Here is a 57,671-nt window from a genome sequence, read left to right as displayed (position 1 = left end):
TCAAACTCGGGCCGAACGTTGATGTGAATTACATGATCCACACCCAGTCGGAAGAGAGCGCCAGCCTCTGACCTGCCGGAAATGACGCCGACGTCAAGCCCGGAAAATGTGTTCCGGGCGAGATTAAGTGCAATTCTGCCCGCGCTTAGCGTGATGGGTTTTACTTAAACCTTAGTTTTTAGGGCGTTGGTGACGTCGGCGACGCAACATGATTTTTTAGAATAGTTATCCAGATCAATATAGCGTTTTTTTCTAACGTTTAATAAACCGGCAGTCGATCACTTTTCGTAAAAATATAAGAAAATCGTATCGAAGATATTGACAGGTTTGTCGCGCCAGCAATGACGGACTCCTCAGACGCAGACCAGAAATTTCTCCCCAAGTTATCCACAAATCTGACGATTTTGTTCACTTGCCAAAGGACGGTTCAGTCACTATCTTGTCATCAGAAAATAACAAACCCACAATATATTGTGTTTATATCCTGACCAGCACACTAGAATCGAGTCGTGCTGCCGCGCCGTTTCTGGCGGCCAGGTCGGACCCTTTATAAACCTTTGAGGTATCGTCCCGAATGAACCAAAGTCTGCTTGTAACTAAACGTGATGGCCGCACTGAACGCATCAATCTTGATAAAATCCACCGTGTCATTGACTGGGCTGCGGAAGGTCTTCAAAACGTATCAGTTTCTCAAGTAGAACTTCGTTCACACATCCAGTTCTATGACGGGATCAAAACCGCTGATATTCATGAAACCATTATCAAAGCGGCTGCGGATCTGATCTCCAAAGATGCCCCGGATTATCAATATCTGGCTGCGCGTCTGGCGATTTTCCATCTGCGTAAAAAAGCCTACGGCCAGTTTGAACCACCAAAACTGATCGACCAGGTAACCCGCATGGTTGAAATGGGTAAATACGACAAACATCTGCTGGAAGACTACACGGCTGAAGAGTTCGAGCAGATGGACAGTTTTATTGACCACTGGCGCGACATGAATTTCTCTTACGCTGCGGTTAAACAGCTGGAAGGGAAATATCTGGCGCAGAACCGCGTATCGGGCGATATCTACGAGAGCGCGCAGTTCCTCTACATTCTGGTCGCGGCCTGCCTGTTCTCCGGCTACCCGCGCGAAACCCGTCTGGATTACATCAAACGTTTCTACGACGCGATTTCGACCTTCAAAATTTCTCTGCCTACGCCGATCATGTCTGGCGTGCGCACCCCAACCCGTCAGTTCAGCTCATGCGTTCTGATCGAATGTGGCGACAGCCTGGATTCCATTAACGCGACCTCCAGCGCCATCGTGAAATACGTTTCTCAGCGTGCCGGTATCGGCATCAACGCCGGTCGCATCCGTGCGCTGGGCAGCCCAATCCGTGGCGGCGAAGCGTTCCACACCGGTTGTATCCCGTTCTATAAGCATTTCCAGACCGCGGTGAAATCCTGTTCTCAGGGCGGCGTTCGTGGCGGCGCAGCGACGCTGTTCTACCCGATGTGGCATCTGGAAGTGGAAAGCCTGCTGGTGCTGAAAAACAACCGTGGTGTTGAAGGCAACCGCGTCCGTCATATGGACTACGGCGTGCAGATCAACAAACTGATGTATCAGCGTCTGGTAAAAGGCGGCGACATCACCCTGTTCAGCCCGTCTGACGTGCCTGGCCTCTACGATGCCTTCTTTGCCGATCAGGACGAGTTCGAGCGTCTGTATGAGAAATACGAGCAGGACGCCAGCATCCGTAAGCAGAAAGTGAAAGCGGTTGAGCTGTTCTCCCTGATGATGCAGGAACGTGCGTCTACCGGCCGTATCTACATCCAGCACGTTGACCACTGCAACACCCACAGCCCGTTTGATCCGGCAATTGCTCCTGTTCGCCAGTCCAACCTGTGTCTGGAAATCGCGCTGCCAACCAAACCGCTGGATGATGTGAACGACGAAAACGGCGAAATTGCGCTGTGTACGTTGTCTGCTTTCAACCTCGGCGCTATCGAAAGCCTCGACGATCTGGAAGAGCTGGCGGTGCTGGCGGTTCGTGCGCTCGACGCCCTGCTCGATTATCAGGATTACCCGATCAAAGCCGCAAAACGTGGCGCGATGGGCCGTCGTACCCTGGGTATTGGCGTGATTAACTACGCATACTATCTGGCGAAAAACGGCGTGCGTTACTCCGACGGCAGTGCAAACAACCTGACGCACAGAACTTTCGAAGCCATTCAGTATTACCTGCTGAAAGCCTCTAACGAACTGGCGAAAGAGCAAGGTGCATGCCAGTGGTTCAACGAAACCACCTATTCTCAGGGCGTTATGCCCGTGGATACTTACAAGAAAGATCTGGACGCGATTTGCAGCGAACCTCTGCATCTGAACTGGGATAAACTGCGCGAAGACATCAAAACGCACGGCCTGCGTAACTCTACGCTGTCCGCGCTGATGCCTTCAGAAACGTCGTCGCAGATCTCCAACGCCACTAACGGCATCGAGCCACCGCGCGGCCACATCAGCATCAAAGCGTCGAAAGACGGGATCCTGCGTCAGGTTGTGCCGGAGTATGAGCGTCTGAAAGATCAGTACGAACTTCTGTGGGATATGCCAAACAACGACGGTTACCTGCAACTGGTTGGCGTGATGCAGAAATTCATCGACCAGGCGATTTCGTCTAACACCAACTATGACCCGTCGCGCTTCCCGAACAGCAAAGTGCCGATGAAACAATTGTTGAAAGACTTGCTGACAGCCTACAAATTTGGCGTGAAAACTCTGTACTATCAGAACACCCGTGACGGTGCGGATGATGTGCAGGAAGACATGAAAGCCGAGGTAGCTGACGACTGCGAAAGCGGTGCCTGCAAAATCTAATCCTCTGTTTTAAATTACTATATTATTTGAAACCCCCGTCAGGGGGTTTTTGCCGAGAATGTCGAGGAAGTTATGGCCTACAGTACTTTTTCCCAGAATAAAAACGATCAGCTTCTTGAGCCAATGTTTTTTGGCCAGTCGGTTAACGTTGCCCGTTTCGACCAGCAGAAGCATGAAATCTTTGAAAAACTGATCGAAAAGCAGCTGTCCTTCTTCTGGCGTCCGGAAGAGATTGACGTGTCCCGCGACCGTATCGATTTTCAGGCACTCCCGGACCACGAAAAACACATCTTCCTCAGTAACCTGAAATACCAGACGCTGCTTGATTCCATCCAGGGCCGCAGCCCGAACGTGGCGTTGTTACCGTTGATCTCTATTCCGGAACTGGAAACCTGGGTCGAAACCTGGGCGTTTTCAGAAACCATTCACTCGCGCTCTTACACGCACATCATCCGTAACATCGTCAACGATCCGGCGATTGTGTTTGACGACATCGTGACCAACGAAGAGATCCTCAAGCGTGCGAAAGACATTTCCGGTTATTACGACACGCTGATCGAAATGACCAGTTACTACCATCTGCTGGGTGAAGGTACGCATACCGTCAACGGCAAAACGGTGGTGGTGAATCTGCGCGAGCTGAAGAAAAAACTCTACATCTGCCTGATGAGCGTCAATGCGCTGGAAGCGGTGCGTTTCTACGTCAGCTTCGCCTGTTCCTTTGCGTTCGCTGAACGTGAACTGATGGAAGGCAATGCGAAAATCATCAAGATGATCGCCCGTGACGAAGCGCTGCATCTGACCGGTACTCAGCACGCGCTGAACCTGCTGCGCTCAGGTCAGGACGATCCTGAAATGGTTGAAATCGCCAAAGAATGTGAGCAGGAATGCCACGATCTGTTTGTACTGGCGGCACAGCAGGAAAAAGACTGGGCGGAATATCTGTTCAAAGACGGTTCAATGATCGGCCTGAACAAAGACATTCTGTGTCAGTACGTGGAATACATCACGAATATCCGCATGCAGGCCGTTGGCCTGACCGCACCGTTCAAAACCCGCTCAAACCCAATCCCGTGGATCAACGCCTGGCTGGTGTCTGATAACGTGCAGGTTGCGCCGCAGGAAGTGGAAGTCAGCTCCTATCTGGTCGGTCAGATCGACTCTGAAGTGCACGCCGACGACCTGAGTGATTTCGAGCTGTAAATGACAGACAGAACCATCACACTTTCAGCCGGTGGCCCCCCGCTGGTATGCGAAAGCCGCCATCGCAATCTGCTGGAAGTGTTTGAACACAACAACGTCGACGTCGAATACCAGTGCCGGGAAGGTTATTGCGGATCATGCCGGGTCAAACTGGTGAGCGGTGCGGTGGAATACAGTGAAAAACCCTTAGCGTTCATCTCTGACGGCGAGATTTTGCCGTGTTGCTGTATGCCGGTCGGGGATATTGAGATTGAGTTTTAGTGGGTTTTGGCCCACAGCCCGATGTTGCGAACTGCTTTAACAACCACTTCAAAACCAACTTCAACGTCAAGGTCGTGGGCGTCGGCCCACACCGACCAGAGGGAGAATAAACCTTCTCCCTCTGGACTCCCGCGTTTTTTTAAAACACGCGCTATCGCTGGGTCGGTGGACATGTTCTGCGGCTAAGGAGTGTGGCGCAAAACCCTGCCGCTGCGCGGTGCCCTCTCTCGGTCCTGAAGCCTAGGGTCTTCAGGCCGCTTCGTTTGGCAGGATTTTTTGATCGCGCCACCTCACCATTTTTTAAAGACAAAACAATTGGAGACTCAGCAAAGTGTTTTGTTTTTGGTTTTCTGAAATGATCCGAGTTGGAGAAGTTGTGACCTAAAAGGCTGTGGCCGCTTTCAAAAATCACGCCGGAGGGAGAGGTGGAAAACCGCGCGTTTTTTTGCGCGGGTTGTAACCCGACCGGAGGGCACCGCGAAGCGGCGGGATTTTGCGGCAATAGCAGGAATACCTGAAACATAGCCCGTCTGCATGGCACGTGTTTTAAAGAGCCGGAGATTCTTAAGAGGCGCGGCGACAGGCGCCTCTTAAGGCCGGTTTGGGCGGCAGCCCAAGGTGTTGACCTTGAATGATAACTAGACTTTCTCGACTCGGTCGAGCCACGGATAATCCGCCACCGGCTCCCACCCGTTCAGGTAACGCCTGAGAAGATCCATCGCCACCATCGCCATCGTCTCCTGCCGTAATGCCAGACCGTGACGCGTTGCGGTATAACGGATAGTCAGGCCACTGGTGCCCGACGGCGTATGCAATGCCAGACTGAGTTGATCGCCCGACAGCGCGCCGACAGCCAATGCCAGTTGCGCGCCCGTGGTTTCGGCCAGGGTTTGCGCGCGCGCCAGCAGGCATTCAAGGGATTTATCCGGCGAAGCCTCGTTGCCCTGCGGCAATAACTCCCCGTTTGCCAGCGGCACGCCCGCGCTTTGCAGACGCCAGTTCAGCAGGCCCCCGGTAAAACTTTCACTGACCGCAAGCCGCAGATTTTGCGTCAGCAGACGTTCTGCCAGACGATCCGGCAAGCTGCCGAAACCCTCGAAAATCGTACTCTCCCCGGCAACTTCGCGTACCCGCTCGAAAATCTGATGCATCAACGCTTCCTGCGAACGCGGTCCGGTGACTTTCAGTTCAATGATCGGCGACGACGAACGGTACCCCATCACCACGCCTTCCGGCATATCAATTTTATCCAGTTCGGTCGCCAGATCGCTTTCACCGCGGCCAAATGTCGTCAGGCGCAAACACAGCGGCGCTTCCAGCGCGGGGAATTGCTGATGTAAACGCGGAACGATTTGCTGTTCCACCATGACTTTGAATTCAGAAGGCACGCCCGGCGTGAAGAAAATCTGGCAGCGGTTGAGCTTAACGCTGAAACCGCAGGCGGTACCGACCGGATTATCCAGCAGCTCGGCATTGGCAGGGATTTGCGCCTGTTTGCGGTTAGATTCCGCCATCGGGCGGCCACGTTCGTTGAAGAAAGCCTGCATGGTGGCGATCCACCCGGCATCTTCCACCAGCTCCACGCCACAGGCTTTAGCGGCGGCCAGCGCGCTCAGATCGTCCGTGGTCGGGCCTAACCCGCCGTTTACGATCAATACATCGGCGATATGGCTGCGTTCTTTCATCACGCTGACCAGTTCGTCCAGGCTGTCGCCTACCGTCTCACGGCTGGTCATTGGCAGACCCTGATCAAACAGATAGCTGGCGAGCCACGCTGCGTTTGAATCCACGATCTGACCGTGAAGCACTTCCTCGCCGGTACTGAGCATTTCAACCCTAAGCATCACTTTCTCCTCTCGTTTTGTCCTTCCACTGTAGAAAGGCTGACGCAGAAACACAATCGCTCAGGCACAAAGTGATCGCGCAGACGAAAAAAAAGCCTGCTAAGCAGGCTTTCTGATTCAGAACGGGATTTAGAAATTGACTGCGCCACCCACGTACGCGCCGTCGGCAACGATGTTATCGCGGTTGCCATCTTTACCATCCAGCGCCATGTAGCGGTAACCCACGCTCACGGTCACTAATGGAATCGCCGTCAGACGCACGCCCGCATTGGCTTCTTTGTAGTTACCGATGCCGCTGGACAGGGAGTCCGGAGAATAATAGTAGTCACCGTAAAGGGTGAACAGTTTCGCGATTGGCAATTGTAAACCGCCGCCCACAGCCGCTGCGTACCCTTCGTCGCCGTCTTTCGGATTGGTGTACAGACCTTTACCGCCAACGGTTGCCATGAACGGGCCCAGCGGAATGTTGTAACCCAGGCCAAGACCTGCCACATCACCATCATCATCGTTGTGGGTGTAATCGCCGCTCAGCGCCAGACCCGGCGACGTGGTGCCAAAACCGACGCCCAGATGGGTATAGTGCTCACCCACTTCGCCGTTCACGCTGATCGCACTGGCAGACGTTGCCGTCAGCAGCATGCCAAGGGCTGCGCCCGCTACAATAATTTTTTTCATCATCATTCCTGACATTCGTATAACAGTGGGGAAATATTTAGTGCGCAGTCTAAATTAATTTGCCGAAAGGTGACATCTTTCAGAACGTTAAAAATCCCTTAGCGTGCAAATAAAATGTAAAGAAACGCATATATATTCGTTATTTATATTGCCCTAATCAGAATAATAAGCCTCACCTATTTGCCCATGATCAACGAATGGGTACACACTAGCCGTTAAGGTAAATTGTCCCATGGACAGGGACCCACTTGCCTGGATGCACAGGATTTGCCGTTAAATGTGATCATTGATCATGCACGTCACACCCGATCTACGCGATACAAGGAAATTATGGTTATGGAAAAGAAAGGACTGACCACCGCTGCCGGAGCGCCCGTTGTCGATAACAACAATGTCATTACCGCAGGCCGTCGCGGCCCGTTACTGCTGCAGGATGTCTGGTTTTTGGAAAAGCTGGCGCATTTTGACCGCGAAGTGATCCCCGAGCGTCGCATGCACGCAAAAGGATCCGGCGCTTATGGCGTCTTCACCGTTACGCACGATATTACGAAGTACACCCGCGCCAGTCTGTTTTCAGAAATCGGTAAGCAAACCGAGATGTTTATCCGCTTCTCCACCGTTGCCGGTGAACGCGGCGCGGCGGATGCAGAACGTGATATCCGCGGCTTCTCGATGAAGTTTTACACCGAGCAAGGGAACTGGGATTTAGTCGGCAACAATACACCGATTTTTTATCTGCGCGACCCGCTGAAATTCCCCGATCTCAATCACGTGGTAAAACGCGATCCGCGCACTAACCTGCGCAATCCTGCTTACAAGTGGGACTTTTTCTCTCATCTTCCTGAATCGCTGCATCAGTTGACTATCGACGTCAGTGACCGTGGTCTGCCAACGTCATACCGTCATATCCACGGTTTTGGTAGCCATGCCTTCAGCTTTATCAATGCTGAAAATGAGCGCTTCTGGGTGAAATTCCACTTCCGCAGCCAGCAGGGCATTCAAAACCTGATGGATGACGAGGCTGAAAAACTGGTCGGAACCGATCGCGAAAGCGCACAGCGTGATCTGTACGAAGCAATTGAACGCGGTGATTTCCCGCGCTGGAAGCTCTTCGTGCAAATCATGCCGGAAGCGGAAGCCTCACAACTGCCTTACAACCCGTTTGACCTGACCAAAGTCTGGTTGCACGGTGATTATCCGCTGATTGAAGTGGGTGAGTTCGAGCTGAACCGTAATCCTGAAAACTACTTTGCAGAAGTCGAACAGGTTGCCATGAGCCCGGCTAACGTCGTTCCCGGCATCGGTTTTTCTCCTGACCGCATGTTGCAGGGCCGTCTGTTCTCTTATGGCGACGCACACCGCTACCGCCTGGGCGTGAACCATCATCAGATCCCGGTGAACGCCCCGAAATGCCCGTTCCATAATTATCACCGTGACGGTGCCATGCGCGTGGACGGCAACAGCGGCAACGGCGTGACCTATGAGCCAAACAGCGCCGGTCTGTTCCAGGAGCAACCTGATTTCAGCGAACCGCCACTGAGCATTGAAGGTGCAGCCGATCACTGGAATCATCGTGAAGATGATGATTACTTCACTCAGCCGCGTTTGCTGTTCAACCTGCTGTCTGAAGCAGAGCACCAGCGTATGTTTGCGCGTATCGCGGGCGAACTGAAACATGCCTCGCAGGAAACGCAGGCACGCCAGGTTGCACTGTTCTATAAAGTCGATCCGGCTTATGGAGCAGGGGTTGAGAAGGCACTGAAAGACTGATTTTTTGCCATCATCAATGACAAGGGCCGCAATGTGCGGCCCTTTTTGCTTATGCGCTCAGCGTTTCCAGCCATTGCCTGACGCTGGCTCGGGAGATTTTTATCCCGCCCTGCGCGAGGGCTGCGGGGAGTGCGTGATACGCCACCGGCAGCTGAAAACGGGGCACCTGACGGCTCAGCCACAGATTGAGTTCGTCATACGGCAAACTGTCCTGTGCATCGAGGATCGCCACCGGACGATGACCAAATTGTGCATCTTCAACCGGCACCACAAACGCCTGGGACACCTGCGGGTGACTGACCAGCACTTTCTCGATATCTTCCGGCTGGATCCCTTCCCCGCCGCTGAAAAACAAATTATCCAGCCGTCCGGCGATATGCAGCTCATCCCCGCTCCACATGCCGCGGTCACGGGTATGAAACCAGCCGTCACTGCCGGTCAGCGGGGTTAACTGACCGTTTCTCCAGTAACCGCTGGCCAGACTGTCAGCGCGGATCAGCACTTCCTCGCCGGCAATGCTGACCTCTTTTCCGGCCAGCACCTGTCCGACGCCCGCTGAGCCTTCTGCGCGTTTGGCCGTCACGGTGGATGCGGTTTCCGTCATGCCATATCCGCACCAGCAACGAATGCCCAGACGTTCGGCCTGTTCGGTTAATTCCGGCGGAATTTGCGCGCCGCCGAGCAGGACATGTTGCAGTTTTGCGGGCACTGAAGGCTGTCTGAGTAAGCGCCAGAGCTGAGTGGGTACCAGCGAGGCGTGGCTGCATTCTGCCAGCGCAGCTTCCAGCGGTTGCCCTTCGGCCAGCACCAGCGTGGCCCCCGCCGTCAGCCAGCGCCAGATAATGCCTTGCCCGGAAACGTGAAACAGCGGCAGTGAAAGCAGCCAGCTGTCATTACGGGTGAAAGGGATCAGGTTCAGTACGCCCGCCGCACTGGCAAGATGCGCGGCTGCGGTGTGCGCGGCGGCCTTCGGCAAGCCGCTGGAACCGGATGTCAGCGTCAGTGTGGCGAGACGTTGTGGCTGCCACTGCACAGCCTGGCCGCAATACGCGTTTTGCAGGGTCAGCGCCGCCATAGCCAGCGGCAACGGCGATTCCGCCAGATCCAGCACAAATCCGATATCGAGCTGCGGCAGTAATGCTTCGCATAACGCCTGCGGCAGTTGCGGATTAAGCGGCAACAGACGCGCGCCGGTTTGCAGCAACGCCAGATAACTGAGTACCGCATCCAGCGTATTTTTACTGCGCAGCACCACGCCGGTGCCCTCGCCGACGCCCTGCTGAATAAATCCGGCAGCCAGCGTATCCACGCGGTGCTGCAAATCACGCCAGCACCAGGTGATATCACCGGCTTTCAGCGCCACGGCAAAAGGCGACAGGTTTGCCCTTTCACGCCACGGCCAGTCTTTGATCATTTGCTCTGCCACACACACTCCAGATCAGACACATCGGTCACCGGTAATTCAGAGCCCGGCCAGCGGCGAACCAGTTGCGCCTGCATGAGATCCAGCGTATCCAGCCCCGGAATGGCGTCCGGCGTCAGCCACTGGGCGATACGCGCCAGTTGCGTCAGACCAAGACTTGATTCGATCGAGGAACTGATCACCGCCTCTAGCCCGACGGCATGCGCCTGAGCGATCAGCTGACGGCAGCGCATCAGGCTGCCGGTGAGCGTGGGTTTGATGATGATCGCCGCCAGCCCCGGCTCTGCCTGCACGGTAAAACCGGCTTCGCGTACGCTTTCATCCCAGGCAATGGCAATGCCGGTTGCCTGAGCAAATGCGCGGGATTGCTCCCTGGTCTGGCAGGGTTCTTCAATAAAAGTAATGCGTGACCGCAGTTCAGGTGCGACGTGACGGGCGAACCCTTCGGATTTGGCCTGCGTCCAGCTGCGGTTAGCATCGAGACGCAAATGCAGATCCGGCAGGGCTTCCAGCAGCATACTGACGTTCAGCCCGTCGCCGACCGACTCGTATAAACCGACTTTTACCTTCGCCACTTTCCGGCCATGAGCGTCACCGGGCAGCGCGCCGAGACGCGCATACAATTCATTCGGATCACCGTGGCACAGTGGCGCACAGCGCGTACTCAGCACGGGCGGTAATTCGCCGCGAAGTTCGGCATCGGCGCAGCTCAGGCCGAAGGCAACAGAAGGCAAGGCGCTGAACGCCGAGGCAACCGCTGCCAGTGATGCACCCTGCATCCACTGACTCAGACCGTGCTGCACCGCCTCCTGCGCCTGCGACAAATCTTCCGCACTGAATCCCGGCAGCGGTGCGATTTCACCCCAGCCGGTTTTTTCGTCCTGCCACAATGACACCAGCAGCCCGTCGCGGGTTTTCAGTCGCTGATTGCGTAACACCACGCCCGCGTCCATAGGCAGGCTGTACCGGTACACCGTGGCGCGGCGCATTATGGATTCCGCTTAAATTTGCTGAAGTCCGGCTGGCGTTTTTCTACAAACGCGTTGCGACCTTCCTGACCTTCATCGGTCATGTAGAACAGCATGGTGGCGTTCCCCGCCAGTTCCTGCAAACCGGCCTGACCGTCGCAGTCGGCGTTAAGTGCGGCTTTCAGACAACGCAGCGCCATCGGGCTGTTTTCCAGCATTTCACGACACCAGCGCACGGTTTCTTTTTCCAGATCCGCCAGCGGCACAACGGTGTTGACCAGCCCCATATCCAGCGCCGCAGCCGCATCGTACTGACGGCACAGGAACCAGATTTCACGGGCTTTTTTCTGACCGACAATACGCGCCATGTAGGACGCGCCCCAGCCACCGTCAAACGAACCGACTTTCGGTCCGGTCTGGCCAAAGATGGCGTTATCCGCCGCAATGGTCAGGTCACACATCATATGCAGTACGTGACCGCCGCCGATGGAATAGCCGGCCACCATCGCCACCACGGGTTTCGGGCAGGTGCGGATCTGGCGCTGGAAATCCAGCACGTTCAGATGATGTACGCCGCTGGCATCCTGATAGCCGCCGTAGTCACCACGCACTTTCTGATCGCCGCCTGCGCAGAACGCTTTATCCCCTTCGCCGGTCAGCACGATCACGCCAATGCCTTCGTCATAACGGGCATCATCCAGCGCGCGGATCATTTCTTTCACGGTCAGCGGGCGGAAAGCATTACGCACCTGAGGACGGTTTATGGTGATTTTGGCGATACCGTCGGTGGATTTGTGATAGCGGATATCTTCAAAATCACCGGTGCAATCACGCCATTCAACCGGCGCGTACAATTCTTTTTCATCAGGATAAATCATGCTCAACGTCCTTTAAGACAGGTGAAGTAATGAATGCCAGCGCCTGACGGGCAAATTCCGCCGGATTGTCACGATGGGCGTTATGCCCGGCATTGGCAACTGTGCGCAGTTCGAAACCCGACTGCTGCGCGAGAGTAATAAATTTGGTGTCCGCGCTGCCGCACAACCACGCCAGCGGCAGGGAAAGCTGATGCAGCTTCAAACGCAAATCGGGCTGCACCGCCAATGAGGTGGCGGCCAGCATGGCAGCGACGCTGTGAGGAGAGTTTGCTTCGCGCAGCAGGATCAGTGTCTGACGCTGCGCATCGGTCAGGCTGTCAAACACCGGCTGGCGATACCAGTTGGTGAGCGCCTGTTTCCAGGGCAACTGCACAAAACGCGTTGCCCATTGCTGATCGTGGTGACGGCGCTGCGCGCGCGCGGCCTGGCAGGTTAGCCCCGTGTGAGCGCCCTCGACCAGCACGCCTTGCAGCCCGCGGGCGTCGCCCTGACAGGCGTGATACAGGCTGATGCGCCCGCCGAGGGAATAGCCAATCAGCCAGTAGCGGGTAATGCCCTGCCCGTGCAAGGTATCGGTTAACAGCTGGCTGACATCTGCAAATCCTGCGGCCGTTAACGACGCGGAACGCCCGTGCCCCGGCAAATCCACCAGCAGACAAGGCCAGCCGGAAAGCTCAGCGAACAAGGGTTGCCAGTCATCGGCACTGCCCAGCAGGCCGTGCAGGAAAACCAGCCATGGCCGCCCTTTCACGTCGGCATTCAGGCGCGTACAGGCCAGCGTCATGACTGACTGACCTCGCTGACCAGCGCGCGCAGAGCGTGTGCGCCATCGGTGTCATTGACCTTCAGCTCCACCAGTTTTACACCGCCATGTTGCCAGCATTGAGTGACCGCGTCGTACAGTTCGGGCATGGAGGTCGGGCTGGCGTAATCGAGTCCAAACATCGCGGCGGCGTGGCGGAAATCGACGTTTTGCGGCATGCAGTAGAAACGCTGGCGCTCCGCCTCAGGCGTAGGCAGCAGCGAGAAAATCTGCCCGCCGTTGTTGTTCACCACGATGATGACCGTCGGCGCAGAGCACTGACGCATCAGCGCAAGCGCATTCAAATCGTAAAGTGCGGAGATGTCGCCGAGCAGCACCAGCGTCGGTTTGCATGTGGCCCGCTGCACCCCTGCGGCAGTAGAGAGCAGGCCATCGATGCCGCTGGCACCGCGATTCGCGAAAACAGGGTATCCGCAAGGGAGTTGTGCAAAAGCATCGACCAGCCGGACGATCAGGCTGTTACCGAGAAACAGCTGTCCGTGCTCCGGCAACAAGGACGGTAATTGCCAGGCGGCGACCGCTTCGCCGAAGGTGCCTGCGAGGCGCAGCTCGACTGCATGACGCGCGCGCGCGGCACATTCGTCAAGCTCAGGCGCCCAGTCAGGCTGATGTTGCGCCGGATGCAGGGCGAGCCACGTCTCAATACTGGCCTGAATACGCCGGCCCCGGTGTTGCGCGGGATCTTGCCGGCCAGGCAAAGGATCGACCAGCCAGTACTCTTCCGGCTGACACGTCGCCTGCCATTGCAACAAGCGTTTGCCGGTCAGCCCGCCACCGAACTGCACCACCAGTTGCGCGCGTCCCAGCAGTTTTTCCGCCTGCGCAGATGCCAGCCACAAATCGGCGCATGGCAAAGGATTGCCGGTCGCGGCCTGTACATCGCTGAGCAACGGCCAGCCGAGCTGGTCGGCCCATTGCGCCAGCAGTTCACTTTCACAGGCAGAAAGGCGACCGGCGATGATCACGCCGCGTTTTTGTCGCCACGAGAACCAGTCAGGCTGCGCCGGAGCATACTGAACCGGCGCAAAACTCAGCCACGGCTGATGGCCCTGCCACCAGTCGCCGAGCTGTTGCATCCACTCCTGATGTTCGCCGTTGTCCTCGCCGTACAGCGGTTCGGCAAACGGGCAGTTAATGTGAACCGCGCCATGAGTTTGCTGCGCCAGAGCGTTATCCAGCGCCGAAACCAGCCAGCGCGCGCTGATTTCCGGCGTCGGGCGCGGTAAATCCAGCGTCTGCACCGGGTGGCTGGCAAACATGCCGGTCTGGCGTATGGCCTGATTGGCTCCACAGTCGATAAGCTCCGGCGGGCGATCGGCCGTCAGCAAAATGAGTTTTTCGCCGGTCAGCCCGGCCTCGATCAGCGCCGGATAGAGATTCGCCACCGCCGTACCCGAGGTGACGATCACCGCGACCGGTTTTCCGCTGGCCTTCGCCAGCCCGAGTGCCAGATGGCCGAGGCCGCGTTCGTCAAAATGGGTGTGGCAGATCAGGTGCGGATGCGCGGCCGCCGCAAGTGTCAGCGGCGTGGAACGGGAGCCCGGCGCGATGCAGACGTGCTGTACCTGATGTCGGGTGACTGACTCAAGAATCAGCGTCGCCCAGCGGCGGTTAAAAACGGCAACAGACATGATCAGCTTACTCCGGCAAAGGATTATCCGGCCTGAACGGCAGGCGTGTAGTGTTCTTCCAGCAAAGTCCGCAATCCTGCGGCTTTGTTTTCGATCTCCTGCCACTCCTGTGCAGCATCTGAACCGGCGACGATACCTGCGCCAGCGTAGAGTTCCAGATGATGTCCTTTGACGGCTGCCGAGCGCAGCGCCACGGTAAATTCACTTTGTTCTGTGCTCAGATAACCGGCCGAACCGGCGTACCACTCCCGGTCAAAAGGTTCATGCCCGGCGATAAACTCCCGCGCAGCCTGGCGCGGTAATCCGGCGACGGCCGCGGTCGGTTGCAGACGCTGCAGACACCCCGCGTCATCAGCGCCGGTCAGTTCACCATGAATGCTGCGACGTAAATGCTGCACTTTGCGCAGCCGCAGGATCTCCGCAGGCATCACATCCAGAGAGTGCGCCCCGCCCTGCAAACGCTGGCAAATATCATCGACCACCAGCAGATTTTCGCGCTGATTTTTGCCATCGTTGAGCAGCCATTCGCCAAGTTCGCGGGCTTTCTGAAGATCAGGATGATTGGCGACCGTTCCGGCCAGCGCCTCGGTGAACAGCTCAGTGTGATCACGCAGGAACAGGCGTTCGGGGCTTGAGCCGAGAAATGCCTGCTGCGGCGTGAATGCCAGCATAAAGTGGTAACAGTGGTGATTCACCGCACGGCTGGCGGCGAGAAAGGCACAGGCATTAAGCGGCTGGCTGAGGGTTAAGGTGGTTTTGCGTGCCAGCACGACTTTGTCAAACTGCTGCTGCTCAATGCCTTTCAGCGCACGGTTAATGAGCTGGTTCCACTGTGGTTCGGCGGGCAGATGCTGATGCTGGACGACGCGGGACATGATGGGCGGTAAAGCATGGCTGGCGACCAGCGAACGCAGGAATAACCGCGTGCGACGCGCCTCTTCCCGCAGCGATACCGCGCTGAACAGCGTGCAGCGCAGCCAGTACGTCGTGCCGCTGCGGCAAAGTTCGATGCGAGGTAAAAACAGCGCATTGGCTGCGCGCCCGCCTGCATCCGCGCCGTTGAAGGCATTCAGCCCCCAGATGTGCAGATCGGGAATATCACGGTGCTGGCGGATAAAGGCCTGCGCCTGTTGCATATCGCCAAAGGCATACGCATCGCCGCACACGGCCGCTTCGTCATGACCGTCGCGCTGTTGCCAGTAGAATTTCGGGTAGCAGGGTTGCGCCGACAGCCATTCGAGCAGGCCGGTGTCAGGCTGTTTTTGCAGGGAATAACTGAACTGCCGGATACCCGCAGCGTCAGGCCATTCGCCTGCAAGCGTTGCATCAAGCTGGTCAATGATTGCTGATATCTGTTTCACCGCTACCTCGGGCCATACCGGATGTTTTGTGACGGGCAGAAATACCCTTCTGGATCAAAAAACGGGTTGGATCAATTACGGATGAATTATGAGGCGTTACGAAAAATGAAAATATGCGACAGATCAAGCTGTAGTGAGAGCTATAAGCTACGAAGGAGTATAGGAGGAGAAAAAAGGATTATCAAAGCGGCAGAACGCGCAAAAGCGGATGAAATGAGGGCAGCCTGATGGCTGCCCTGCGGATTACCGGAGACTTAGCGGCGCAGCAACAGGCCGACAACTAAACCTACTACAGCACCGACACCCACACCGTGCCACGGATTTTCGCGCACATAGCTGTCGGTTTGCTCGGCAACATCACGCGCTTTGCGACAGTAGGAACGGGCTTTCGGATCAAGGCGGTTTTTGATGTCCTTCAGCGCGTATTCTGCGCGGGACTTGATTTCAACGTACTTTTCGTCAGCTTTATCACCGGAAGACTTCAGCACTTCTTCCAGCGTTTCAGTCAGCATGCGTAAATCGTCATCTAACGAATTCTGCTGTGATTCAAATTGGTCAGCCATGGGTATCTCCTTATGATGTGATCGTTCACTTGTCATTAACCGTAGCGCAGATCGGGATGAAATGCCTGTGAGATTTCACATAAACTTCCGTAAAAACGGGGTTTTAAGAACCTTCCGACCCTTTGGTCTGAGTAAACGCAGGCGTTTTTTTCGTGGCCAGTTGCTGTTTCTCACGCTGTTTTGCCAGCCATAATCCACTGTTTTTCATCGCGTAACCGAAAACCAGTCCAACGAGCAAAGAGACGACCACCAGACGCCAGTTCCCCTGAGCGGCAAAGGTCGCGCAGGCGCCGATAAAGGTGCCGGGCACAAACGCCAGCCACTGCTGACGCGCCTGAATACACATCAGGAAGGCCACAACGCCGGTCAGCATATAACCCAGAATGCTCCACTCAGGTCGCATGGCGCTGCCCGCCATGATAACCACCGCCCAGAAGACGCCACTCATACAGGTCAGCGTGCTGATAACCAGCCCGCGCAGGCCGCCTTGCGGGCAAGCGAAGTACGCCGTACAGCCGAGGAAACCCGCCCAGCCGATGAGTCCCAGACTGATGGCTACCCAGCCCCAGACACCGGAGAGGATGCCGGTGGTGATCGCGATCATCACTAAAACATTCATGGTTTAAAACCTGCGCAATGTTGAACAAGCGCGCAGTTTACTCATTGATGGCAAGAATGGAATGGGCAAGATCACATTTCCAATGTAATTTTATGCTGAACGTACATATAAATGCGATTTGCATCACAAAATGAGCCGCTTTTGCTCTTTACTCCCCCACTCCTGAACGCGTGAAGGCGCATTCGGGAGGGATGTGATGGGAATATTTCGCCTGATAAAAGTCATGAAGATAATTAATCATAATTTTTACTTTTCTCTTTTTATTGATGATGGTTTTGTTAGGCATTGTTATTTCACCCGCACGACGTCCTGTTTATATAATTCATCCGGCTTCATAAGAAGATACCCGTCGATTTTAATAAGCGGCATGTATAAAAGAATGCTGCTTATTACCTCTGAATTAATATACCGGAGTTGTAAAGATGACTATTATTACGCGAGAGAAAACACTTTATACCTTGCAGGATCCTACCTGGCTGAAAAAAGCCGGCATCGATAAAGGTATTAACCACGACCGTCAGCATATTGACCTGATCCTCGCCGCTGGCGACACGCTGACGGTTCAGCAAACGAACCCCAAGTTCACCGCCCCTCTGACGCTCTGGTTACTAAACACCGACTCGGACACAGAAAAATCCTTCTCCGTCACCAGCAAAGCTACTGATATCTCGTTCACGACCACTTCCGTCCCCTTCATCACCACGCCCTATACGTCTTCGGCAGAATTACCGGTGGTAAAATTCAGTTTCTCTTCAACCGCCAAACCTCTGCCTGTCTATAATTTAAATGATAACGAACGCGCCTTCTTCCAATTATGGGACGGACACGATGCGGAGTTTGCTTTAATTCATTCTCAATATATTCAGATCCTGGTTCCCAAGAGTGATAAAGCAAAAATGAAAAACACCGGGACGGCGGATAATTTGAATGGGATAATTAATAATTATACCCAAATCTTTGAATTCTATAATTCCCTTATGGGGATCAGCGTTGATGCAACCGTCGCCACGGATAAAAATATCCCTAACCGCTATTTTGCTAAAGCGGATCTGAACGGTCCTGGCGGGGCTTACTACGGCACAAACTGGACGGCGGAATCAAGTTCCAACATCGCAGGATATTGGCTCGCCGCCATGATCGATAACTGGGGAGCATTACATGAAATCGGGCATGGGTATGAAGGCAAATTTGTCTCGGATCCCCAATTTTCTACCCACGAAGTCTGGAACAACATTTTTGCCGCCAGTTTCCAAAACCTGGTGTTAGGTGATCTGGTTTACAAGAAAGGCTGGTTATACAACTACGGTAAAGAGGCCGCCGTTCTCGCGGCCATTCAAAAAAACCTCAAAGAGAACAAATCTGTCGCAAGCTGGGATCTGCGCTCCAAACTGTTCTTCATGATGCAGTTGAAAGACCGTGGGGGTGACAACGCCTTCACTCATTTCTACAAAAATTACCGGGTCATCAGCAATCAAAGCGGCTTTGTGGCCTCTGACTACCTGGTGCTGGATTTACTGTCTGACAGTTACCTTCGAATTGGCGGAGTGGATGTCACCCCTTATATCTATCGCGCGGGTGCAACACTCTCGGATAAACAACGCGAAATCAATCTGTTTAATGACGGTGAACCGGCTTATCCCCTTTCAGAACTGGTCAGCAGCACTGACGCGGCTACCCTCAGAACCAGCCTGAACCTGCCTTCGGTATTGTCTCTGGTCACCGCGACAGAGCTTGCGTCCACGTCATTAAAAGGCGATCTGACCATTGTGTTGAACATTGCTGATTCAACCCAAATCAGCGGAGAAAGCGCATTTCTGCTGAGCGAAGATGCCAGCCAGCCGTTGCTGTCCATCCCGATTTCCGATGACAAGCTGACGCTGTCACAACTGCCGATAGGTGCCTACAAATTGCAGCTTCCTACTGGCAAAAGTACGAAGTATTACGTCAATGATCATTACGCCATCGTTAAAAATGGCAGCAATACCCAGACAGCAACTTATGAAGCTAAGCTCGGTGCATTACTGGCAAACCAGTCTTTCAACTTCCTGGGGCTTTCGGATTCTTTGTTCTGCACCCTAAAAATCGATCATACCAGGCAAACCATCAGGGTGGATGTGAACAATACTTCCCCACATTCTTACTTCGTTAATCAGGCCTATGCCAAAATTGAAATTTACGATCTGGCAGGCAACATTGTTTACAACCGCACCATCAATGGTGATAAGACGACCACATCGCACGATGTCATTGCGTTTGAACCGAACTATCGCATCAACATTTTCCACGCCGAAGTCACTAATCGTCTCAAGCTGAGCCCTTATATCGCGGGCGTGGTGAATACCAAATCGTCCAATAACAGTTTTATTGTCACACCGGCCGGTCTGGTCAACGTCGCGGTAGAGAACGATCCCTTTGTGTCTCTGGCTGCCAGTATCAGTAAGCAGGCTGAGATCATCAGAGCGACTCCTGCCATGCTGGCGGCGAAATTTGCCTCCGCGAAAGACGACATTTACATGGCGATTGCGCTGTTCCCAAGCCCGCAAAAAGAGCAATTGCTGGAAGACTATAAAGACGTTATTCCTTCAAATGACAGCGTTGTTCCCGAACCCGTGATTCAGCCGAATGGATTCACGCTCAATCTTCAGGGAAATGCGGAGGGTTCTGAGTTTACTTATGAAGCGACGGTGACGGCTAACGGCTGTGAAGCGGGGGCCAGCAAAACGCTGATTGCCACCGAGGGGAAAAACCCTTCATTGCAGGTGACTGTCTCTGATGAAAACGGCAAAGCACTGTTTAAATATGTTCATCAAAATCCGTAATCCCTTAGTCGTGCTATAAAAAAAGCCGCTCAGATGAGCGGCTTCGTTTTTCATAACAGTGTCGGTCAGAGCATAGGTTGCGCCATCTGTACCAGCGTAATCAGCGGTTGCGGATAGATACCCAGCAACAACACCAGAATCGCGGAAATCAGCACAACCACACCACCTGCCGTCAGCGCCCAGTTGTTCGGGGTATCACGCACCAGTGTTTCCGGTGCACTCAGATACAGGCTGACAGTGACGCGCAGATAGTAGTAAAGGCCAATCGCAGACCCCACCACCACGGCTCCGGTCAGCCACCACAGATGCGCGGTCACACCGGTCGCAATCACGTAGAACTTACCGATAAAGCCCAGCGTCATCGGGATACCGGCCAGTGACAGCATCATCACCGTCATTACCGCAGACAGAATCGGCTTATGCCAGAACAGACCACGGTAGGAGAACAGTGATTCTGCATCCGGGCCTTTGTACGGGCTGGACATCAGGCTGACCACACCGAACGCGCCGAGGCTGCTGAACAGGTAACCAGCCAGATAAACACCGACAGTTTCCATCGACAGCTGATGCGTTTGTACTGCAATCAGCGCCACCAGCAGATAACCGAGGTGGGCGATGGAGGAGTAACCGAGCAGACGTTTAATGTTGCTCTGGCTGATGGCCATCACGTTACCGACCAGAATCGAGCAGAAGGCAATAATGCCCAGCACGATGCGGATCGCTTCGCTGTCAGCCACCGGCGCGTAGAGGAACAAACGCATCACGACCGCAAAGATAGCGATCTTGCTGGCGGTTGCCAGGAAGGTCGATACCGGTGCTGGCGCGCCCTGATACACATCCGGCGTCCACAGGTGGAAAGGCACCAGCGACAGCTTGAAGCCCAGGCCGACAATCATCATACCCAGACCAGCCAGCAACAGCGGCTGGTGCAGCATCACGCCATCGCCCAGATTTTTGCCCAGTGACGCGAAGGACAAATCGCCAGACTGTGCGTACAGCAGCGCCATACCAAACAGCAGGAAAGAGGACGCAGCTGCCGACAGCAGCATGTATTTGATGGCCGCTTCGAGAGAGCGTTTCTGACGATAGGCGTAACCAATCAGGCCAAACAATGGCAGCGAAATCAGTTCGATTCCGAGGAACATTGACGCCAGATGGTTTGAGCATGCCAGCAGAATGCCGCCCATTGCCGCGATGAGGACTAAGAGATAGAACTCTTCGCGGTTGTCCGGATAGCCGGCCAGCCATGGGTAAGCAAAGGTGCTGGTTGCCAGACTCGCCAGCAACACCAGCCCGATGTAGAACATCGAGTAGCCGTCAACGCGCAGCAGCGGCGTAACGTCCTGTGGCCCGACCTGCGCGACATAGTAGAGGGAAAGTAAGGCAACGTTCAGCCCGATGACTGTCAGTGTGGCATTGAGAAAATGGTCGCGTCGCCACGCAATGGACAGCATCACCACCACCACCGTCAATCCGACGATCATCAGCGGTAATAGTGCGATCAGATTTTGAAGTGTAAATGTCATGGCGAGTTACGGCCTTGTCGTTGAAATAGTGGAAACTGATGACCCGTACCAGTGCTGAATGTTGGTCATCGCTGCACTTGAGGTATCCAGAATGGGCTGCGGGAAGAAGCCCAGCGCCACCAGCAATACCACCAGTAACAGAATGATCGACAGTTCGCGTGCGGTCATGCCCGGCAACGGCTGGTCAGACTTTCCTTTACCGTAGTAAGCGCGCTGCATCATCGCCAGTGAATACACTGAGGCAAATACCAGACCGAAGGTCGAGATGACAGTAATCACCGGCACAACCGGGAAGCTGCCAAACAGGATCATGATTTCGCCCACGAAGTTACCGGTACCCGGCATCCCTAAGGTCGCCACTGCAAAGAACAGCGACAACGCTGGCAGGTATTTAATTCGGCCCCACAATCCGCCCATCTGGCGCATATCGCGGGTATGCAGACGTTCGTAAAGCTGACCACAGATGATGAACATACCGGCTGCGGACAGACCGTGTGCAATCATCTGAATCACTGCGCCCTGGTACGCCAGCTGGCTGCCGGTGTAGATAGCGATCAGTACGAAGCCCATGTGCGAAACAGAGGTATACGCAATCAGACGCTTGATATCGGTCTGCGCGAATGCCATCCATGCGCCGTAGAAGATACCAATCACGCCCAGCCACATGGCGATCGGGGCAAACTCGTGTGATGCATTCGGGAACAATGGCAGACAGAAACGCAACATCCCGTAGGCAGCGGTTTTCAGCAAGATACCGGCTAAGTCAACGGAACCTGCGGTTGGCGCCTGACTGTGCGCATCTGGCAACCAGCCATGCAACGGCACCACAGGCATTTTCACCGCAAACGCGATAAAGAAGCCGAGCATCAGCAGATATTCAACACCGTTCGACATAGGTGTTTTCAGCAAGTCGGCGTAGTTGAATGTCCACACGCCGGTGGCGTTGTAATGCACAAACACCAGACCGAGGATGGCAATCAACATCACCAGACCGCTGGACTGCGTGTAGATGAAGAACTTGGTTGCTGCGCTGATACGCGTTTTACCGTCTGACGCTTTGTGACCCCACAGAGCAATCAGGAAGTACATCGGCACCAACATCATTTCCCAGAAGAAGAAGAACAGGAACAAGTCGATGGCGAGGAACACGCCAATTACGCCGCCGAGGATCCACAACAGGTTCAGGTGGAAGAAACCCTGATACTTCTGGATTTCACGCCACGAACAGAGGATCGCCAGTACGCCGAGCAAACCGGTCAGCACGACCATCAGCAAGGACAAACCGTCCAGCGCCAGATGGAAGCTGATACCAAAACGAGGGATCCACGGCACCGAGAATTCGGATTGCCACTGTGGAATACCCGCAGGTGATGTTAATGAGTATCCTCCCTGCAACCACAATTGCACGGAAAGAGCCAGCGTCAGCCCCATCGCAATCAACGCGATCCAGCGCGGTACTTTGCTCCCAAAGCGCTCAGTCTGCCAGCACAGCAGCCCGCCGATAAAGGGGATAAATATTAGCCAAGGTAATAGCATGGCGTGTCGTTCCCTTCTTTTATGCCCGTAGGCTATTTCACTTGCCGGCCGTCAGACAGACAAACCGGCATTGATAATCACACCCGTAAGACAGGCTTAAATCACCAGCAGCAGCGCAAGAACAACCACTGCACCCAGCCCCATTGACGCGACGTACCAGCGGACCATACCGTTCTCGCTCAGCGTCAGACCGCGATTTCCCAGACGGGTAAAGATCGCAGGCAGATTCATCATCGAGTTCAGCGGGTCACGTTGCAGGAGTTTCGCGATAGCCAAATACGGTTTCACGAAAATCATGTTGTACAGCCAGTCGAAGCCCCAGGCGTGGAACCACCAGGTCGTGAAGAAACGACCCGGTGCGCTTTTCGCGATGCTGTTTACCAGCGAGCGTTTACCCAGATAAAGGGCCGCCGCCAGCAGAATACCGGCAATCGCAATCACGCCTGACGTGATTTCCAGGGTCAGCACGCTGCCATGCGCCAGCTCAGTGGTTTCCGGCAGAACGCCTTTCAGAGGCGGAACAATCATCGCGCCAATGAAGGTGGACAGAACCAGTAACACCAGCAGCGGCAGGTGATGAGTGATGCCTTTACCCGCATGGGCCTTAATTTTTTCTTCGCCATGGAAGACGATGAAGATCATGCGGAAGGTGTACAGCGAGGTCATAAACGCACCCACCAGACCCGCGACCATCAGATTGAGATGACCGTTAGCCAGCGCACCGGCAAGGATTTCATCTTTACTGAAGAAGCCCGCGGTGATGATTGGCAAGGCTGACAACGCCGCGCCGCCGACCAGGAAGCAGACATACACCAGCGGAATGGATTTACGCAATCCACCCATTTTGAAGATGTTCTGCTCGTGGTGGCAGGCCAAAATGACCGAACCGGAAGAAAGGAACAGGAGTGCTTTGAAGAACGCATGCGTCATCAGGTGGAAGATTGCTGCATCCCACGCCTGTACGCCCAGCGCCAGGAACATGTAACCAATCTGGCTCATGGTCGAGTAAGCAAGAACGCGCTTGATGTCGGTTTGCACCAGGGCGGCAAAACCCGCCAGCACCAGCGTTACCGCACCAATAATGCCCACCAGATGCAGAACCTCAGGCGCCATCAGGAACAGGCCGTGGGTACGTGCAATCAGGTAAACACCGGCAGTAACCATGGTTGCGGCGTGGATAAGCGCGGAAACCGGCGTTGGACCGGCCATGGCGTCTGCCAGCCAGGTCTGAAGCGGAAGCTGTGCGGATTTACCCACTGCGCCACCCAGTAACATCAGGGTTGCCCAGGTGATTGCCGTGTCGCCTACCGCCAGTTTCTGCGGTGCCAGCACCATCAGTTCACGGATATTCAGCGTACCCAGCTCGCGGTACAAAATGAACAGCGCAAATGCCAGGAACACGTCGCCGACACGGGTCACAATGAACGCTTTCATCGCTGCCGCGCCGTTGGCCGGGTTGGTGTAGTAGAAACCGATCAACAGGTAGCTGCAAAGACCCACGCCTTCCCAGCCGAGGTACATCAGCAACAGGTTATCTGCCAGGACCAAAACGACCATGCTGGCGATAAACAGGTTGGTGTACGCGAAGAAGCGGGAGTAACCCTCTTCACCACGCATGTACCAGGACGCGAACATGTGGATGAAGAAGCCGACGCCGGTGACCACAGACAGCATGGTCATTGACAGCCCGTCGAGGATCAGCGTTGCGGAGATATTGAAATCGCCGACCTGCATCCAGTTCCACAGTGTCTGACTAAAGACGTCAACGCCTGCCGCTTTCTGGCTAAGGAAGTTGATGCCAACGTAGACAGTGGTCAGCGCTGCCAGACCAATCGACCCCACGCCAATGGTAGCCGACGTATTTTCAGACCAGCGACCGCGTGAGAAGGCCAGTAACAGGAAGCCAATCAGCGGGAACAGAATTGTTAAATATAATAAGTTCATCCGCGCATCTCACTGACAGTATCAATATTCAGAGTGTGGCGACGGCGATAGAGTTGCAGCAGCAACGCCAGACCAATACTGGCCTCCGCCGCAGCCAGGCTGATCGCCAGGATGTACATCACCTGTCCGTCTGCCTGACCCCAATAGCTTCCAGCCACAATGAACGCCAGCGCCGCTGCGTTGATCATCACTTCCAGACTGATCAGCATAAACAGCAGGTTACGACGGACAATCAGCCCGGTCAGCCCCAACACAAAGAGAATCGCGGCCAGGATCAGGCCATGTTGTAGAGGGATCATGCTCTCTCCTCCGTTTTTCGTTTCGCCATTTCCGTCGTGGCCGGTGCGTCACCAAAGACTTCACCCGCTTTATGTTCACGACCGATGTGGAACGCCACGACCAGACCGGCCAGCAGCAGCATTGACGCCAGTTCCACGGCCAGAACGTAAGGACCAAACAGCGCGATACCGACGGCTTTCGCGTCAACCATCTCGCCTTTGATGCCGTGGTCGTGCAGACCAAGAATTGATGCGATCATCACGCCCAGCAGAACAACTGCCAGAATTGAAGGACCGATCCAGGTCGAAGGTTGCAACCATGCGCGTTCCTGCTCCTGGACGTTGCCAAGGTTCAGCATCATCACCACGAACACGAACAGCACCATGATGGCCCCGGCGTAAACAATGATCTCCAGCGCACCGGCGAAGTACGCGCCGAGCGAGAAGAACACCGCAGCAATCGCCAGCAAAGAGACGATCAGATACAGCAGTGCATGTACCGGGTTGGTGTGCGTGATAACACGCAATGTCGCCAACACGGCCACCAGGGCTGCAATATAAAATGCAAATTCCATGCTTGCGGCTCCTTAGGGCAACAGACCTTTGACGTTGATCGGTTTGGCTTCGTTTTCCGCATCGCCTTTCGGCTTGCCGTCAACGGCCATACCGGACATCCGGTAGAAGTTATATTCCGGATATTTACCCGGTCCAGAGATCAACAAATCTTCTTTTTCGTACACCAGATCCTGGCGTTTGAATTCACCCATTTCGAAGTCCGGCGTCAGCTGGATAGCTGTTGTCGGGCACGCTTCTTCACACAGGCCGCAGAAAATGCAGCGTGAGAAGTTGATGCGGAAAAACTCCGGGTACCAGCGACCGTCTTTATGCTCTGCTTTTTGCAGAGAAATACAGCCTACCGGACAGGCTACCGCACACAGGTTACAGGCAACGCAGCGCTCTTCACCGTCGGGATCGCGCGTCAGCACGATACGACCACGGTAACGCGGAGGTGGATTGACCGGCACTTCCGGGTACATCTGGGTTTCGCGCTTGGCGAAGGCATGCATGCCTATCATCCACAAGCTGCGAACCTGGGTCCCGAACCCGACCACTATGTCTTTCAATGTCATGGTTTCATCACCCCTTATTGCGCGTTGTACAAGATGACCGCAGCGGTCGCCAGCAGATTAAGCAAGGTCAATGGCAGGCAAACTTTCCAGCCAAATGACATCACCTGGTCGTAGCGGGGACGCGGTAAAGCAGCACGGATCAAAATGAACATCACCATGAAGAACGCCGTTTTCAGTGCAAACCAGATCACCGGATACAGGAACGGACCCTGCCAGCCACCGAAGAACAAGGTCACGATCAGCGCAGAAACCGTCACGATACCGATATATTCCCCCACGAAGAACAGACCGAATTTCATACCGGAATATTCAATGTGGTAACCATCGGCCAGTTCTTGCTCGGCTTCCGGCTGGTCAAACGGGTGACGGTGACAGACAGCGACACCTGCGATGGCAAAGGTCACAAAACCGAAGAACTGAGGAATGATATTCCACATGTGCGACTGAGAAATGACGATGTCCTGCAGATTGAAGGAACCGGCCTGCGCCACAACGCCCATCAGTGATAAACCGAGGAACACTTCGTAGCTCAGCGTCTGGGCAGACGCACGCATCGCACCCAGCAGCGAGTATTTGTTGTTACTGGACCAGCCAGCGAACAACACGGCATAGACGGTCAGACCGGCCATCATCAGGAAGAACAAAATACCGATGTTCAGATCTGCGGCGAACCAGGTCGGACTGACCGGAACAATCGCAAAGGAGATCAGCAGGGACGTAAACGCAATCATCGGGGCCAGCGTAAAGATGGCTTTGTCGGTGAATTTAGGTACCCAGTCTTCCTTGAAGAACATCTTGATCATGTCAGCAACCAGCTGCAGGGAACCGCCCCAGCCGACACGGTTTGGTCCGTAGCGGTTCTGGAACAGACCGAGCAGACGACGCTCGCCGAAGCTCATGAAAGCCCCGCAGGTCACGACGATCAGCAGGATCACGATAGCTTTCAGGACGGCGATCAGCGTGTCGATTACGACAGGTGTAAACCAGCTCATTGTGCAGCCTCCCGCAGATTTTCAACCGTAGCGCCAACCAGAATCGGCGGAATGCCCGGCAAGCCCAGCGGTAAACCAAGCTGACCCTGATTCAGGGTTTCACTCAGGCGAACCGGCAATTTCAGTGTCTGACCGGCACAGGTGAATTCCACCTGAGAACCTGCATTCACGCCTAGCTGCGCGGCATCGGCCGGGTTAACCATCACATAAGGTGCTGGCATACGTTGCTGAATGACGGAAGAACGCTGGGTCATCTCTTCACTGCCGAACAGGTGGTAGTAAGGCGCGACACGCCAGTTACCCACTGTGGTGGTGAATGCAGCAGGGATGGCGGTGAAGTAGTCGAGACTCCCCTCCCCCGCTTCGATGAGACGCACACCCGGATCACCGTGGCGCAGACTGCCGCCAACTTCGCTCTGGAATTTGTTCCAGGCTTGCGGTGAGTTCCAGCCAGGTGCCCAGGCAAAAGGTACCTGATTGCGGTTGGCTGTCGGGCTGTTGTTCCCTTCCATTGAGAAGGCAAACATGGTGTCTTTATCTTGCGGCTGACGCGGTTCGTGCACACTGATGTTCGCGCGCATCGCAGTACGGCCACTGGAGCGGTTCGGAGAACGCGCCAGTTTCTGACCACGAATGCGGAAGCTGGCATTTGGCGCAGCTTCGACCATGCCTTTCAGCTGCGGCAATGCCTCGACGCAGGCTTCGATCACGTGATCGAGCTGAGTCCAGTCAACGTGGCGGCTGTTGACGGTTGAATGCAGTGAGTGCATCCAGCGCCAGCTTTCCAGCATGGAAACGGTGGTGTCGTAGTAAGCCGGATCGTAGACCTGGAAGAAGCGCTGAGCGCGGCCTTCCTGATTCACCAGCGTACCGTCGCTTTCGGCAAAACTCGCCGCAGGCAGGATCAGACTGGCTTTATCCATGATGCGCGTGCGCTGATGGTCAACAACCACCAGGTTTTGCACACTGGCAAGCGCCGCATCCACCTTCGCTTCAGGAGCCTGACGATAAAGGTCATTTTCCATCACAATGGCGCTGTCTGCGCCGCCGCTGGCCAGCAACTCAAGCGCATCATCCAGCGTACCGCCGCCAATCATGGACAGGCCGATGCTGTTTGCCGCAGAAGCCACGAAAGTGATTCCGACATCACTGCCCGCCACTTTCAATGCTTTGGCGATGTTCGCTGCCGCTTCAATGATCGCATCAGAACCGGCGTTAGAACCGGTAATGATCAGAGGCTTACGGGCACCAGTCAGCGCCTGCACGATCACGTCGATTTTTTTGTTCAGACCATCAGCCAGATCGCTGACCGCTGGCGCTGAATTATCCAGCGCATGGGCGATTGCAAAGCCGAAACGGGCCTGCTCATCGACCGGCGCACGGTAATTGTACGCTGCGATATCGTCGAGTTTGGTGTTGTCTACGTTGGTAATAAACAGCGGATGTTTGGCGTGCTGACCGATGTTTTGCACCGCCGCAATCTGCCAGTCAGCAACACGCTGAGCGGCGGCCATTGCACGGGCTTTACCTTTAACGGCCTGACGGACAGACAGAGCGATACGGGCACCGGTCTGAGTCAGATCTTCGCCCAGCACCAGTACGGCATCGTACTCTTCGATTTCACGCAATGCTGGCGTATGTACACCGCTGTTGCGCAGAACGTTGAGCATCAGTTGCAGACGACCCTGCTCTGCGGCGTTGATCCCGGTGTAGAAGTTTTCGGCTCCCACCAGTTCACGCAGGGCAAAGTTGCTTTCCAGGCTAGCGCGTGGAGAACCGATACCGATGGTTTTCTTCGCCTGACGGATGATGTCTGCCGCGCCCTGCATCGCCTGTTCAGCGTTCAGTTCGATCCAGTCGTTGCCACGCAGTTGTAATGGCTTCTTAGGACGATCTTTCAGGTTCACGTAGCCATAGCCGAAACGGCCACGGTCGCAGAGGAAGTAGTGGTTTACGGTACCGTTATAACGGTTTTCGATACGACGCAGTTCGCCATAACGCTCACCCGGGCTGGTGTTACAGCCAACAGAACATTGCTGACAGATGCTTGGCGCAAACTGCATGTCCCATTTACGGTTATAGCGTTCGGAGTGCGTTTTATCGGTGAATACGCCGGTCGGACACACTTCTACCAGGTTACCGGAGAACTCGCTTTCCAGCGGGCCATCTTCCGGACGACCGAAATAGACGTTGTCGTGCGCGCCATATACACCTAGGTCTGTGCCGTCAGCGTAATCCTTGTAGTAACGGACACAGCGATAACAGGCGATACAGCGGTTCATTTCGTGAGAGATGAACGGGCCGAGATCCTGATTGTTATGGGTACGCTTGGTGAAACGGTAACGGCGCATACTGTGGCCGGTCATGACTGTCATATCCTGCAGGTGACAGTTACCGCCCTCCTCACACACCGGACAGTCGTGCGGATGGTTGGTCATCAACCATTCCACAACGCTCTCGCGAAACTCTTTCGCTTCGCCGTCGTCGATGGAAATGAAGGTGCCATCAGACGCTGGTGTCATACATGACATCACCAGACGACCGCGCGTGTCTTCCGCGTTTTGGTATTGCTTAACCGCACATTGGCGGCAAGCGCCGACGCTTCCCAGCGCCGGATGCCAGCAAAAATAAGGAATATCGAGGCCGAGAGAGAGGCAAGCCTGTAACAGGTTGTCCGCTCCGTCTACATCGTATTCTTTGCCGTCTACATGAATCGTAGCCATAGTCAGCATGCTTCCACGTGGCCCACCTGACGGCGGGCGTTAATCAAAAATTCTTGCCGGGTTGGCGTCTATCACTCGACAGCGCGTCCCTTGTATTGGGATTTCGCGCACAGCGGGCTCACGTCCGCTGCCTGTTGCCTTCACTACCAGCGCTGTTTCAGCAGATTGTTTGGCTGAATACCGCCAATCGCCCGCGCGTTGCTGTAATGCTGTTTGGCGATGCCCGCCTCAAACTCTTCCCGGAAATATTTAATCGCACTCTGTAATGGCTCCACGGCACCCGGCGCGTGTGCGCAGAAGGTTTTGCCCGGACCAAGCTGGCGGCAGAGCTGTTCGAGAGTTTCAATGTCTCCCGGCTGCCCTTCACCACGTTCCAGCGCGCGCAGGATCTTCACACTCCATGGCAAACCGTCGCGGCACGGCGTACACCAGCCACAAGATTCACGGGCGAAGAACTCTTCCAGATTTCGAACCAGCGGAACCATGCCAATTTCATGATCGACTGCCATCGCCAACGCAGTACCCAGACGGCTACCGGCTTTACCGATGCTGGCGAAATCCATAGGCAGATCCAGGTGATCGGCCGTCAGGAAGTCAGTCCCTGCGCCGCCCGGTTGCCAGGCTTTGAATTTCAGGCCATCACGCATACCACCGGCATAATCTTCAAGAATTTCACGTGCAGTCGTACCAAACGGCAGTTCCCAGACGCCCGGATTTTTCACCCGACCGGAGAAGCCCATCAGTTTGGTGCCTGCATCTTCGCTCTTGCCCGCAGACATCCCTTTGTACCAATCCACGCCGTGCTCAAGAATGGCAGGCACGTTACACAGGGTTTCGACGTTGTTCACACAGGTCGGTTTACCCCATGCACCGGCAGAGGCCGGGAAAGGTGGTTTGGAACGCGGGTTAGCGCGGCGGCCTTCCAGCGAGTTAATCAGTGCAGTCTCTTCACCGCAGATGTAGCGGCCCGCACCGGTATGCACGATCAGTTCGAAATCAAAACCGGTACCGAGGATATTTTTACCCAGCAGACCCGCTTCAGTGGCTTCAGCAATCGCGCGACGCAGGTTCACGGCGGCTTCAATATATTCGCCACGCAGGAAGATGTAGCCACGGTAAGATTTCAGCGCAAACGCGGAAATCAACATGCCTTCCACCAGCAGGTGTGGCATTTGTTCCATCAGCATGCGGTCTTTGTAAGTACCGGGTTCCATCTCATCGGCGTTACACAGCAGATAGCGGATGTTCATGCTTTCGTCTTTTGGCATCAGGCTCCACTTCAAACCGGTGGAGAAACCTGCCCCGCCGCGCCCTTTCAGGCCAGCGTCTTTTACCAGGTTGACGATCTCTTCCTGCGCCATGCTTTTGAGCGCCTTTTCTGCGCCGACGTAACCGTTTTTGCTGCGGTATTCGTCGAACCAGACCGGCTGCTCATCGTCACGCATACGCCATGTCAGCGGATGCATTTCCGGCGTGCGTTCAATATGTCTTGGCGTATAACCGTTGATTGTCATACATAGCGCTCCAGTAGCTGGCCGATGGCTTCTGGTGTCAGGCGGCTGTGCGTGTCCTCGTCGATCATCATCGACGGGCCTTTGTCACAGTTACCGAGACAACAGGTCGGCAGCAGAGTAAAGCGACCGTCTTGCGTCGTTTCGCCCGGCTTAATGTGCAACTGTTGTTCCAGCGCAGCCTGGATCCCCTGATAACCGGTGATGTGGCACACCACGCTGTCACAGTAACGGATCACATGGCGGCCAACCGGCTGGCGGAAGATCTGGCTGTAAAACGTCGCCACACCTTCAACGTCACTGGCCGGAATGCCCAGAACATCGGAGATCGCGTAGATAGCGCCGTCTGGCACCCAGCCACGCGCTTTTTGCACGATCTTCAACGCTTCGATAGAAGCCGCGCGGGCATCTTCGTAGTGATGTTTCTCGTGTTCAATCGCTTCGCGTTCAGCATCGCTCAGCTCAAACACCGGCGTGATCACCGGCTCGCTGACGTTGATGAACTGAACCTCTGAGTTTTTATTGATATCTGTCATCGTTAGCGGTCCACATCTGACATTACAAAATCGATACTGCCCAGATACACGATCAGGTCGGATACCAGGCTGCCACGGATTACGGACGGGATCTGCTGCAAATGCGGGAAGCTTGGCGTACGGACACGTGTGCGGTAGCTCATGGTGCTGCCGTCACTGGTCAGGTAGTAGCTGTTGATCCCTTTGGTCGCTTCGACCATCTGGAAAGATTCTTGCGCAGGCATGATCGGCCCCCACGACACTTGCAGGAAGTGCGTGATCAGGGTTTCGATGTGTTGCAGGGTGCGCTCTTTCGGTGGCGGCGTGGTCAGCGGATGATCCGCCTTGAACGGGCCTTCAGGCATGTTTTTGTAGCACTGTTCCAGAATGCGCAGGCTTTGGCGAAGCTCTTCCACTTTCAGCATTACACGGGAATAGCAGTCGCTGACGCCGTCGCCGACCGGCACTTCAAAGTCAAAGTTTTCGTAACCGGAATACGGACGCCATTTACGCACGTCGAAGTCGATGCCGGTGGCACGCAGGCCAGCGCCGGTGGTGCCCCACGCCAACGCGTCAGCCGCGTTGTACGCAGCTACGCCTTTGGAACGGCCAATCAGAATCGTGTTTTTCAGCGCCGCTTTGACGTAGGAATCCAGTCGTGCTGGCATCCAGTCAAGGAATTCACGCAGCAGACGATCCCAGCCTTTCGGCAGATCATGCGCAACGCCACCGATCCGGAACCAGGCCGGGTGCATACGGAAACCAGTGATCGCTTCCACCAGATCGTAGATTTTCTGACGATCGGTAAAAGCGAAGAACACTGGCGTCATCGCGCCCACGTCCTGAATAAACGTAGAGATGTACAGCAGGTGGCTGTTGATGCGGAACAGTTCAGACAGCATCACGCGAATGGTGTTGACGCGATCCGGCGTGACGATACCGGCAAGTTTTTCAACGGCCAGCACGTAAGGCATTTCGTTAACGCAACCGCCGAGATATTCAATACGGTCCGTGTACGGAATGTAGCTGTGCCATGACTGGCGCTCGCCCATTTTTTCAGCACCACGGTGGTGGTAACCGACATCCGGTACACAGTCGACAATCTCTTCGCCATCAAGCTGCAGGATGATGCGGAACGCACCGTGTGATGACGGGTGGTTTGGACCGAGGTTAAGGAACATAAAGTCCTCATTTTCGGTGCCACGCTTCATGCCCCAGTCTTCCGGCTTGAAGGTCAGCGCTTCCATCTCGAGCTCTTCTTTTTGCTTGGTCAGCTCATAAGGATCGAACTCGGTGGCACGCGCCGGATAATCTTTACGCAACGGGTGCCCTTCCCAGGTCTGCGGCATCATGATGCGCGTCAGGTGCGGGTGGCCATCGAAGGTAATACCAAACATTTCCCAGGTTTCACGCTCGTACCAGTTGGCGTTCGGGAACACCTTGGTCAAGGTCGGAACATGGAGATCGTTTTCCGCTAACGCCACCTTGATCATGATGTCGCGGTTACGCTCGACGGAGATCAGGTGATAGAAAACGGAAAAATCCGCGGCCGGTAAACCGTCGCGGTGAGTACGTAAACGCTCATCAACGCCATGCAAGTCGAACAGCATGACATAAGGTTTTGGCTGTTTTCGTAGAAAGGTAATCGCTTCCAGTACCTGTTCACGCTTGAACCACACCACGGGAATTCCGGTACGGGTCGGCTGAACAGTAAAGGCCTCAGGCCCAAAACGGTTACGCAACTCGCCAATAACCGGATCATCAAGATGATCACGGGTATGCCATGCTGGCAGGGCGGTATTTTGCGTCGTCAAATCTGTCATAATTTTTTTCACCACACTAAATGGTCATTTATGCCGTAAGGGGGATATGCATACACCACCCCTCAGGGTTGACTCTCAGATCGCAGTGTTAAATCTCGTCCGGCGAACGCAGATTTGTCACGGCTATGCGTTCAGCACGTTTACGCTCTTTTTCAGACTGCATATTCGCGCGGTAAACACCCTGATCGCCGACGACCCATGACAATGGGCGGCGTTCTTTACCGATAGATTCCTGCAGCAGCAACAGCGCCTGCATGTAAGCCTCAGGACGCGGCGGGCACCCCGGGATATACACATCGACAGGCAGGAATTTATCCACACCCTGCACGACGGAATAAATATCGTACATACCGCCGGAGTTCGCACAGGCACCCATCGAAATCACCCATTTCGGCTCGAGCATCTGGTCATACAAACGTTGGATCACCGGGGCCATTTTGGTGAAGCAGGTGCCTGCCACGACCATGAAGTCGGCCTGACGCGGCGATGCACGCAGAACTTCTGCACCAAAACGCGCGACGTCATGCACCGCAGTGAATGACGTCACCATTTCTACGTAGCAGCAGGAAAGGCCGAAGTTGTACGGCCAGAGGGAGTTTTTGCGTCCCCAGTTCACCATGCCGTGCAGTGATTCCTGAAGGTTTCCCATGAAAACGCTGCGTTTTACCTGCTCCTGAAGTGGATCGCCGACCACCTCCTGATTCTGCAGGGGGTAACGGTCGTTCTCACCGTCCGGGTCTACGCGGGTGAGCGTATAGTCCATCTTATTGCCTCGCTATGACTTACTACTGAGGGTGACTGTTGGTATTAATCGCCGGGCTTGGTTTAACAGGTCCTTTCGAACGTGTTGGTGTCCAGTCCAGCGCGCCAATCCGCACCAGATAAAACAAACCAGCCAGCAGTACCAAAATGAAAATGGTGGCTTCGACGAAACCGGTCCAGCCGCTTTCACGGATAGAAGTTGACCATGCATAGAGATACAAGGCTTCAACGTCGAAAATAACGAAAAACATCGCGACCAGATAGAATTTGGCGGAGAGACGCAGGCGGGCTGAGCCCACGGATGCGATACCAGACTCATAAGGGGTATTTTTGTAACGCGCTCTGGCTCTCCCGCCGAGGAACGCGGCGCCCAGTAACATCAGGCAGCAAAGCCCCATTGCGACGATAAGATAAACGGCGAACGCCCAGTGTTGAGCGATGACTTCAGTGGCTGTTGACATACTCATTGCTTACTCATCAAAAGTGGCGCTTTGGCATCTGCTCTATGGGATCGGCAGTTTGCGCACCACATCGATTCAAGGGAAGGATTAATAACCACACAGTTCACGACTCAACAAAGGATTAAGCCAGTGATTTGTTGTGGGCTTTTTACCCTTTTCTATAACCTTTTGTCAACTTTGACAAAAGTATCTCCACATTAGTTTACATGCTTATCATTTAATTAACATTACATGCGACAACACTTAAGCTAAATCGTGTCAGTTAAAAAGGGTGATAGAGCATGAGCCTGTGACGGGAGTTATGACATCTTTGTTGCTTTGCTATTGTCGCAGGAATAGACAACGCTTCCACTCTCTTATTAGGGTTATTTTTTTGATCCAGGTCAGAGTTCTGTCAATTTCGACAGAAAAAAAGCCGCACTTTTAACAAGTTTTGTTGAATAACAGAAAACAACAAGTCAATGGCGAGAAAAAATTACTGATTTTTCCACGCGAAAAAAAAGCCTATTTTTGCGTGATTTAGTAGGGTGATAATGAAGACCAGAAACAGTCAGGACGGGGAACAAGCAGCATTAAGAGAGGAAAAAACAAGTTTGGCGTGAAATTTTAAATAAAACACCCAAAAATAGAGATTTTACTACCCGAAAGGAGTAGAGGCCTTTACCCCCGCCCTGCAGTATCCGGGCGGGAGGTAAAAAGAGGCGATAATCTTAACTTTTTGAATCAGCCAGCAGTTCATGATCGTCATCCACTACAGGTCGGGGACCATAAGCGCTGAGAGAATAAGGATCATTGCCCTGTTCAACCGCGTTGAAAATGGCCATCGCCAGTTCATTGTTACAGTTGGCATTTTTATACAGTACATATTGCGTGTCAGGCAGACGCGGCAGACCATCCTGTTCACCCAGAACGCGCAGTTCAGGGCTCATCATTTCAATAGGTCTTGCGGTCACGCCCAACCCGGCGCGAACGGCGGCGCGAATAGCCGACAATGTCGATGCCACGTAAGCGATACGCCACGGAATACCGGCCTGATTCAGGTATTCTGTCGCCATCTGGCGGTACGGGCTTGGCTCATCAAGTACCACGAGCGGCACACTGTCACCGGATGGATACGCGAAATCCGCCGCGCAGTACCAGAGCGTAGGTGACGTCCGCAGAATAATATGAGGATGTTCTGTGCCCGTCATCGTAGTGATAGCCAGATCGATCTCTTCACTTTCCAGCATCGATAACATAAACGGACTGCGTTTTACCCGTACATCGATTGACAGTTTCGGGTACACAGACGTCACGCGACTGAGCAGAAAAGGCAAAATGGTATCGGCGGTATCATCGGATGCGCCGATGGTAATTCCGCCCTGAACATTGCTGTACATCAAAGAGGTGCAGGCTTCATCGTTAAAACGAAGAATTTTGCGTGCATACCCCAATAACTGAATGCCGTGTTCAGTTAATAATTTATTGCGTCCGTGCCTGGCAAACAGTTCTTTTCCAACGAGTTGTTCAAGACGTTGCATTTGTTGACTGACTGCCGACTGAGTACGACACACAGCAGCAGCAGCTGCAGCGAACGTATTCAAATCCGCAACAGCTACAAATGTCCTCAACAGGTCAAGATCGAGATTGAGGATTGGACGATTTGCATTTGTCATAGTTTTTCTTCGCTTTATAGAATCTAATAACAAGCTACCCTGATGCTGCGTCAAAGTATCAGCATCCGCAGAATACCAGATATGTCAGGTACTCACTCATTAGATAAGCAAAATTGAGAAATATTTGTGCCTGAAAAATTTCATAGAAGCGGTTTTCATCTCCTCAGATGCCGTGAAAAATCTCCACACAAAAGTTAAATGATTAGCCAGGCTTAATTAATAAGAATAAACCATTTTCGCCTGCTCCACTCACCTATTTTCTTTGCGCTTTTCCTGTCGATACCTGAGGTTGAAGCCTGTCAGCAAGCCGGATACATAAGTTAAACTTACCGTTCAGATAAGTTGTAAGACAATATAATTCAACAAATTCATTAGCTCACGCAGATATCAAACTCATGACTAAAAAATCAGTTTAGCGGGCATTAAGATAATTTCATGATCGCCCGTTATTATTTGTGCTGCTTTTATTAAATATACGTAAAGGGTGCCCTCGTAAAACCCATGGGAATAGTGTCTGCTCCAAAATTTTCTTATGATCATTCATCCAGCAGTTATTATTAATCATTAGATAAATAAAACTAATTCACCTTGCCCCCGCGCCGCAGCACGGAGAATTCCTGCTATTTTTTTTCAGATTTTGTCGAGGTTAGGTAAGTTTTAATGATGTTGTCTGCAAAACTGCGGAAACAAAAGGATGGCTTTAACACTGTCAGACAGTCAAAACAGGGAATTTTTAGATTAAAAAACCCGCATTGGTAAAATATAAAACTATACATTGCTCTTTACGCAAATGATTAAACCAACCAAAATCCACAACATGACCAGAAACCCCCACCCCCTGCGTTTTTCCTGCTGTTTTACACCAAAAGGGTGCGCAGCCCTTCTCATGCACTCTTTGGGGGAGTAAATTGTCCGCTTCGCACTGTTCTACGGCGATTAACGCCAGGGAAGAACAGGCTTTACTGCAAAAGGCTCACATTTACATGTCCCCGATTGAAAAATCCCGCAAACTGGACAACGTCTGCTACGACATTCGCGGCCCGGTGCTCAAAGAAGCAAAACGTCTGGAAGAAGAAGGTAACAAAGTCCTCAAACTGAACATCGGCAACCCCGCGCCTTTCGGTTTTGATGCACCTGATGAAATTCTGCTCGACGTCATTCGCAACCTGCCTACAGCGCAAGGGTACTGTGACTCCAAAGGTCTGTTCTCAGCACGTAAAGCCATCATGCAGCACTATCAGGCGCGCGACATGCGTGACATGACGGTGGAAGACATTTATATCGGTAACGGCGTGTCGGAACTGATTGTTCAGTCGATGCAGGCGTTACTGAATACCGGTGATGAAATGCTGGTGCCTGCACCGGATTACCCGTTATGGACGGCGGCGGTGTCGCTTTCTGGCGGGAATGCGGTGCATTACATGTGTGATGAAGGCGCTGACTGGTTCCCGGATATCGCCGATATTCGCGACAAAATCACCCCGCGCACCCGCGGTATTGTGATCATCAACCCGAACAACCCGACCGGCGCGGTATACAGCAAAGAGTTGCTGATGCAGATTGTGGATATCGCCCGCGAACACAATCTGATCATCTTTGCCGATGAGATTTACGACAAGATTTTGTATGACGAAGCCCAGCACATTTCCATTGCCTCGCTGGCGCCAGATCTGCTGACCGTGACGTTCAACGGGCTGTCTAAAACCTACCGTGTGGCCGGTTTCCGCCAGGGTTGGATGGTACTCAACGGACCGAAGAAACATGCCAAAGGCTACATTGAAGGGCTGGAAATGCTGGCCTCGATGCGTCTTTGTGCCAACGTTCCGATGCAGCATGCTATTCAGACGGCTCTCGGCGGTTACCAGAGCATTAATGAATTCATTCAACCGGGCGGCCGTCTGGTGCAGCAGCGCGACAGCGCGTGGGAACTGATCAATCAGATCCCCGGCGTATCATGCGTGAAACCGAAAGGTGCGCTGTATATGTTCCCGCGTATTGATGCCAAGCGTTTTAACATTCATGACGATCAGAAACTGGTGCTGGATTTGCTGTTGCAGCAAAAAGTCCTGCTGGTTCAGGGGTCAGCATTCAACTGGCCGTATCCGGACCACGTCCGTATCGTGACGCTGCCACGCGTTGATGAGCTGGAAATGGCGATCAGCAAACTGGGCCGGTTCCTCGAAACTTACCGCCAGTAATCCCTGCGGGCGCAGATTTCTGCGCCCTGTTTTATCTTTCTGATCACACTTGCCGATTTCCGCCACACTCCGCACAATGGATACTCATTTGCCGTTATTAATGAGAGTGCCATGAATCAGAGCCATTTCTTCGCCCACCTTTCCCGCCTGAAACTGATTAGCCGCTGGCCGCTGATGCGCAACGTGCGTACCGAAAATGTGTCGGAACACAGTTTGCAGGTCGCCTTCGTGGCTCACGCGTTGGCCGTGATTAAAAACCGCAAATTTGATGGCAACCTGAATGTAGAACGCGTTGCCCTGCTCGCCATGTATCACGATGCCAGCGAAGTGCTGACCGGCGACATGCCTACGCCCATCAAGTATTACAATCCGCAAATCGCCCACGAGTACAAAAAAATCGAGAAAATCGCCCAGCAAAAACTGATTGAGATGCTGCCGGAGGATTTGCAGGAAGATTTTCGTCCGCTGATCGATGAACATTATTACAGCGAAGACGAAAAACTGACGGTTAAACAAGCAGATGCGTTATGCGCCTATCTGAAATGTCTCGAGGAGCTCTCGGCGGGCAATAACGAATTCACCCTGGCTAAAGCGCGTCTGGAAAAAACGCTGGCGAATCGTAAAAGCCCGGAGATGGATTACTTTATGGAAATCTTTGTGCCGAGCTTCAGCCTGTCACTGGATGAAATCAGCCTCGATTCTCCGCTCTGACGGCAGCCAAATACAGCGCGGCCAGGGTCAGAACGGAAAGAGAACCGGCACCAGAAATACGCTGACGACCATCACCAGCAAGGTGAACGGCACGCCGATACGCAGAAAGTCGCCGAAGCGGTAATTCCCCGGCACCATCACCAGCGTATTCACCGGGGATGATACTGGCGTCATAAACGCTGCCGAGGCGGCTATCGCGATAATCATTGTGAAAGGGTACGGCGACACGCCCATCTGATGGGCCGCCGCGATGGCAATCGGTGCCATTAACACCGCTGTGGCGGTATTGGAAATAAACAGCCCGATACTCGCGCAGAGAACAAACAAACTCAGCAGCATCATGTACGGCCCATATCCCCCGCTGACCTTCATCAGGCCTTCGACGATCAACGCCACGCCGCCTGTTTTTTGCAGCGCCAGCGCAAACGGCATCATCCCGATAATCAGCAGCAAGCTCGGCCAGTGAATCGCTTTGTACGCGCCGTCCATGGTGATGCAACGGAATTTACCCATCAGCAGACAGGCAATAATGGCCGCAATGGCGTTCGGCACATCGTCGGTCAGCATCAGTGCGACCATGAGCGCCAGGCAAAACAGCGCGTGCGGTGCCTGACTGAGCGCGGGGGCGACTTCATCCACCTCGGCGGGCAGACTGAGGACAATAAAATCGTGCATCTGCTGCTGAAGCTGTCGGATCAGCTTCCAGTCCCCTATCACCAGTAACATGTCACCCAGCTGGAGTTCCTCATCCACCAGTTTACCCGGCAGCGCCTCCCCCTGACGGCGGATCCCTACCACGTTCAACCCGTAAGCAGAACGGAAAGCGACTTCGCGCAGGGTTTTACCCAATAATTCGGAATCAGGAATTAAAGAGACTTCTGCCATTCCGACGTCGCGGGACTGTTCAGAAAAATATTCACCGCGCAGCACCATCGGTTCAAGCATTTCATCGGCACACATTTGTCTGACTGAGATGTCAGGATCGGTCATGTCCAGCAGCAGTACGTCTCGCGCGCACAGCCCGGTGCTCCCCGTGGCGCTGACCATCACCCGGCGGAACTTACGCCAGCGCTCAATACCCACCACATTCGCACCGTAGCGGGAGCGCAGGTGAAGATCGTCCAGTGTACGGCCAACCAGCGGTGAGCCGGGGCGGATCGTCATCCTGCGCGCACGACCGTTTAACTGATAATCGCGGATCAAGTCCCGGAAAGTCCGGCGTTTCCAGTGTTGTTTATCCTGCGAGGTGTCCTGCGCTGACAACCAGCGGCGGGCAATCAGCATGTACCCGACCCCCATGATCAGCACCACCAGCCCCACCGGCGTGACGCCGAAGAAGCCAAAACCGTCGAATCCTTCACGCAGCAACTCGCTGTTCACCACCATATTTGGCGGCGTGGCAACCAGCGTCATCATGCCGCTGATAAGCCCGGCAAAACTGAGGGGCATCATCAGCCGCGCCGGTGAGGTTTTCATGCGCGCGGAAACACTGATCACAACCGGAATGAAAATCGCCACCACGCCGGTCGAACTCATAAAAGCACCAAGGCCGGCGACCGTCAGCATCAGTAAAATCAGCATCCGGGTTTCACTCTGACCGGCCACTTTCATCAGCCAGTCACCCACCTGATACGCCACGCCGGTCCTCACCAGACCGTGGCCCACCACAAACAAGGCGGCGATCAAAATCACGTTCGGATCGCTAAATCCGGCCAGAGCTTCATTGAGGGTGAGCGTACCGCTCATCACAAAAGCAATGATGACCAGCAAAGCGACAATGTCCATGCGCAGCGTATTGCGCGCAAACAACACCATCGCGGCCAGCAGCAGTACCACAACCCAGATTAATTCACCGGTCAAAACACACTCCCTTTGCGTTAAGATTGAGAGGCAGGAACGTGGTAAGAATGGCATAAAAAAACCCCGCCGGAGCGAGGTCTATATCAAGTAAAATGTCGAAACTGTGCTTTTTTCAGGCTTAGCGCAAACTTACCGTCACGCCCTGCTCGTTGCTTTCCACCAGCAGAACTTCCAGCGTCGTCAGCTCAAAATCTACATTTTCGATCCCCGGCGTATCGTCCGGTGCATTCACAGCGATCACTTTACATCCGGCGGCAAGCCCTGCCATTACGCCTGCAGCGGCATCTTCCACCACAACACACTCTTCCGGCGCCAGACCTAAACGTTCTGCACCCAGCAAATAGGCATCCGGCTGCGGTTTGCCATGCTTAACCTGTTCCGCAGTGATGAACACTTCCGGGGCAGGCAAATGTGCTGCCGCATGGCGCGCACTGGCGACAGGCATAGAACCGGAGGTCACAATGGCCCACGGAATATTTTGACGGTTGAGTTCGCTCAGCAGTAAATGTGCACCCGGCAGCGCCGAGACGCCTTCGGTGTCGGTGGCTTCGATTTTTTCCAGCTTCAGAAACTCTTGCTGAATCGTCTCTTCTGTTTCACCTTGCATAAAATGACGTAAAGAGGTGATCGCCTGTTTGCCATGAATAAAGGCCAGAACATCCTGCGGGCTGACTCCCCAACTGAGCGCCCAGTTAACCCATGCACGCTCAACTGCCGGTAATGAATCCACTAACGTTCCATCAAGGTCGAACAAGAAACCTTTACACTCCACAGGCAATTCCTCTTTAGTTAATTCCAGTCAGGCATTAATAATTTGCGCTATCTCTACAGCGCTCAGATGATACTGACGCGGGCATGATTGCCAGACCGCCAGCATACGCTGGTATTTATCCCACATTTTGGTCTGCGAGTTAAACCCGTGAGTCCCGGCGTCGAAGTCAGTGTAACGCCCTTCGGTGTTCACCATAAAGCGCACATAGCTTAAATAGCGGGATTCGGTGGCCGCATCGAAGCCAAGGAAATCTATACGACGGCGATCCAGACCCTGGGTGTCTTTCAGATTGGTCCATGACACCTGCATCGCATGGTGCATTTCCATAATGTTAATCACTGTGCGACAGGTTTCTTCCGGTAACTCACCGAAATCTCTGTCTAGCTCACGCATTTGCAAACCGAAGCCGCGTTCGATCACCGTTTGCAAACGGCGGTAGCGTTCCGCGTTATCGGGATCAAGCATGGTCATCATTTTGTATTGATTCGACAAGATCAGGCGTTGCGCGTTAGTCATTTCCATCGTGAAAATCCTCATGTCTGCATAATGAGCAAAGCATGGCATAGCGCAAACTTCTGCGAAATCGCAAGCACACCATTCTTTGATTTGAATCCGGATCTCATGTGAAATAATCACCGGAGGAGAAGTTCCTCCGGTCAAAATGCGGTGCAGTGAAGCCTAGCAATAATGAAGATGATGCAAAAAGCGGTGGAAACGGGCTTACAAATCGTCGAGGAAGGTTTTGTCGAGTTGTTTGAACGCACGCTTGAGGACATCGGCCAGCGCCTGATAGGTCGGCGTCCCTTCGACCGGCGCAAGCGCCTGGCCCGATTCAGCGAGTTTATTACGCACATCGTGGAACCAGCTCAGCAGCGTCGGCGGCAACGGCGTCAGTGAACGGCGGCCAAGCCACCATAACCCTTGCATAGGCAAGCTGCAGGCAAATATCGCCGTCGCAACGGCCGGCCCAAGTTGTCCGCCCAGCGCGATTTGCCAGGTCAGCGTGAAGATCGCCACCGGCGGCATGAAGCGGACAGCAAAACGGGTGGCGGTTGAAATCCGGTTCTCGGGGAACACAGGAGCCAGGCGCTTATCAGACGGCCATGTTTTCATATAATGCTGCCCACGCTGGAAAACCTGGAACCAGCTTACAGAGCCTGTTGGCTTACTCGTCATAATTGCACCTCAACTTCACGTGTAATAATTAAAAAATAGTTGTGAAACATAAACTGGAGTTTACCACGATAAAATATATTTTGTTTTTGCTGAAACGTGCCGGTATCCTGTCGCAGCATTTAAAGCCATATCACTAAGCATAGTGCCTCGGGCCGAGGTGTTTTGTAATTAGTAATTGCATTTTTTGTTAGTGTTTTCACTAATAGATAACATTCTAAAGACGCATAACAGAGACATTTTGTGTACTGCGCCCCCATTTTTTTGCTATCCGCGGGCACAGAAAAAACCAGCGTCCTGCGATTCTTTAGCTTTTTCATTATCATGCCTGTTTTGGCTCTCTGGCATGATGTTAATCATAATTGTCACCGCCATTATGCGCTACGCTTGATGTCAGACTGACGATTTATTAACCACGTGTATTGTTTTTTTCCTTAAACAGCACCAACAATAAATAGGTACTTCCATGTCGAGTAAGCTTGTACTGGTTCTTAACTGTGGTAGTTCTTCCCTTAAGTTCGCAATCATTGATGCTGTGAACGGCGAAGAGCACATTTCAGGTTTAGCCGAATGTTTCCACCTGCCGGAAGCGCGCATTAAGTGGAAAATGGACGGTGGCAAAGAAGAAGCCGCGTTGGGTGCGGGTGCCGCACACAGCGAAGCGCTGAAATTCATCGTGAACAACATCCTGAGCCAAAAACCTGAACTGTCTGCAGAGCTGGTTGCAATCGGCCACCGCATCGTTCATGGCGGCGAAAAGCTGACCAAGTCCATGCTGATCAACGATGCTGTTATCGAAGGTATCAAAGAATCTATCCCGTTTGCACCGCTGCATAACCCGGCTCACCTGATCGGTATCGACGAAGCGCTGAAATCCTTCCCTAAACTGGCTGACAAGAACGTGGCTGTTTTCGACACCGCCTTCCATCAGACCATGCCAGAAGAATCTTACCTTTACGCACTGCCGTACAGCCTGTACCGCGATCATCACGTCCGTCGTTACGGCGCACACGGCACCAGCCACTTCTATGTGACTCAGGAAGCCGCGAAAATGCTGAACAAACCGGTGGAAGAAGTGAATCTGATCACTTGTCACCTGGGTAACGGCGGTTCCGTCAGCGCAATCCGTAACGGTAAATGCGTTGATACTTCCATGGGTCTGACCCCGCTGGAAGGTCTGGTCATGGGCACCCGCAGCGGTGACATCGACCCGGCAATCATCTTCCACCTGCACGATTCTCTGGGCATGAGCGTTGATCAAATCAACAAAATGCTGACCAAAGAATCTGGCCTGCTGGGTCTGACTGAAGTCACCAGCGACTGCCGTTATGTTGAAGATAACTACACCACTAAAACAGATGCTAAACGTGCGATGGACGTATTCTGCCACCGTCTGGCGAAATACATCGGTAGCTACACCTCACTGATGGAAGGCCGTCTGGACGCTGTCGTCTTCACCGGCGGTATCGGCGAAAACGCAGCAATGGTGCGTGAACTGTCTCTGGCTAAACTGGGCCTGCTGGGCTTTGAAGTTGACCACGAACGCAACCTCGCGGCTCGTTTCGGTAAATCCGGTGCCATCAACAAAGAAGGCACCCGTACCGCGCTGGTTATCCCAACCAATGAAGAGCTGGTTATTGCACAAGACGCTGCGCGTCTGACCGCATAATTCGATTCAACACTGCCAGCTTTCGCTGGCAGTGATTTTTCACTCAAAGGCAAACGCCGCCCGTTTGGACGCACCGCGCAGGATAATCGTCGCGCTCATGCTGATCATTATCCCCTCTGCACAAACCTGCGACCGTCTCTGCCTGGCAACCGTTAAAGAGGTTTAGCCGTGTCCCGTACAATTATGTTGATCCCCACAGGTACCAGCGTTGGTCTGACCAGCGTCAGCCTCGGTGTGATCCGTGCCATGGAACAAAAAGGCGTCAGCCTGAGCATCTTCAAACCCATCGCGCAACCACGTGCCGGCGGTGATGCACCCGATCAAACCACCACCATCATTCGTGCCAACTCCTCCGTGACTGCAGCGGAACCGCTGAAGATGAGCCACGTTGAAGCGCTGCTGAGTTCAAACCAGCAGGACGTGCTGATGGAAGAAATCATCGCCCGTTATCACGAAAACACCAAAGATGCGGAAGTGGTGCTGGTTGAAGGTTTAGTCCCTACCCGTAAACACCAGTTTGCGAATGCGCTCAACTATGAAATCGCCAAAACCCTGAACGCTGAAATCGTCTTCGTTCTGGCACTGGGTAACGATTCTCCGGCGCAGTTAAAAGAGCGTATCGAACTGGCCCGCTCCAGCTTCGGCGGCAGCAAAAACAAAAACATCACCGGCGTCATCATCAACAAACTGAATGCGCCGGTAGACGATCAGGGACGCACACGTCCTGACCTGTCTGAAATCTTCGATGACTCCAACAAAGCCAGCGTCGCCAATATCGATCCGACTCAGCTGTTCGCGAACAGCCCGCTGCCGGTGCTGGGCTGCATTCCATGGAGCTTCGAGCTGATTGCCACCCGCGCAATCGACATGGCTAAGCACCTGAACGCCCGCATCATCAACGAAGGCGACGTGCAAACCCGCCGCGTGAAATCCGTGACTTTCTGCGCACGCAGCATTCCTCACATGCTCGAGCACTTCCGCCCTGGTTCCCTGCTGGTTACCTCCGCAGACCGTCCGGACGTTCTGGTTTCAGCCTGTCTGGCGGCGATGAATGGCGTTGAAATCGGCGCAATCCTGCTGACCGGCGGTTACGAAATCGACGAGCGCATCAACAGCCTGTGCGCGCGTGCTTTCCAGACTGGCCTGCCTGTTTTCATGGTAGACACCAACACCTGGCAGACCTCCCTCAGCCTGCAAAGCTTCAATCTGGAAGTCCCTGCGGACGACCATCAGCGCGTTGAGAAACTGCAACAGTATGTCGCTTCTCACATCAACGCTGACTGGATTGAATCACTGAGCGCGCATTCTGAGCGTTCACGTCGTCTGTCTCCGCCAGCGTTCCGCTACCAGCTGACCGAACTGGCCCGTAAAGCCGGTAAACGTATCGTTCTGCCGGAAGGCGACGAGCCACGCACCGTTAAAGCGGCGGCACTGTGTGCTGAACGCGGTATCGCGGAATGTGTGCTGCTGGGTAACCCGGAAGAGATCAAACGCGTTGCTGCGGCGCAGGGCGTGGTGCTGGGTAAAGGCATCGAGATTGTGGATCCGGTCGTTGTGCGTGAAGAATACGTCGCACGTCTGGTTGAGCTGCGTAAAAGCAAAGGCATGACCGAAGTGGTTGCGCGTGAACAACTGGAAGACAACGTGGTTCTGGGCACCCTGATGCTGGAACAAGGTAACGTTGACGGTCTGGTTTCCGGTGCTGTCCACACCACCGCAAACACTATCCGCCCACCGTTGCAGCTGATCAAAACCGCACCGGGTAGCTCACTGGTTTCTTCTGTGTTCTTCATGCTGCTGCCTGACCAGGTTCTGGTTTACGGCGACTGTGCGATCAACCCGGACCCAACGGCTGAACAGCTGTCTGAAATCGCGATCCAGTCTGCGGATTCCGCTGCGGCGTTCGGTATCGAACCACGCGTTGCGATGATCTCTTACTCAACCGGTAACTCCGGTGCGGGTAGCGATGTTGAGAAAGTGCGTGAAGCGACCCGTCTGGCGCAGGAAAAACGCCCTGACCTGATCATCGATGGCCCGCTGCAGTACGATGCTGCCATCATGGCTGACGTTGCGCTGTCCAAAGCACCAAACTCGCCGGTAGCGGGTAAGGCGACCGTGTTCATCTTCCCTGACCTGAACACCGGTAACACCACGTACAAAGCGGTACAACGTTCTGCGGATCTGGTTTCTATCGGGCCGATGTTGCAGGGTATGCGTAAACCGGTCAACGATCTGTCCCGTGGCGCACTGGTAGACGATATCGTCTACACCGTTGCTCTGACAGCGATTCAGTCTGCTCAGGCAGAAACTGCGGTTCCGGCTAAATAAGCCAACCCCTCTGAACGCAAAACGCCGGGCTTTATGTCCGGCGTTTTTTTTGGCTCATTTTGCAAGTCGCCAGCCGCTCAGAGCAATGTTTTAGCCGCTTCAAGTATATGCTCAGCGGTCAGGCCATATTCCTGCTGTAAAAACTCCTGCGTCCCCACCTGCCCGTAACGTTCTTTCACGCCCACACGCCGCATAGGCACCGGCTGATTTTCTACCAGCACTTCCGCCACCGCCGACCCAAGTCCGTTATGAATACTGTGATTTTCACAGGTAATGATTTTACCGGTTTTCGCGGCATATTTTATGATGACGTCTTTATCAATCGGCTTGAGGGTAAACATGTCGATCACCGCCGCACTGACGCCTTCACGTTCCAGCATCTGCGCCGCTTTCAGCGCTTCGGCGACCATAATTCCGTTGGCGATAAGCGTGATGTCGCTTCCGTCTCGCAGCACGTTTGCTTTGCCGATGGTGAACGTTGAGCCTTCCTGGTAAATCTGAGTCGCCTGTTTACGGATGGTGCGCACCCAGTAAAATCCTTTCAGATCCATCAGTTGCAGCAAAATATTGCGGAACATCACGGCGTCGGTGACCTCCATCACCACGGAATTTGCCAGCCCGCGCACAATGCCCATGTCTTCGAAGGACATGTGCGTGCCGCCGTTGTGACAGGCGCTGACACCGGCATCGGACGCAATGATTTTGACGTTATTCCTCTGATAATCCAGCGACATAAACAACTGATCAAAACAGCGGCGGCTGGCGAACGCGGTAAAGGTATGCACAAAGGGTACGCGGCCTGTCAGCGATAAACCCGCCGCCACGCCGATAACGTTGGCTTCCATGATGCCGCAGTTAATCACGTGTGACGGGTGATCTTTGTGCACGCCATCCATCGTCATAGAACTCATCAGATCCGCTTCCAGCGCAATGATCGGCGTATTTTCAACAATCTTTTCGCGCACGGTATTGGCGTAAACCTTGCGCATTTCTACGGCGTCTTTTTGTAATTCCAGAGAGACTTCAAACATGGGTGGCCTCCAGCTCAGCGATTGCGTGTTCAATTTCCAGTTTCACCTCCGGCGTTAAACGCAGATGATGCGAGTTCGCCAGCTGCTCGAGATACTTCACGCCCTGCCCTTTAATGCTGTCGAGGATCACCACCAGCGGACGCTGCCCGCCTTCACGCACCGGCGTTACCGCATCGCGTATTGCCACGACGTCATCGCCTTTAATCGTCTGCACATCAAAACCAAAAGCGCTGAATTTCCCGGCCAGATCGAAAGGTTTAATGACTTCGTCCAGCGTGCCGTCGAGCTGCTGTTTGTTGTAATCGATGAACAGTGTGAGGTTATGCAGATTGTGGTGAGCAATAAACTGGAAGGCTTCCCAGCACTGACCCTCATTCAGCTCACCGTCACCCAGAATGCAGAAGACACGGTTAGCCCGCCCCGCCAGCCTGTGCGAGAGCGCCATACCTGCGGCGATGGACACGCCCTGCCCGAGGGAACCGGTCGTGGCATCCACGCCGGTAGTGCGCAGACGGTCGGGGTGGCTCGGCAGGCGCGTGCCGTTCTCATTCAAGGTTTTCAGCTGGCTGACCGGGAAATAGCCTTTCAGCGCCAGCGTGGCATACAACGCCGGGCCTGCATGCCCCTTGGAGAGCACGAAATAATCGCGATCCTGCCAGTCCGGTTTTTTCGGGTCGATGCGCATCACATCGCCGTACAATACTGCCAGCGTTTCCACCACTGACATGCTGCCGCCGTAGTGTCCGAAGCCCAGACCGGTCAGCATTTTCAGCGTCTCGATGCGGATTTGGCGCGCCAGATCATGAACCTCATGGATATCTTTCATCTTGCAGGGTCCTTATTTTAGTGAGCACTTATCCAGACCTGTTATTTCTAACAGGCCTAAACCGTGATCCCCGGTGGGTGATAAGAGACTGAGTGAGTGACTGAATTACTCTTCGCTGACCGCTTTCTCAGCCGCAGGTTTTTTGCCGAGATAGTTGTAAGCAACCAGAACCGCGAAGATGCCGACAATCAGCGCCATGATGCCTTCTTTAGACATGAAGCGAGCCAGATTGCCCAGCAGGATACCGATGACGCCAAAGTCGGCATCTGAGAAGGTGGCGTTTGCGAAGCCCAGCGCGCCGAGCACCGGCAGCAGCAGAACCGGCAGGAAGGTGATCAGCACGCCGTTAGCAAACGCGCCGACCATCGCACCGCGCCGACCGCCGGTCGCGTTGCCGAAGACACCCGCCGTCGCACCGGTGAAGAAGTGTGGCACCACGCCCGGCAGGATCAGCACCAGATGCATCTGGCCTAACAGGAACAAACCGACCAGACCGCCGAGGAAGCTGAACAGGAAGCCAATCAGCACGGCATTCGGTGCGTACGGGTAGACGACCGGGCAGTCCAATGCGGGACGTGCGTTGGGCACCAGTTTCTCGGAGAAGCCAACGAATGCCGGTACGATTTCCGCCAGAATAAGACGCACACCTTGCAGGATGATGAACACGCCCGCCGCAAAAGTGATCGCCATGATAATGGCGTACACCAGATAGTTCTGGCCTGCGCTATAGGTGGCTTCGACAAACACCTGCCCGGCGAACACCGCCATAATCAGGTAAATAATGATCATGGTGAGTGATATAGAAATGGAGCTGTCGCGCAGGAAGCTGAGGTTTTTCGGCATATTCATTTCTTCGGTAGAGCGTGACCCTTTACCGACTTTGCTGCCGATCCAGCCAGACAGCACGTAACCGATAGTGCCGAAATGGCCGAAGGCCACATCGTCGCTGCCGGTGATCTTACGCATATAACGTTGTGCCAGCGCCGGGAAAAACGCCATGATCAGGCCCAGCGTCAGGGAACCGGTGAACACAAGTGAAACACCTTCAAAACCGGCAACGGTCAGGATGACGCTGATCATACAGGCCATATAGAACGTGTGATGTCCGGTCAGGAACACGTATTTCAGACGGGTAAAGCGCGCCACGATCAGGTTTGCCACCATACCGAACGCCATAATTAAGGCGGTCGGCGCACCGAATTTCTCCAGCGCGATGGAAACAATCGCTTCGTTATTAGGAATAATACCCTGGATATTAAAGGCGTGTTCGAACATACCGCCTAAAGGATTTAATGAGCCGACTAATACTGTTGCACCACCGCCTAAAACTAAAAAGCCCAGTATTGTTTTGACTGTACCTTTTACCACATCAGAAAAGTTTTTCTTTTGCGCCACCAAACCGATTAAGGCGATGAGCCCCACCAGAACAGATGGCACTTTTAATATATCAACCACAAACTTGAGCGTTTCCTGGATAAACATATCCACCTCGGATGTATATTGTTTTTTATTGTAGGGTCAGTCCGTGTCGGTCTGGATCAGGACACCGGATGCTTCTCAAAATGTGCGACCAGCTTGGTTTCCAGCTCGTTGATATCCACAATATTTGTGATGACAACCAGCTGATTTTCCGGGATATTGGCGCTGGCGGCGATGTCTTTCGCCATCACGAACAGGTCTGCCTCGCCGGGAATGGCTGAAGATAAATCAGAGTGTTCAACATCCGCCTGAATATTTAATTTTTTCAGCACTTTTTTAATGTTCATTTCGACCATAAAGCTGCTGCCTAAACCGGAACCACAAATCGCCATAATTTTCATGTTATTTACCTGTTTTTAAAAGTTTGTAGGGTTACGCATCAGAATGATTTCTGATGTCAATACACGTTAATGCATCCGTTGTGCGTTAAGGTTATTCCGTTATTCAATCTTAAAACGGTCAGAATTTCGCAATGACATCCTGAATTGTTTTTATATCTTTTGCCTGATGTATTTTCTGCATATCTTCGTCGCTGGAAAATAATTCAGCCAGTTCGGAGATTAATTCAATATGACTGTGCTTATCGGGTGCCGATAACATGACGACGGTATAAACAGGGTCATTGTCCTCAGAATTAAATGTCACTCCCTGAGGCAGCGTGAGCAGCGACAATCCTAACCCCTTCGCGCCCTCTTCCGGTCTGGCATGCGGCATGGCAATGCCCGGTGCCAGAACAAAATACGGCCCTAACTTTTCCCGCTGGGCAAAAATCGCCGTCAGATATTCCGGGGTAATCGTGCCCTCTTTCAACAAAGGCTCAGCGCTGACTTGCACCGCCTGCCGCCAGTCCGTGATATCCGTTCTGATCTGAATCCTGTCAGAGGTCAGCCAATCATTCAGCATAGGTGTGGCTCCGGTTTTGATGTGTTAATGGCTGGTGTGCCTCTTTCCCCCAAACCACACCAACGCCCTGACTCTACGCACCGGTAGCGTTAACATCTGTGATACATCTCACAAAGATAGCGCTACCAAGCGTCTATCATTACGTTCTGTGATAGCGCTATCAAAAATAGTCCCCTGCCGGTACCACTGCACCGCAGTTCACACAAATAACGGTATACTTTGTCCGGAAATGACCGATAATTTACCCAATTCCGCCGTGGATCCTTCGGGTATCGCCCTGCTGCGGCTTGCTTTTTTCGCTATATCTTCGGGTGCAGGAGTCAAGATTGTGCATGTCCATTAACAAGAAAAGGCGCAGTACAGGGAGAGTGACGCTGGCTGATGTGGCGCAGCTTGCAGGCGTGGGCAGCATGACCGTTTCCCGTGCACTGCGTACCCCGGAACAAGTCTCCGATAAGCTGCGTGAAAAGATCGAAGAGGCCGTCAGCCAGCTGGGTTATTTACCCAATCAGGCGGCCAGTTCACTGGCTTCAGCGTCATCAAATACTGTCGCCATGATTGTGCCAAGTCTGTCGGAACCGGGCTGCGCTGAGATGTTTGCCGGGCTTCAGAAAGTGCTGCAACCTGCCGGGTACCAGATCATGCTGGCCGAATCCCAGCACCGCATTGAGCGGGAAGAAAAATTGCTGGAAACGCTGCTCTCTTACAATCTGGCGGCGGCCATATTGCTCTCTGTCGAGCACTCGGCCAACGTTCGCCAGTGGCTGGATAATCTGACCATCCCGGTGCTGGAAATCGGTGCGCTGACTGACTCTCCCATTGATATGAATATCGGGATTGATTACGTCGAGGCGATGTTTCAGCTCACTCAGACCGTGGTGGCGAAGGGATATCAAAACATCGGTATGCTGTGCGCCAATCAGGAACAGTGGATTTTCCAGCAACATTTGCAAGGCTGGCGAAAGGCCATGCTGAAAGCGCATATGTCGCCACATCGGGTGATCAACGCTGCCGAGCCCGCCAGCTTTTCCACCGGCGCTCAGCAGTTGCCTGAGTTCCTGCTGGCCTGGCCGGAAATCGACGCGCTGGTGTGCGTCTCAGACGATCTGGCCTGCGGAGCGCTGTACGAATGCCAGCGCCGACGCATCAAAGTGCCGGACGATCTGGCGGTGGTGGGATTTGGCAACTCGGACGTCAGTAAAGTCTGCCAGCCGCCGCTGACCACTATCGCCATTCCGCATAGGGAAATTGGTACGCGTGCGGCCCAGGCCTTGCTGGCGAGGATCCATGATGAAGAGTGGGAAGAGGTGACGATCGCCTCGTCATTGTGTAAGCGGGACAGCTGCTAAATTCACGACAACAAAAAGCCGCAGGCGACATCAGTACGCGTGCGGCGGGTATTACAGGCTCAAAGATTCAGAGGCTGAGGCTTAGATCGGGGTACTTTCGTTATCCGGCTCATCATCCGCTTTGGCAGATTCATCACTCAGCAAGTCACGGGTTAACGGCTTGCCATGCTCTTTCTCGTTATTACGCGTCATCCAAAGTGACAGCGCTTTAAGCGAGTCCGGCGTAAATTCGTCGCATCGTGCGGTGATCTCTTCCGGCGTCATCCAGCGTACAGAATCAATTTCTTCTTCCTGCAAGGCGAACGGGCCGTGGGATACGCAACTAAACAACGCGCCCCACACGCGGCATTTGTTCTCTTCTTCGAAGTAGAACTGACCATGTTCGGCAAAGGGTACACCGGCGATCCCTAACTCTTCTTCCGCTTCACGGCGGGCTGAATCAAGAATATTTTCGCCACTCTGCACCACGCCACCTGCCGTTGCATCCAGCCAGCCGGGATAAAAGTCTTTGGTTTCGGTACGACGCTGAACCAAAATATTGCCCATTCCGTCATGCACCACGATATAGCTGGCACGGTGGCGCAGGACCTGAGCACGCATTTGTTGTCGGCTGGCCTGGGCAATGACCTCGTTATCTTCGTTGACGATATCAACCCATTCTTCCGTACTGATGTTTTGCTCTTGTTCTGACATCCGCTGAAACCTTCTGTTTTAAGCGCTGGTCTGTGCGCAATGGGTCTGTGCGCAGTAATGGGTGCAACACGTCGATAATGTCCGGAGATTCTATCTGGGTCTGCCACATGGCTTCAATAGCAATGGATGCGTTGGTGACAGGTAAAAGTTATGTTACCCCACAAACTTCGCCATAAGACAACTCTGACAAAGGTCCGGCGCAGGCAAGCATTCACAACCATTATGATACCCTACCCAATCATTTTAAAAACTGTGATTATCAACCGCGCACTGGCGGATTTCATTAAGTGATTAACATAACGCAGGAGGCAATATGATTGATCTTTATTACGCGCCCACACCCAACGGTCATAAGATTTCTCTTTTTCTGGAGGAAGCCGGTCTGGCCTACCGTCTTCATCGCATTGATATCAGCGCAGGCGATCAGTTTAAACCCGAGTTTCTCGCCATTTCCCCCAACAATAAGATCCCGGCGATTGTCGACAGTCAGCCGGTAGACAGCGGCGCGCCCATTGGTGTGTTTGAGTCCGGGGCCATTTTGCAGTATCTGGCTGAGAAAACGGGAAAATTACTCAGTAAAGAATTGCGCGAACGCACCACAACGCTGGAGTGGCTGACCTGGCAGGTGGCCGGAATGGGCCCGATGCTCGGGCAAAATCACCACTTCACGCACTACGCCCCGCAGCCTGTACCTTACGCCATCGAACGCTATCAGCAGGAAACCAAACGTCTTTACGGCGTGCTGAATACTCAACTGACTAAAAATGCCTATATCGCCGGGGATACCTACAGCATTGCTGATATCGCCGCTTATCCGTGGGTGGTAGCGCATGAGCGCCAGCGCATTGATTTGGCGGAGTATCCGGCGGTGCGAAACTGGTTTGAACGCGTCAAAGCCCGTCCTTCCACGCAAAAAGCCTACGCCCTCGCCGATCCCCTGCACATCAACCACCACTGACAGCGCTGTCCCCGGTGTCTGCCGGGGGTTCTGCTGAACACATTCCGCTGTAAATAATTTCCATTAACTGTGCTCCATATCGCGCGCTAAAGGCGGCGACTCAACTATGATTAATGACAGTTCATTCGCATATTCAGACAGTTAAGGAACCTGATATGAAAATCCTGATCACCGGCGCTACCGGGCTCATTGGCCGAAGGCTTACCGGGCGACTTGTTGAGCAATCTCATCAGATTACCGTACTTACCCGTGCGCCTGAACGCGCTGCGAAAGTGCTGGGCTCACAGGTTCAGCTGTGGGAAACGCTTGACGGCAAAACGTCACTGGATGGATTTGATGCGGTGATCAACCTTGCGGGAGAGCCGATTGCGGACAAACGCTGGACGAAAGATCACAAAGCGTTGCTGTGTGAAAGCCGCTGGCAGTTAACTGAGAAACTGGCGCAGCTGATTAACGCCAGCCAGACGCCGCCTCAGGTCTTTATTTCAGGTTCAGCAGTGGGTTATTACGGCGATCAGGGGCAGGCCCTGGTGCCGGAAGACGAGCCGCCAAACAAGCAATTTACCTGGCAGCTATGCGCACGCTGGGAAGCCCTGGCGATGACGGCTGAAAGCCCGCGCACCCGCGTGTGCCTGTTGCGCACCGGCATTGTGCTGGCAGAAAAAGGCGGCGCGCTGGCAAAAATCGTATTGCCTTTCCGCGCCGGACTCGGCGGCCCTCTGGGTGACGGCCAGCAATACATGCCGTGGATCCATATCGACGATATGGTCGAAGGCATCATTTTCCTGATGATGCACGAAACCCTCAGCGGACCGTTCAACATGGTGGCGCCTTATCCCGCACGCAACGAACAGTTCAGCGCTCTACTCGGTGAGGTTCTGCATCGCCCGGCGTTTATGCGGGCACCTGCACCCGTCATACGTTTGCTGATGGGCGAGTCAGCCATACTGGTGCTGGGCGGCCAGCGTGCCGTGCCCCGCAGGCTGGAAGCGGCCGGCTTTGAGTTTACACATCAGGAATTGAAGGAAGCGCTGGAGGATTTGCTTAAGTGAAGGGGCTTGCTCCACCGGATTGAGAATGTTTCGGTTTCTTGGCGGGACAATTGCGTGTACTGACGCTTTTCAAAAACAGATCGAGAATTTTCGGTTTCTCAGCGACTGCGATCACTTCTCTTTCAGTGCCGAAACCGCCCAAAGGAGGAAAGTGCTTTTCCTCCTTTGGATTCCTCCTCGCTTTCCAACAAGCGCTTCGCTTGCTGGCTTTGTTTCAGGTATCACCGCGACAGGCTGGACATCTTGCCGCTGCGCGGTGCCTTCTCTCGGTCCTGGAGCCTTTGGTCTCCAGGCCGCTCCGTTCAGCAAGATGTCTGAATCGCCCGCCCAATCTTAAATTCAAAAGCAGAGTGGTTTTATCTTTAAGAAGTGTTGATTGGTGCCCTAAAAAGGGCACCAATGCCCGGTATAGCCTTATTCCTTCACATCCACCTGATAAAACACATGCTTGCCAAAGGGATCGATCTCATAGCCGCTCACTTCTTTGCGAACGGGCTCGAAGATGGTCGAGTGTGCAATCATCACCGCTGGCGCCTGGTCGTGCATCATTTGCTGCGCCTGCTCGTAAAGTGCAACGCGTTTGGCATGGTCCGTGGTTTCTTTGGCTTCGGTGATCAACTGGTCGAAAGGTGCATAACACCATTTCGCAGAGTTAGAACCGCCCTTCGCTGCGTTACAGGTAAATAACGGGCCAAAGAAGTTATCCGGATCACCATTGGCTGTCGTCCAGCCCATCAGCGCGGCCATGTGCTCGCCGTTACGGATGCGCGTCTGGTATTCACCCCACTCAAAACTGACGATGTGTGCTTTCACGCCAATTTTTGCCCAGTCCGACTGAATCATTTCTGCCATACGGCGGGCATTCGGGTTATACGGGCGTTGTACCGGCATCGCCCACAGATCGATATCAAAACCGTTTGGCATGCCTGCTTCGGCCAGTAACGCTTTGGCTTTCTCCGGCGAATAATCGTAATCCACTACCTTGTCGTTATATCCCCAGACACCGGTTGGCAGCAGCGTTTTCGCTGCGGTGCCGGTGCCACGGAATACCGCTTCAATAATTTGTGGCTTGTTGATCGCCATGCTCAGCGCCTGACGCACCTTCACATTGTCCAGCGGCGGCTTCTGCGTATTAAATGACAGGAAACCGGTATTCAGACCCGATTTACTCATCAGATTGATGTCTTTGTTGGCGCGCATCCGGTCGAGATCTGCCGGGTTCGGGAACGGCATCACCTGGCACTCATTTTTTTCCAGTTTTGCGAGACGCATCGAGGCATCCGGGGTGATGGTATACACCAGACGGTCGATTTTAGATTTACCCTGCCAGTACTCCGGGAAGGCTTTGTACAGCAAACGCGTGTCTTTCTGATACTGAACCAGCTCGAACGGCCCCGTACCGACCGGATTCAGATCGAGTTTCTCCGGAGTACCGGCTTTGAGCATCTGATCGGCATATTCTGCCGAGAGGATAGACGCGAAATACCAGGCCAGATCGGCAACAAATGGCGCTTCGGGGCGGGTCAGGTTGAAGCGAACGGTGTAATCATCCACTTTATCAATACTGCCGATCAGATCGCCCAGCTTCAGGCTGTCGAAGTTCAGATAAGTGCCGCCGGACACCTTGTGATACGGGTTGTTTTCATCTTTCTGGCGCATGAACGAGAAGATGACGTCATCCGCATTGAAATCACGGCTGGGTTTAAACAGTTTACTGCTCTGGAATTTCACGCCTTTACGCAGGTGGAAAGTGTAGGTTTTACCGTCCGGGCTGACGTCCCAGCTTTCTGCCAGGCTTGGCACCAGCTCAGTGGTGCCGGTTTTGAAATCAACCAGACGGTTATAAATCGGCACAGCGCTGGCATCGACGGAAGTGCCCGACGTGTAAAGCTGCGGGTTAAATTGTTCCGGCGAACCCTCAGAACAATACACCAGCGTTTTTGCCGAAACGCCGCCCGTGATCGCTAACGCCAGTAACCCTGTGCTTATTTTTAAAATGTTGTGTTTCATTTTTTCCCTTTTTTCCCTGTCCGGAGAGTGTTTAAAACTTCTTCATCATGGAACCCAAAGCAAAAACAGATTAACATCTGAATAACAACTAGTAATACTTTGTTATAT

General features: G+C 53.8%; 48 protein-coding genes (1 of these 48 cut by a window edge). 13 read left to right on the top strand and 35 right to left on the bottom strand.

Going from position 1 to position 57,671, the window contains the following annotated elements:
- The 4 genes from ubiG to yfaE form a co-directional block, all read left to right on the top strand.
- Positions 1 to 71 carry part of the coding region annotated (gene ubiG / locus ED901_RS24940; protein WP_122097560.1) for a bifunctional 2-polyprenyl-6-hydroxyphenol methylase/3-demethylubiquinol 3-O-methyltransferase UbiG on the top strand (this coding region is incomplete at its 5' end). The annotated region extends 561 nt beyond the left edge of the window, so 71 of the 632 annotated nt are shown.
- A gap of 503 nt (positions 72 to 574) precedes the next feature.
- Positions 575 to 2,857, top strand: a complete 2,283-nt coding sequence (gene nrdA, locus ED901_RS24935; protein ID WP_056782300.1) for a class 1a ribonucleoside-diphosphate reductase subunit alpha — start codon at positions 575 to 577, stop codon at positions 2,855 to 2,857.
- 72 nt (positions 2,858 to 2,929) lie between these two features.
- Positions 2,930 to 4,060, top strand: a complete 1,131-nt coding sequence (gene nrdB / locus ED901_RS24930; protein ID WP_056782298.1) for a class Ia ribonucleoside-diphosphate reductase subunit beta — start codon at positions 2,930 to 2,932, stop codon at positions 4,058 to 4,060.
- The gene (gene yfaE, locus ED901_RS24925) at positions 4,061 to 4,321 is read left to right on the top strand and encodes a class I ribonucleotide reductase maintenance protein YfaE (RefSeq protein ID WP_056782296.1); all 261 of its coding nucleotides are present in this window, start codon (positions 4,061 to 4,063) and stop codon (positions 4,319 to 4,321) included.
- A 638-nt stretch (positions 4,322 to 4,959) separates the two neighbouring features.
- Here yfaE and ED901_RS24920 read toward each other — a convergent pair.
- Entirely contained in the window at positions 4,960 to 6,165 is a 1,206-nt protein-coding gene (locus ED901_RS24920; RefSeq protein ID WP_122097559.1) for a nicotinamide mononucleotide deamidase-related protein YfaY, read from the bottom strand.
- A gap of 129 nt (positions 6,166 to 6,294) precedes the next feature.
- Positions 6,295 to 6,840: a YfaZ family outer membrane protein gene (locus ED901_RS24915; RefSeq protein ID WP_056782289.1), complete on the bottom strand. Its 546-nt coding sequence runs from the start codon at positions 6,838 to 6,840 to the stop codon at positions 6,295 to 6,297.
- Positions 6,841 to 7,176: 336 nt separating this feature from the next.
- On the opposite strand from ED901_RS24915, the gene ED901_RS24910 reads away from it, so the two are divergent.
- Positions 7,177 to 8,610 carry a catalase gene (locus ED901_RS24910; RefSeq protein ID WP_056782287.1) on the top strand — a complete coding sequence of 478 codons (1,434 nt, stop codon included), beginning with the start codon at positions 7,177 to 7,179 and terminating at the stop codon, positions 8,608 to 8,610.
- A 49-nt stretch (positions 8,611 to 8,659) separates the two neighbouring features.
- Here the strand turns inward: ED901_RS24910 and menE are convergent, their stop codons facing one another.
- The 8 genes from menE to ED901_RS24870 form a co-directional block, all read right to left on the bottom strand.
- The gene (gene menE, locus ED901_RS24905) at positions 8,660 to 10,036 is read right to left on the bottom strand and encodes an o-succinylbenzoate--CoA ligase (RefSeq protein ID WP_122097557.1); all 1,377 of its coding nucleotides are present in this window, start codon (positions 10,034 to 10,036) and stop codon (positions 8,660 to 8,662) included.
- Positions 10,021 to 11,022, bottom strand: a complete 1,002-nt coding sequence (menC, locus tag ED901_RS24900; RefSeq protein WP_122097556.1) for an o-succinylbenzoate synthase — start codon at positions 11,020 to 11,022, stop codon at positions 10,021 to 10,023. Before menC ends, menE begins: the two co-directional genes overlap by 16 nt.
- Complete coding sequence (menB, locus tag ED901_RS24895) at positions 11,022 to 11,879, bottom strand: 1,4-dihydroxy-2-naphthoyl-CoA synthase (protein ID WP_056782282.1); 858 nt, start codon at positions 11,877 to 11,879, stop codon at positions 11,022 to 11,024. The genes menC and menB overlap by 1 nt, the downstream gene beginning before the upstream one ends.
- Positions 11,866 to 12,663, bottom strand: coding sequence for a 2-succinyl-6-hydroxy-2,4-cyclohexadiene-1-carboxylate synthase (menH, locus tag ED901_RS24890; protein ID WP_122097555.1), 798 nt, complete (start codon positions 12,661 to 12,663; stop codon positions 11,866 to 11,868). The genes menB and menH overlap by 14 nt, the downstream gene beginning before the upstream one ends.
- Positions 12,660 to 14,333, bottom strand: coding sequence for a 2-succinyl-5-enolpyruvyl-6-hydroxy-3-cyclohexene-1-carboxylic-acid synthase (gene menD, locus ED901_RS24885; RefSeq protein ID WP_122097554.1), 1,674 nt, complete (start codon positions 14,331 to 14,333; stop codon positions 12,660 to 12,662). The genes menH and menD overlap by 4 nt, the downstream gene beginning before the upstream one ends.
- 23 nt (positions 14,334 to 14,356) lie before the next feature.
- Positions 14,357 to 15,694 (bottom strand): isochorismate synthase MenF, encoded by a 1,338-nt coding sequence (gene menF / locus ED901_RS24880; RefSeq protein ID WP_122097553.1) that lies wholly within the window; start codon positions 15,692 to 15,694, stop codon positions 14,357 to 14,359.
- A gap of 254 nt (positions 15,695 to 15,948) precedes the next feature.
- On the bottom strand, positions 15,949 to 16,257 hold the full coding sequence (locus tag ED901_RS24875; RefSeq protein ID WP_122097552.1) for a DUF883 family protein: 309 nt from the start codon (positions 16,255 to 16,257) through the stop codon (positions 15,949 to 15,951).
- 103 nt (positions 16,258 to 16,360) lie between these two features.
- On the bottom strand, positions 16,361 to 16,876 hold the full coding sequence (locus ED901_RS24870; RefSeq protein WP_056782267.1) for a DUF1097 domain-containing protein: 516 nt from the start codon (positions 16,874 to 16,876) through the stop codon (positions 16,361 to 16,363).
- A 422-nt stretch (positions 16,877 to 17,298) separates the two neighbouring features.
- Here ED901_RS24870 and ED901_RS24865 point away from each other — a divergent pair, with 422 nt between their 5' ends.
- Positions 17,299 to 19,695: a putative mucin/carbohydrate-binding domain-containing protein gene (locus ED901_RS24865; RefSeq protein WP_122097551.1), complete on the top strand. Its 2,397-nt coding sequence runs from the start codon at positions 17,299 to 17,301 to the stop codon at positions 19,693 to 19,695.
- Between the two features lie 65 nt (positions 19,696 to 19,760).
- On the opposite strand, the gene nuoN is transcribed toward ED901_RS24865, so the two are convergent.
- From nuoN to lrhA, 14 genes are all read right to left on the bottom strand, one after another.
- Positions 19,761 to 21,221, bottom strand: a complete 1,461-nt coding sequence (nuoN, locus tag ED901_RS24860) for an NADH-quinone oxidoreductase subunit NuoN (RefSeq protein ID WP_056782262.1) — start codon at positions 21,219 to 21,221, stop codon at positions 19,761 to 19,763.
- 6 nt (positions 21,222 to 21,227) lie between these two features.
- Positions 21,228 to 22,757, bottom strand: coding sequence for an NADH-quinone oxidoreductase subunit M (nuoM, locus tag ED901_RS24855; protein ID WP_122097550.1), 1,530 nt, complete (start codon positions 22,755 to 22,757; stop codon positions 21,228 to 21,230).
- 96 nt (positions 22,758 to 22,853) lie between these two features.
- Complete coding sequence (nuoL, locus tag ED901_RS24850) at positions 22,854 to 24,701, bottom strand: NADH-quinone oxidoreductase subunit L (RefSeq protein WP_122097549.1); 1,848 nt, start codon at positions 24,699 to 24,701, stop codon at positions 22,854 to 22,856.
- On the bottom strand, positions 24,698 to 25,000 hold the full coding sequence (gene nuoK / locus ED901_RS24845; protein ID WP_056782255.1) for an NADH-quinone oxidoreductase subunit NuoK: 303 nt from the start codon (positions 24,998 to 25,000) through the stop codon (positions 24,698 to 24,700). The genes nuoL and nuoK overlap by 4 nt, the downstream gene beginning before the upstream one ends.
- Entirely contained in the window at positions 24,997 to 25,554 is a 558-nt protein-coding gene (nuoJ, locus tag ED901_RS24840; RefSeq protein WP_122097548.1) for an NADH-quinone oxidoreductase subunit J, read from the bottom strand. Before nuoJ ends, nuoK begins: the two co-directional genes overlap by 4 nt.
- 12 nt (positions 25,555 to 25,566) lie before the next feature.
- Positions 25,567 to 26,109: an NADH-quinone oxidoreductase subunit NuoI gene (nuoI, locus tag ED901_RS24835; protein WP_056782251.1), complete on the bottom strand. Its 543-nt coding sequence runs from the start codon at positions 26,107 to 26,109 to the stop codon at positions 25,567 to 25,569.
- A 14-nt stretch (positions 26,110 to 26,123) separates the two neighbouring features.
- Positions 26,124 to 27,101, bottom strand: coding sequence for an NADH-quinone oxidoreductase subunit NuoH (gene nuoH, locus ED901_RS24830; protein WP_056782249.1), 978 nt, complete (start codon positions 27,099 to 27,101; stop codon positions 26,124 to 26,126).
- Positions 27,098 to 29,824, bottom strand: a complete 2,727-nt coding sequence (gene nuoG, locus ED901_RS24825; protein WP_122097608.1) for an NADH-quinone oxidoreductase subunit NuoG — start codon at positions 29,822 to 29,824, stop codon at positions 27,098 to 27,100. Before nuoG ends, nuoH begins: the two co-directional genes overlap by 4 nt.
- Positions 29,825 to 29,967: 143 nt before the next feature.
- On the bottom strand, positions 29,968 to 31,338 hold the full coding sequence (nuoF, locus tag ED901_RS24820) for an NADH-quinone oxidoreductase subunit NuoF (RefSeq protein ID WP_122097547.1): 1,371 nt from the start codon (positions 31,336 to 31,338) through the stop codon (positions 29,968 to 29,970).
- A complete protein-coding gene (nuoE, locus tag ED901_RS24815; protein ID WP_238485086.1) occupies positions 31,335 to 31,871 on the bottom strand; it encodes an NADH-quinone oxidoreductase subunit NuoE in 537 nt (178 codons plus the stop codon). Before nuoE ends, nuoF begins: the two co-directional genes overlap by 4 nt.
- A 2-nt stretch (positions 31,872 to 31,873) precedes the next feature.
- Positions 31,874 to 33,673, bottom strand: coding sequence for an NADH-quinone oxidoreductase subunit C/D (gene nuoC, locus ED901_RS24810; RefSeq protein ID WP_122097546.1), 1,800 nt, complete (start codon positions 33,671 to 33,673; stop codon positions 31,874 to 31,876).
- 88 nt (positions 33,674 to 33,761) lie between these two features.
- Positions 33,762 to 34,436, bottom strand: a complete 675-nt coding sequence (locus ED901_RS24805; RefSeq protein ID WP_056782240.1) for an NADH-quinone oxidoreductase subunit B family protein — start codon at positions 34,434 to 34,436, stop codon at positions 33,762 to 33,764.
- A gap of 22 nt (positions 34,437 to 34,458) precedes the next feature.
- The gene (locus tag ED901_RS24800; protein ID WP_072158212.1) at positions 34,459 to 34,902 is read right to left on the bottom strand and encodes an NADH-quinone oxidoreductase subunit A; all 444 of its coding nucleotides are present in this window, start codon (positions 34,900 to 34,902) and stop codon (positions 34,459 to 34,461) included.
- A 704-nt stretch (positions 34,903 to 35,606) separates the two neighbouring features.
- The gene (gene lrhA / locus ED901_RS24795; protein ID WP_056782235.1) at positions 35,607 to 36,551 is read right to left on the bottom strand and encodes a transcriptional regulator LrhA; all 945 of its coding nucleotides are present in this window, start codon (positions 36,549 to 36,551) and stop codon (positions 35,607 to 35,609) included.
- Between the two features lie 983 nt (positions 36,552 to 37,534).
- Here lrhA and ED901_RS24790 point away from each other — a divergent pair.
- The gene (locus ED901_RS24790; protein WP_122097545.1) at positions 37,535 to 38,749 is read left to right on the top strand and encodes a pyridoxal phosphate-dependent aminotransferase; all 1,215 of its coding nucleotides are present in this window, start codon (positions 37,535 to 37,537) and stop codon (positions 38,747 to 38,749) included.
- A gap of 111 nt (positions 38,750 to 38,860) precedes the next feature.
- Entirely contained in the window at positions 38,861 to 39,460 is a 600-nt protein-coding gene (gene yfbR, locus ED901_RS24785) for a 5'-deoxynucleotidase (RefSeq protein ID WP_056782229.1), read from the top strand.
- Between the two features lie 27 nt (positions 39,461 to 39,487).
- Here the strand turns inward: yfbR and ED901_RS24780 are convergent, their stop codons facing one another.
- The 4 genes from ED901_RS24780 to yfbV all read right to left on the bottom strand — a co-directional run bounded on the left by ED901_RS24780 (position 39,488) and on the right by yfbV (position 43,268).
- The gene (locus ED901_RS24780; RefSeq protein WP_072158211.1) at positions 39,488 to 41,320 is read right to left on the bottom strand and encodes an SLC13 family permease; all 1,833 of its coding nucleotides are present in this window, start codon (positions 41,318 to 41,320) and stop codon (positions 39,488 to 39,490) included.
- A 118-nt stretch (positions 41,321 to 41,438) separates the two neighbouring features.
- A complete protein-coding gene (locus tag ED901_RS24775; RefSeq protein ID WP_122097544.1) occupies positions 41,439 to 42,092 on the bottom strand; it encodes a sugar phosphatase in 654 nt (217 codons plus the stop codon).
- Positions 42,093 to 42,119: 27 nt separating this feature from the next.
- Positions 42,120 to 42,614: a YfbU family protein gene (locus ED901_RS24770; RefSeq protein ID WP_056782224.1), complete on the bottom strand. Its 495-nt coding sequence runs from the start codon at positions 42,612 to 42,614 to the stop codon at positions 42,120 to 42,122.
- Between the two features lie 198 nt (positions 42,615 to 42,812).
- Positions 42,813 to 43,268, bottom strand: coding sequence for a terminus macrodomain insulation protein YfbV (gene yfbV, locus ED901_RS24765; protein ID WP_056782222.1), 456 nt, complete (start codon positions 43,266 to 43,268; stop codon positions 42,813 to 42,815).
- Between the two features lie 463 nt (positions 43,269 to 43,731).
- On the opposite strand from yfbV, the gene ackA reads away from it, so the two are divergent.
- A complete protein-coding gene (gene ackA / locus ED901_RS24755; protein ID WP_122097543.1) occupies positions 43,732 to 44,934 on the top strand; it encodes an acetate kinase in 1,203 nt (400 codons plus the stop codon).
- Between the two features lie 183 nt (positions 44,935 to 45,117).
- Positions 45,118 to 47,262 (top strand): phosphate acetyltransferase, encoded by a 2,145-nt coding sequence (gene pta / locus ED901_RS24750; protein ID WP_056782218.1) that lies wholly within the window; start codon positions 45,118 to 45,120, stop codon positions 47,260 to 47,262.
- A gap of 77 nt (positions 47,263 to 47,339) precedes the next feature.
- On the opposite strand, the gene ED901_RS24745 is transcribed toward pta, so the two are convergent.
- The 5 genes from ED901_RS24745 to ED901_RS24725 form a co-directional block, all read right to left on the bottom strand.
- Entirely contained in the window at positions 47,340 to 48,293 is a 954-nt protein-coding gene (locus tag ED901_RS24745; RefSeq protein ID WP_122097542.1) for a transketolase family protein, read from the bottom strand.
- The gene (locus ED901_RS24740) at positions 48,286 to 49,119 is read right to left on the bottom strand and encodes a transketolase (protein WP_122097541.1); all 834 of its coding nucleotides are present in this window, start codon (positions 49,117 to 49,119) and stop codon (positions 48,286 to 48,288) included. Before ED901_RS24740 ends, ED901_RS24745 begins: the two co-directional genes overlap by 8 nt.
- A 105-nt stretch (positions 49,120 to 49,224) precedes the next feature.
- Positions 49,225 to 50,601, bottom strand: a complete 1,377-nt coding sequence (locus ED901_RS24735) for a PTS ascorbate transporter subunit IIC (RefSeq protein ID WP_122097540.1) — start codon at positions 50,599 to 50,601, stop codon at positions 49,225 to 49,227.
- Between the two features lie 56 nt (positions 50,602 to 50,657).
- A complete protein-coding gene (locus ED901_RS24730; RefSeq protein ID WP_122097539.1) occupies positions 50,658 to 50,939 on the bottom strand; it encodes a PTS sugar transporter subunit IIB in 282 nt (93 codons plus the stop codon).
- A 118-nt stretch (positions 50,940 to 51,057) separates the two neighbouring features.
- Positions 51,058 to 51,501, bottom strand: coding sequence for a PTS sugar transporter subunit IIA (locus tag ED901_RS24725; protein ID WP_056782203.1), 444 nt, complete (start codon positions 51,499 to 51,501; stop codon positions 51,058 to 51,060).
- A gap of 332 nt (positions 51,502 to 51,833) precedes the next feature.
- Between ED901_RS24725 and ED901_RS24720 the strand changes: the two genes are divergently transcribed.
- Complete coding sequence (locus tag ED901_RS24720) at positions 51,834 to 52,850, top strand: LacI family DNA-binding transcriptional regulator (RefSeq protein WP_122097538.1); 1,017 nt, start codon at positions 51,834 to 51,836, stop codon at positions 52,848 to 52,850.
- Between the two features lie 81 nt (positions 52,851 to 52,931).
- Here ED901_RS24720 and yfcD read toward each other — a convergent pair whose 3' ends face one another.
- Positions 52,932 to 53,543 (bottom strand): NUDIX hydrolase YfcD, encoded by a 612-nt coding sequence (gene yfcD, locus ED901_RS24715; protein WP_056782198.1) that lies wholly within the window; start codon positions 53,541 to 53,543, stop codon positions 52,932 to 52,934.
- A 313-nt stretch (positions 53,544 to 53,856) separates the two neighbouring features.
- On the opposite strand from yfcD, the gene ED901_RS24710 reads away from it, so the two are divergent.
- Together ED901_RS24710 and ED901_RS24705 are read left to right on the top strand one after the other, a co-directional pair.
- The gene (locus tag ED901_RS24710; protein ID WP_122097537.1) at positions 53,857 to 54,501 is read left to right on the top strand and encodes a glutathione binding-like protein; all 645 of its coding nucleotides are present in this window, start codon (positions 53,857 to 53,859) and stop codon (positions 54,499 to 54,501) included.
- A gap of 155 nt (positions 54,502 to 54,656) precedes the next feature.
- Positions 54,657 to 55,553 carry a TIGR01777 family oxidoreductase gene (locus ED901_RS24705; protein ID WP_122097536.1) on the top strand — a complete coding sequence of 299 codons (897 nt, stop codon included), beginning with the start codon at positions 54,657 to 54,659 and terminating at the stop codon, positions 55,551 to 55,553.
- A gap of 414 nt (positions 55,554 to 55,967) precedes the next feature.
- Here ED901_RS24705 and ED901_RS24695 read toward each other — a convergent pair whose 3' ends face one another.
- On the bottom strand, positions 55,968 to 57,563 hold the full coding sequence (locus ED901_RS24695) for an ABC transporter substrate-binding protein (protein ID WP_122097534.1): 1,596 nt from the start codon (positions 57,561 to 57,563) through the stop codon (positions 55,968 to 55,970).
- Between the last annotated feature and the right edge of the window lie 108 nt (positions 57,564 to 57,671).

The organism is Rahnella sp. Larv3_ips, from assembly GCF_003697865.1.
GTDB lineage: Bacteria > Pseudomonadota > Gammaproteobacteria > Enterobacterales > Enterobacteriaceae > Rahnella > Rahnella rivi.
The sequence above is the reverse complement of the archived record's forward strand: the minus strand, read 5'-3'. Positions and strand labels throughout refer to the sequence as shown.

Bases quoted from the DNA above. Each gene is read 5' to 3' on its own strand.
- nrdA (WP_056782300.1), top strand. From the start codon at position 575: ATGAACCAAAGTCTGCTTGTAACTAAACGTGATGGCCGCACTGAACGC.
- nrdB (WP_056782298.1), top strand. From the start codon at position 2,930: ATGGCCTACAGTACTTTTTCCCAGAATAAAAACGATCAGCTTCTTGAG.
- yfaE (WP_056782296.1), top strand. From the start codon at position 4,061: ATGACAGACAGAACCATCACACTTTCAGCCGGTGGCCCCCCGCTGGTA.
- ED901_RS24920 (WP_122097559.1), bottom strand. From the start codon at position 6,165: ATGCTTAGGGTTGAAATGCTCAGTACCGGCGAGGAAGTGCTTCACGGT.
- ED901_RS24915 (WP_056782289.1), bottom strand. From the start codon at position 6,840: ATGAAAAAAATTATTGTAGCGGGCGCAGCCCTTGGCATGCTGCTGACG.
- ED901_RS24910 (WP_056782287.1), top strand. From the start codon at position 7,177: ATGGAAAAGAAAGGACTGACCACCGCTGCCGGAGCGCCCGTTGTCGAT.
- menC (WP_122097556.1), bottom strand. From the start codon at position 11,022: ATGCGCCGCGCCACGGTGTACCGGTACAGCCTGCCTATGGACGCGGGC.
- menB (WP_056782282.1), bottom strand. From the start codon at position 11,879: ATGATTTATCCTGATGAAAAAGAATTGTACGCGCCGGTTGAATGGCGT.
- menH (WP_122097555.1), bottom strand. From the start codon at position 12,663: ATGACGCTGGCCTGTACGCGCCTGAATGCCGACGTGAAAGGGCGGCCA.
- menD (WP_122097554.1), bottom strand. From the start codon at position 14,333: ATGTCTGTTGCCGTTTTTAACCGCCGCTGGGCGACGCTGATTCTTGAG.
- ED901_RS24875 (WP_122097552.1), bottom strand. From the start codon at position 16,257: ATGGCTGACCAATTTGAATCACAGCAGAATTCGTTAGATGACGATTTA.
- ED901_RS24870 (WP_056782267.1), bottom strand. From the start codon at position 16,876: ATGAATGTTTTAGTGATGATCGCGATCACCACCGGCATCCTCTCCGGT.
- ED901_RS24865 (WP_122097551.1), top strand. From the start codon at position 17,299: ATGACTATTATTACGCGAGAGAAAACACTTTATACCTTGCAGGATCCT.
- nuoN (WP_056782262.1), bottom strand. From the start codon at position 21,221: ATGACATTTACACTTCAAAATCTGATCGCACTATTACCGCTGATGATC.
- nuoM (WP_122097550.1), bottom strand. From the start codon at position 22,757: ATGCTATTACCTTGGCTAATATTTATCCCCTTTATCGGCGGGCTGCTG.
- nuoL (WP_122097549.1), bottom strand. From the start codon at position 24,701: ATGAACTTATTATATTTAACAATTCTGTTCCCGCTGATTGGCTTCCTG.
- nuoK (WP_056782255.1), bottom strand. From the start codon at position 25,000: ATGATCCCTCTACAACATGGCCTGATCCTGGCCGCGATTCTCTTTGTG.
- nuoJ (WP_122097548.1), bottom strand. From the start codon at position 25,554: ATGGAATTTGCATTTTATATTGCAGCCCTGGTGGCCGTGTTGGCGACA.
- nuoI (WP_056782251.1), bottom strand. From the start codon at position 26,109: ATGACATTGAAAGACATAGTGGTCGGGTTCGGGACCCAGGTTCGCAGC.
- nuoH (WP_056782249.1), bottom strand. From the start codon at position 27,101: ATGAGCTGGTTTACACCTGTCGTAATCGACACGCTGATCGCCGTCCTG.
- nuoG (WP_122097608.1), bottom strand. From the start codon at position 29,824: ATGGCTACGATTCATGTAGACGGCAAAGAATACGATGTAGACGGAGCG.
- nuoF (WP_122097547.1), bottom strand. From the start codon at position 31,338: ATGACAATCAACGGTTATACGCCAAGACATATTGAACGCACGCCGGAA.
- nuoE (WP_238485086.1), bottom strand. From the start codon at position 31,871: ATGACAGATATCAATAAAAACTCAGAGGTTCAGTTCATCAACGTCAGC.
- nuoC (WP_122097546.1), bottom strand. From the start codon at position 33,673: ATGACAGATTTGACGACGCAAAATACCGCCCTGCCAGCATGGCATACC.
- ED901_RS24805 (WP_056782240.1), bottom strand. From the start codon at position 34,436: ATGGACTATACGCTCACCCGCGTAGACCCGGACGGTGAGAACGACCGT.
- ED901_RS24800 (WP_072158212.1), bottom strand. From the start codon at position 34,902: ATGAGTATGTCAACAGCCACTGAAGTCATCGCTCAACACTGGGCGTTC.
- lrhA (WP_056782235.1), bottom strand. From the start codon at position 36,551: ATGACAAATGCAAATCGTCCAATCCTCAATCTCGATCTTGACCTGTTG.
- ED901_RS24790 (WP_122097545.1), top strand. From the start codon at position 37,535: ATGTCCCCGATTGAAAAATCCCGCAAACTGGACAACGTCTGCTACGAC.
- yfbR (WP_056782229.1), top strand. From the start codon at position 38,861: ATGAATCAGAGCCATTTCTTCGCCCACCTTTCCCGCCTGAAACTGATT.
- ED901_RS24770 (WP_056782224.1), bottom strand. From the start codon at position 42,614: ATGGAAATGACTAACGCGCAACGCCTGATCTTGTCGAATCAATACAAA.
- yfbV (WP_056782222.1), bottom strand. From the start codon at position 43,268: ATGACGAGTAAGCCAACAGGCTCTGTAAGCTGGTTCCAGGTTTTCCAG.
- ackA (WP_122097543.1), top strand. From the start codon at position 43,732: ATGTCGAGTAAGCTTGTACTGGTTCTTAACTGTGGTAGTTCTTCCCTT.
- pta (WP_056782218.1), top strand. From the start codon at position 45,118: ATGTTGATCCCCACAGGTACCAGCGTTGGTCTGACCAGCGTCAGCCTC.
- ED901_RS24745 (WP_122097542.1), bottom strand. From the start codon at position 48,293: ATGTTTGAAGTCTCTCTGGAATTACAAAAAGACGCCGTAGAAATGCGC.
- ED901_RS24740 (WP_122097541.1), bottom strand. From the start codon at position 49,119: ATGAAAGATATCCATGAGGTTCATGATCTGGCGCGCCAAATCCGCATC.
- ED901_RS24735 (WP_122097540.1), bottom strand. From the start codon at position 50,601: ATGTTTATCCAGGAAACGCTCAAGTTTGTGGTTGATATATTAAAAGTG.
- ED901_RS24730 (WP_122097539.1), bottom strand. From the start codon at position 50,939: ATGAAAATTATGGCGATTTGTGGTTCCGGTTTAGGCAGCAGCTTTATG.
- ED901_RS24725 (WP_056782203.1), bottom strand. From the start codon at position 51,501: ATGCTGAATGATTGGCTGACCTCTGACAGGATTCAGATCAGAACGGAT.
- ED901_RS24720 (WP_122097538.1), top strand. From the start codon at position 51,834: ATGTCCATTAACAAGAAAAGGCGCAGTACAGGGAGAGTGACGCTGGCT.
- yfcD (WP_056782198.1), bottom strand. From the start codon at position 53,543: ATGTCAGAACAAGAGCAAAACATCAGTACGGAAGAATGGGTTGATATC.
- ED901_RS24710 (WP_122097537.1), top strand. From the start codon at position 53,857: ATGATTGATCTTTATTACGCGCCCACACCCAACGGTCATAAGATTTCT.
- ED901_RS24705 (WP_122097536.1), top strand. From the start codon at position 54,657: ATGAAAATCCTGATCACCGGCGCTACCGGGCTCATTGGCCGAAGGCTT.
- ED901_RS24695 (WP_122097534.1), bottom strand. From the start codon at position 57,563: ATGAAACACAACATTTTAAAAATAAGCACAGGGTTACTGGCGTTAGCG.